Genomic DNA, 55640 nt, shown 5'->3' with positions numbered 1-55640 from the left:
GCATGACGAGTACATAGGGCACTACCAAGCGGCAATGCAGCAACTACCGACGCCGACCTCCACGCACGATATCGCGACGAGCTACGGCACCGTTCGCGTCTACGAGTGGAGCACGCCTGACACCGCGGACGAGGTTCCCGTTCTTCTGCTCCCGGGACGTTCGTCGGGCGTCCCGATGTGGTCGGTGAACCTTCCGGGCTTCGTCGAATCCCGTCGCGTTCTTGCCTTCGACGCGCTCGGCGATGCCGGCCTCTCGGTGCAGAGCGCGCCGATGGCCGGGTTCGAGGATCAAGCGGCTTGGATCGACGACGTGCTGGCCGAGCTCGCTCCCGAGGGCGCGCATCTCGTCGGGCACTCCTTCGGTGGCGCGACGGCGGCCACCTACGCGCCGCTTCACCCCGAGAAGGTGCGTTCGCTCGCCTTGCTCGACCCGGTGCTCACCTTCGCCTATCCGCCAGCAGCGATGATGTGGTGGGCGACGGTGGCCTCACTCCCTGGTATTCCAGAAAGCTGGAGGGAGCACGCGCTCAGCAAGATCGGTGGTGCCGATGAGGACTGGGCCGAGGGCGACGACGCGGATCCCGTCGCCTTGATGATCGCCGCAGGCACCCGTCATTTCTCGGCCGAGCTGCCCACGCCGTCGCCGCTCTCCGTCGAACAAGCAGCCCGCTTGACGATGCCCGTCTACGTCGGCCTCGCCGGACAAGACTCGCTCGCTGGCGGCGACGACGTCGCCCAGAAGGTGGCCGAGCTCCTCCCCCATGCCCAAGTCCAGACCTGGGAGAACGCGACGCACTCCCTCCCCATGCAAGAAGCCGAGCAACTGCAGCTCGTGCTCACAGATTTCTGGGGAGCTGCGGAGGGCTGAGAGCCGAAGTTAGCTCCAGAGGGAGAAGTTCCACCACAGACGGTGGAACTTCTCCCTCTGGAGCGCCGCGATCCCTAGATCGGGTAGCCCTCGACCGGGCCCTCGGTGTTCGGCTTCCAGCCCAGGGCCGGAGCGACGTGCTGCGCGAAGGATTCCAGGACGTGCAGGTTGTAGTCGACGCCCAGCTGGTTGGGGATGGTCAGCATGACGGTGTCTGCCGCCATCACGGCGGAGTCGGCCTTCAGCTGCTCGATCAGCTTGTCGGGGGTGTCCGCGTAGGTCTTGCCGAAGGTGGAGCGGAAGTCGTCGATCACGCCGATCTGATCGCTGCCGGAGCGGCCGTCGCCGAAGTACATGTCGTCCAGCTCGGTGACGATCGGGAAGATGCTGCGGCTCACCGATACCCTCGGGGTGCGGGTATGGCCGGCGGCATTCCAGGCGTCGCGGAACTGCTGGATCTGCTCGGCCTGAAGTTCATGGAACGGCTGCCCCGTGGCCTCAGTGAGCAGCGTCGAACTCATCAGGTTGAGCCCCATGCTCCCCGCCCACTCAGCGGTGGCGCGGGAGCCGCTCCCCCACCAGATGTGGCCGGGCAGGCTCGCCGACTGCGGCTCGATCGCCAGCTTGCTGCCGGTCGGCGCCATCCGGGGGTCCGCGTCGACGAGGCGTGCCCCGTTGATCGCCGCCCAGAACAAGGCGAAGTGATCGCGCGCGATGTCGGCGCCGCGCGGGTCGTCGGAGCCTGTGTAGCCGAAAGCCTCGTAGCCCCGAAGAGCGGTCTCGGGCGATCCTCGGCTCACACCCAGAGCGACTCGGCCGTCGGCGAGCAGATCCAAGGCCGCGGCCTCCTCCGCCAGATAGAGCGGGTTCTCGTAGCGCATGTCGATCACGCCGGTGCCCACCTCGATCCGGGAGGTTCGCGCCGCCATGGCCGTCAGCACCGGAATGGGCGAGGCGGCCTGCCGTGCGAAGTGATGCACCCGCACGTAGGCGCCGTTGACGCCGATCTCGTCGGCACCTTCGGCGATCTCGACGGTCTGCCGGAGCATGTCGCCAGCGGTCCGCGTCGCCGAGCCCGGTACCGGTGAGTAGTGTCCAAAGGAGAGGAATCCGAAAGCCTTCACTTCTCCCCTAACGTCTTACCGCCCGAAGTTGTTCCAGCACCGCTGGTTACCATGGAGCCGACCGCCGCCGCCGTCAGCAGAGGAAGTGCTCATGCCCGTCAACGATCCTTTCTCCGGCATGTTCGTCCTCGCGGGGCTGATGTTCGTCGCCTTCTTCGTGTTCGCGTACTTCTCCAAGCGAGCACGCGACAAGCGTGCGCGGAGACTCGAGGAATGGGCGACGTCGCAAGGGTGGCGCTACCTGGCCAGCGATCCGTCCTTGGTCACCCTCTGGGAGGGACCGCCGTTCGTGGGCCACGGGAGCGCCACCGACGTGATCTCCGGCCAGCTCTCCGGGCACCCGTTCACCGCTTTCACCTACACCTACAAGGAGGGCTCCGGCGACGATGAGCGCACGTACCGCTACTTCGTGACGGGCGTGCGGCTGCCGAGCGCGATGCCGATGCTGTCGATCGCGCCCGAGACGGTCTCCCGGCGGCTCATGAAGCGGTTCGGCTCGCAGGACATCGACTTCGAGTCGGTTGCTTTCAACAATGCCTTCACCGTGCAGGCCGACGACGAGCGCTACGCCTACGCCGTCGTGCATCCGCGGATGATGGAGTATCTGCTGGGGTCGTCGCTGCGCCATCAGGGGGTACGGATTCACGGCGACACGGCGTTGACCTGGACGGTCGGTGAGTTGGAACTGGAGGGCGTCCAGCCGATGGTCTCCGAGGTGGCGCGCTTCGTCGACCTGGTCCCGCGCCATGCGGTGCAGCAGCACGCGGTGGAGCTGGCGCCGTCGGGCTACGCCGGATCGGTGTCCGGAGTGCGCCCGGAGGCGACCTCGAAGCAGTTGTGGCGTTCCGGCTTTCTGATCCTCTTCGGCGTGGTGTGGTGTGCCATCACGCTGCCGGTGATCATCGGGTTCTCGAACGCCTGGAACCGCTTCGGCTCGATGGGCAGCCCTTTCGATATGTTCCCGACGACGATCTTCGCCTTCTTCCCCTTGATCGGAGTGGCGGTGGCGCTGGGCGGCGTCGTCCAGTTGATCCGCGGGGTGCTGGCCGTGCGTCGGAACAAACGCGATCGAGAACGACGGCTCAACGGCCCGCAGGCGGAGTGACGATCAGGCGGCCACGGTGACCGCGGCGGGGCGCTGCGGGGCGAACATCCAGACGCGCATCAGGGTGAAGCGCAGCACGCCTCCGAGCATTCCGCAGAGCACGACGGCGACGGCCTCGAGGTTGGTCGACAGGGCCAGCGGCTCGATCAGCGCGAGCCCGATCTGCTGGAAGCCCCAGGTGATGCCCAGCAGCACGACGCCCTGAAGCTGCGAGACAAGCGTGCCGCGCGACTGCTTCACGTCGAAGGTCACCGCGCGGTTCATCGCCGTGTTGGCCATCGTCGAGAGGATCAGCGAGACCGCCGACGAGATCGAGGCTGAGGCCACCACACGAACCAGCAGGTAGATGCCGGCCTGCAGGATCGACGAGGCCAGGCCCATCGCGGCGAAGCGGGTGGCCTGGCGCACCATGGACTTGTCCAGCCGGCGGGTGGGGCCGAAGCGGTCAAGGAAGGCCTCGATGTGACGGTCGATCGCGTTGCTCATGGAAGTACTCAATCGGCCGAGTCCTGTGATGCGCTGTGCCGAACCTGTGGCCAACCTGTGAGATCCGCGCCGCGGGATCTGCACGGTTCACGCGAATAAACTTCCGCCATGGCCGAGAACAAGATGCAACCCACCGACGCCAGCGTCGACGACTTCATCGCCAAGCAGAGCGCACGGCGCCAGGGCGAGGCGCGCACCCTGATTGAGGTGATGCGCCGGATCACAGGGGAGGAGCCGGTGCTGTGGGGTCCGAGCATCATCGGGTTCGGGTCGATGCATTACCGGTATGAGAGCGGCCGCGAGGGCGACATGCCGAAGCTTGCTTTCAGTCCGCGAAAGGCCAAGCTGACGCTGTACTTCGATCGCTTCGACCAGTACGCGGACCACCTGGCCAGACTGGGCAAGCACACGTCCAGCGTCTCGTGCCTCTATGCCAACTCGCTGGCCGACCTCGACCTCGACGTGCTTACCGAGATGCTCGAGATCTGTTACCGAAACACCTCAGACTCAAGCCACTGACGACTGCGGGGCCTCTTCGAGGGGCTCCTCGGGCTCGACGGCGATGGGCAGCGCCACGATGCGACGCCGCGCCGCGTGGGCACGGTCCATGAAGTAGTGCCACACCGACACGATCGCGGTACCGGCGACGGCGATCAGCAGCACCAGGTCGAGGTACTCGGTGACGAACCACGCGACGGGCGGGATGTAGGCAACCACGTAGCCGAGCATCGTCAGGCCGAAACCCCAGAGGACCGCGCCGATGAGGTTGTAGAGCGTGTAGCGGCGGCGGGGCATGCGTCCGACGCCGGCGGCCACGGGCGCGAAGGTGCGCACGATCGGCACGAAGCGAGCCATGATCACGGTGAGGCCGCCGTAGCGGGTGAAGAAGGCGTTGGTGCGTTCCACGTTGTGCACGCTGAACAGGCCCGACTGCTTTCGTTCAAATACCTTCGGCCCGGCCTTGTGACCGATGAGATAGCCCATCTCCCCGCCGAGGAAGGCGGACAACGCGATGAGGATCGCCACCCACCACACGCTCAGCCCGAACACGCCCTGCGGAGCGTACGGCTGAGAATGCGACAACAACCCGGAGATGATCAAAAGGGTGTCACCGGGAAGCAGAAAGCCGACGAGCAGGCCCGTCTCCGCGAAGACGATCCCACACACGACTAGCAGAGCCCACGGACCGGCTGCGGTGATGATGACTTCCGGATCGAGCCACGGAATCAGGCTCTCCATGAGCGTCATCGGCGCATCCATAGCGTCGTCGCGGGTTTCTTCGGTGAAGTCACTAGGGGCACTGCCTCTTCGTCGGTTCCTGGGCTTACCTTACCGGCAGCACCCCGTCATCCGAGAACCGAGTCTCGGCAACGAAGAGGCAGTGTCCGAGGCCCTGCTCAGCCGCGACCCCGTTCGATCCGGGTGGCCAAGCTGGTCTCCTTCACGAAGAACAGCACGATGAGGGTCGCGACCGCCAGCGGGATCATGAACAGGAAGATGGGCAGCAAGGCCTCGTTGTAGGACTCGATGATCGGGATCCGAACGGCCTCGGGCAGATGGGCGACGGTGTCAGGAGTCAGCGAGTTCGATCCGCCGCCGCCGAGCTGAGCCGCCTCCGGCAGCTTCTCCACGATCAGCTTGGCCAACCGAGAAACGAACATGGACCCCACGATGGCCGAGCCGATCGTCGCTCCGACCTGCCGGAAGAAGTTGCTGGCGGCCGTCGCAGTGCCGACGATCTTGTTGGGCACCGAGTTCTGCACGATCAGCGTCAGGATCTGGTTCGACAGGCCGATGCCCGCGCCGAAGATGCCGAGCACGGTGCACATCCACCAGAGGGGGCTGTCCACCTTCAGCATCGAGATGAGCACCAGGCCGACGCCCATGATCGCCGATCCGATCAGCGGGAACTTCTTGTATCGCCCGGTGCGGGAGACGGCCCGCCCGGACAGGATGGACGTGACCAGCAGCGACGCCATCATGGGCGTCATGAGCAGGCCGGCCTGGGTGGCGGTTACTCCGGTGACCATCTGCAGGTAGGTCGGGAAGTAGCCGATGGCGCCGAACATCATGACGCCGATCAGCAGGGCCGCCACCGTCGAGAGCGTGAAGTTGCGGTCGGCGAACAGCGACATGGGGATCACGGGCTGGGCCGCGCGTCGCTCGACGATCACGAACAAGGCGGACAGGGCGACGGCGGCCGCCGAGATGCCGATGATCTGCGGAGACGCCCAGTCGTAGAGGTGGCCGCCCCAGGTGCACACCAGCACGACGGCGGTTGTGGCGCCGGCGAGCAGCGTCATGCCGAGGTAGTCGATGCTGATCTTCTCCGTGCTCGGGCGCGGCGGCAGCTTGAGCAGGAAGACGGTGGCAAGGATCGCGGCGGCGCCTAGCGGCAGGGTCAGCCAGAAGGCCCAACGCCAGCCCGGGCCCTCCGTGAGCCAGCCGCCGAGCAGCGGGCCGGCGACGGACGAGACCGCGAACACCGCACCCATGTAGCCCATGTAGCGGCCGCGGTCGCGCGCTGGGATGACGTCGGCGATGGCCGCCTGCGACAGGATCATCAGGCCACCGCCGCCGAGGCCCTGAATGACGCGGGCGCCGACGAGCCACCAGATGTCATTGGCGACGCCACCGACGATGGAGCCGGCCAGGAAGATCACGATGGCGGCGAGCAGCACGGGCTTGCGGCCCAGCAGGTCGGAGATGCGCCCGTAGATGGGCATCATGATGGTCGACGCGAGGATGTAGCCGGTGATCACCCAGCTCATCTGGCTCACGCCGCCGAGTTCGCCGACGATGGTCGGCAGCGCCGTGGACAAGACGGTCTGGCTGAGCGCCGCGAGCAGCTGGGTCACCATCAACCCGGCGAACAGCCAGGTGATCGTGGATCGCCCCGACCCCGTCGAGGAGTCGGGACGGGGTTCAGCCAGGGTCTGCGAAGGGGTGGTGCTCATAGGTCTCCTAGGTACTGAGGGGCGGCGTCCGGTTTCTCTGTGGGTCGCGGCACGGGGTGCCAGCGGCCTGGCCGCCCGGTGGAGTTCAAATTCAAACTCAGTTATCTTAACCCGATTGAGTTCGAATTCAAACAAGCCGCGCGGCGTGGTTACGATGGGCACATGCTGGAGACTCCCGACGCAGACCTGACCACCGAGGAGAGCGCCGCCCTCGCCGCGGTGGCCAAGAGCTTCGGCTTGCTCCGACGCGCCGCGGAACGCAACCTCGCCGAGCACGGCGAGCTGACACGGGTCCAGTTCGAGATCCTGAGCAACCTGCTGGGGGCTCCGTCCGGCCTCCGGATGTTCGAGCTGGCCGATCGTCTCGTGGTCTCCCGCAGCGGACTCACCTATCAGGTGAAGCAGCTCGAGAAGGCAGGGCTGCTCATCCGTGAAGAGGGCGCCGACGGGCAGCGCTCCGTCAGCGCCCGCATCACCGACGCGGGGCGCGAGTTGCTGACCGTCCGTCGCGCCGCCTATGCGCAGTTGATCCGCTCCCACTTCATCGACAGCTTCACGCCCGACGAGTTGGCGACGGTGACCACGGCGTTCACCCGAGTGGTGGAGAGCTTCGGCTCGGAGTGCCCTCCCCCGCCCGGAGCCGACACACGCGGCTAGAACTGCGGCGCGCCGCGACGCTGACCCAGTAGGGTCCCGCTCATGGGTGAACAACGTCGTCGTTGGCCGCGCCGCCTGGCGCTGGCGGTCGTGCTGATCCTCGTCGTCGGATTGGGTGGGTTTTTCGCCTTCGCGCCACCGATCGTCGAATCGAGCATGAACAAGGTCGCCGACGTGGAGATCGACGAGCCGTCGCGCGAGGCGCGGGTGCTGCACGAGACGCTGTTCATCGCGGACATGCACTCCGACACCCTGATGTGGCGACGCGATCCGCTGAAGCGCGCCGACCGCGGCCACATGGACCTACCCCGGCTCCAGGAGGGCAACGTCGGGTTGCAGGTGTTCTCGTCGGTATCGAAGACGCCGAAGGGGCAGAACTACGACTCCAACTCGGCCGACACCGACAACATCACGCTGCTGAGCTTCGCCCAGCTGCAGCCGCCGCGCACCTGGTTCTCGGTCTTCGAGCGCTCGATGTATCACGCGGAGAAGCTGCACAACGCCGCCGAACGCTCGCGCGGCGGACTGCGTGTGATCACCACCGAGGGTGAGCTGGAACAGCTGATCGCCGATCGTCAGGATGGAAAGAAGGTGGTAGGTGCCCTTTTCTCGCTGGAGGGTCTGCAGAACCTGGAGGGCGACTTCGCCAACCTGCAGAAGCTCTACGACGCCGGCGCTCGGATGGCCGGTTTCACGCACTTCTTCGACAATGAGGTCGCCGGATCCATGCACGGCGAGGAGAAGGGTGGCCTCACCGACCTCGGGCGCGAGGTGCTTCGGGAGATGGAGCGGCTGGGAATGGTGGTCGACGTCGCTCACGCCAGCCACGCGGCGATCGCCGAGATGCTGGCCATGGCCACCAAACCCGTGGTGGCCAGCCATGGCGGCGTGCAGGCCACCTGCGACGTCAACCGCAACCTCAATGACGACGAGATCCGCGGCATCGCAGCCACCGGAGGCGTGGTGGGCATCGGCTACTGGGACGCGGCGGTGTGTGAGCTGTCCCCAGCCGCGGTGGTTGACGCGATCGAGCACGTGATCGAAGTGGGCGGCATCGAGACCGCCGCCCTCGGCAGCGACTTCGACGGCGCCACCACGGTGGGCTGGGACACCTCGCAGCTCGTCGTGATCACCCAGGAGCTGATGAATCGCGGCTACAGGGACGACGAGATCGCGGCGATCATGGGCGGCAACACGCTCCGCGTACTGCTCGAGGTGCTGCCGGAGTAGCAGGGGTAAGCAAGAATGGGCAGATGCTGCTCACCGTGACGTCGACTGCATCGCCCGCCACCGACCTCGGGTTTCTCCTGCACAAGCACCCCGATCGCGTGCAGAATTTTGATCTGCCCTTCGGTCGCGCCGTCGGCTACTACCCCGAGGCCGATGAGCAGCGCTGCACGTTCGCGCTGCAGGTGGACATCGATCCCATCGCGCTGCTCAAGCGGCGCGGGCGGCAGCTGCATCCGGCCACCATCGCCGGCTACGTCAACGATCGTCCCTATGCCGCGGGCTCAATGCTGGCGGTCGCGATCGGCCGGGTGTTGAGCACGGCGCTGCGAGGCCGGTGCGATGCTCGTCCCGAGCTGGTGAGCCAGCCTCTGCCGCTGACGGTGCGAGTTCCGGCATTGGCAGCGCGTGCCAGCAGCGTCGACGACGGCGGGCCCGAGCTGATCGAACGCCTGTTCGGGCCGCTGGGGTGGCGCGTCGACGTCGAGGTTGAGCCCTATCCGGTGCCGGAGTGGGACGACTCCCCCTACGTCACGCTGACCCTTTCCGGTGAGCAGCGATTGAGTGACGCGCTCAGCCATCTCTACGTCCTGCTGCCGGTGCTCGACGGGAGCAAGCACTACTTCGTCAGCCCCGACGAGGTGGACAAGCTGATCCGCCGCAGCGAGGGCTGGCTGGCGACGCACCCCGAGCGCGACCTGATCACCCGCCGCTATCTGCGGCGCGCCAACTGGGTCGACGATGCGCTGGCCCGGCTGAACGCCGTCGACGACATCGAACTCGACGAGCCGGCCGATACCGACGATGCGCCCACGCCGCTGAAGCAGCAGCGACTCGATGCCGTACTCGGAGTGCTCCGCGAGGTGGGTGCCCGCAGCATCGCCGACGTGGGCTGTGGCGAGGGCGTCTATCTGCGCGCCCTGCTCGACGATCCCACCTTCACCCGGATCCTGGGCGTAGACGTCTCGGCCCGTGAGCTCGACCGCGCCGAGCGGAAGCTGAACCTGGATCGGCGCTCCGATACCCAGCGCGAGCGGATCCGGCTGCGCCAGTCCTCGGTGACCTATCGCGACGACGAGCTGGTGGGCTTCGACGCGCTGCTCCTGGTCGAGGTGGTGGAGCACGTGGAGCCCAACCGGCTGGACTCCTTGGCGGCCAACGTTTTCAGTCATGCGCGGCCACGCCACGTCGTCGCCACCACCCCGAACGCCGAGTACAACGCGATCTACGGGCTGGCTCCGGGTGAGCTGCGTCACCCGGATCACCGTTTCGAGTGGACCCGTGCGGAGTTCCGGGCCTGGACGGCCGCAGTGGCTCAGCGCCACGGGTACGCGGTCGAGTTTCGTGACGTCGGCGTGCCGGACGAGAAACTCGGCCCGCCCACGCAGCTCGCCCTGTTCACTTGCCTGGATGGAGCATCGTCATGACCGAACTGCGCATTCCCGATCTCTGCTTGGTTGCCCTGGTGGGCGTGTCCGGCTCCGGCAAGTCGACCTTCGCGGCTTCTAAGTTCGCTCCGTTCGAGGCGGTCAGCTCCGACTTCTGTCGCGGCCTCGTCTCCGGTGACCAGAACGATCAGGGTGCCTCCGCCGACGCCTTCGACGTGCTGCACTACATCGTCGGCACGCGGCTGCGGCGTGGGCTGCTCACCGTCGTCGACGCGACCAACACCTCCAAGGACGCGCGAGCGGCATTGGTCGCCTTGGCCAAGGAGCACGACGTGCTGCCGGTGGCGATTGTGCTCGACGTCGGTGCGGAGACGGCCATCGAGCGCAACCGGCATCGCTCGGATCGGGACTTCGGCGCCGGCCCGGTGCATCGTCAGCAGACGCAGTTGCGGCGCTCGCTCAAGGGGCTGCAACGCGAGGGATTCCGCACGGTGCACGTGTTGAACTCGCCGCAGGAGGTTGATGCGGCGACCATCGTGCGCGAGCGTCTACTCAACGACAAGCGCGACCTGCACGGTCCGTTCGACATCATCGGCGACGTGCACGGCTGCCTGCCCGAGCTGATCACCCTTCTGGGCGAGCTGGGCTACGCCGTCGAGTACGACGGACAAGGGCATGCTGTGAATGCCTCCCACCCGGAGGGCCGCACGGTGGTCTTCGTCGGCGACCTCGTCGACAGGGGGCCGAGCAGCGTCGGCGTGCTGCGTCTGGCCATGGGCATGACCGCTTCCGGGAACGCCTTGGCCGTGCCCGGCAACCACGAGGCGAAGCTGATTCGTGCCCTCGACGGCGCCAAGGTGCAGGTGTCGCATGGCCTGGAGACCACCCTGGCTGAGCTGGAGAAGGAGTCGCCGGAGTTCCGGCGTGCCATGCGGGACTGGTGCTATGCGCTGGTCTCTCACCTGGTCCTCGACGACGGCAAGCTGGTGGTCGCTCACGCCGGCCTCAAGGAGGCCTATCACGGCCGCGCGTCGGGACGCGTGCGTTCGTTCGCGCTCTACGGCGACACCACCGGTGAGACCGACGAGTTCGGGCTGCCCGTTCGCTACCCCTGGGCTGACGAGTACCGCGGCAAGGCGATGGTGGTCTACGGGCATACGCCGACGCCCGCGCTGGAGTGGATCAACAACACGCTCTGCCTGGATACCGGCTGCGCCTTCGGTGGCAAGCTCTCCGCGCTGCGCTACCCCGAGCGGGAGACCGTGCAGGTGGACGCGGCTCAGGTCTATTACCAGCCCGCCAAGCCGTTCAGCACGGCCACCGATCGCGAGGCGGAGGAGCTGCGACTGAGTGACGTTGCCGGCGCGCGTCACGTCGAGACCGGGCAGATGGGTCGGATTGCGATCTCGGCCGATTCCGCCGCCGGTGCGCTCGAGGTGATGAGCCGCTTCGCGTTGCATCCGCGCCTGCTCCCCTACCTCCCGCCGACGATGTCCCCCGTCGCCACGTCGAAGCAGCCAGGCTACCTGGAGCATCCCGACGAGGCCTTCGCCCAGTTCGCCGAGTGGGGCGTCGACCGGGTGATCTGCGAGGAGAAGCACATGGGCTCGCGCGCCGTCGTGATGCTGCATCCCGAGCGGGGTGCTGTCTACACCCGCACCGGCCGTGCCTTCTTCTCCCCCGACCTTCAGGCCAAGTTCCTAGCGCGACTGACCGCTGCGGCGACGAAGGCCGGACTGTTCGACGAGCTGGGCAGTCAGTGGCTCCTCTTCGACGCCGAGCTGCTGCCGTGGTCGCTCAAGGCTGGGCCGCTGATCCGCGACCAATACGCCGCCACCGGCGTCGCCGGGCGCTCCGCACTGACTGCCGAGGTGGACGCGTTGAGTCGGGCTGCTGAGCGCGGGCTGGACGTCGGCGAGTTGCTGGAGCGCGCCCGGAAGCGCAGTGACGCCATCGCCGCCTACAACGACGCCTGGGTGCGCTACGTCTGGCCCACCGATGGTCTCGCCGGCGTACAGATCGCGCCGTTCCAGCTGCTCGCGGCAGAGGGAGCGACCTTCGCCGACCGGGATCACCTCTGGCACCTCGCCATCGCCGACCGCCTCGTGGCGGCGGATACTGAGTTGGTGCGTCCGACCCGCCGGTTGGTCGTCGAGACACGCGATCTGGACGCGCGGGCTGCGGGCGTCGCCTGGTGGGACGAACTCACGGCCGACGGAGGCGAAGGCATGGTGGTCAAGCCGCTGGCCAACCTGTCCCGCAACCCGAAGGGCGGCCTGGTGCAGCCCGGTTTGAAGGTGCGCGGACGTGAGTACCTGCGCCTGATCTACGGCCCCGACTACCTGCTGGAAGAGAACCTCGCCAAGCTCCGCGACCGCAACCTGGGCAAGAAACGCTCCTTGGCCCTCCGCGAATACGCCCTGGGCCTGGAGTCAGTGGAACGCCTGGTCCGTGGCGAGCCGTTGTGGCGCATCCACGAACCGGTCTTCGCCGTCCTGGCTCTGGAATCCGAACCGGTCGACCCCCGCCTCTGAAGCTCTCGGCAAGTTGCGGCCCTGTGCAGGAGCGCCGCAGATAACGCTGCGAATATGGCGCGGCCTGTGAAATAGGTACAGGCCGCGCCATATAGCCAGCGCTATTTTCCTCATAGGCCTCGAAGAAGGGGATTCTCCCTACGGAACGAGAGCTGGGTGAACCGCAGGAAGGCGCTGAGGTGGGTCTCTCCAACTTGTTGCGGAGCGCCATCGACCATTTGGCTGCGGAGCCCCCTCGTCACGTTCTGCTCGGAACAGCCGTCCTGTGGTGACGGTCAGCTGTTATAGATCAACAACGTCGCCGTTGTACGGAAGCGCTCGTCTGAAGGTCAGGGGAACCGCGTTTGCGCGGGCTGGGTCTTGGTTGTCGACCGCTTGGATGTGAAGGTGCGGCTCGGTGCTGTTGCCGGAGTTGCCGCAACCTGCGAGGTGGTGTCCCATGGATACTCGCTGGCCGGGCCGGACGGCGATGCTGCCTTGCTGAAGGTGGCAGAGCGCGACGATGGTGTTGTCAGTTTCGTCGGCCCGGATGAGCACGTTGTTGCCTGCCAAGGCCACCCATCCCTGCGCGGCGCGCTGACGTTGGGTGAGCGCATATCCGAGCGAGGGCAACCCGCGATAGGCCGGGTGGTCCGGTTCGGCGTCGTGCACCGCCACGACGAGGCCGTCGATCGGAGCGAGGATCCGACGTCCGAAGCCGACAAAGGCCTCCGGTGGTTCTGGGCGGAACAGCGAGCGGAGGCCGAACCGCGCGGAGCGGCCCGAGTCATCCACCGGCACGAAGTCGATGGCGTAGGTCGTGGCGAACAAGTGGGTGCCGTGGCTGGGCACGCGATTTGCTGGACTGTTCTGAACCAGCCAACGACCGGTGAACGGGTAGTCCAGGTCAACAGGTGCGACCATCTCGCCCCCTCCTTACGACGTAAACCCTAGTCGACGCGGCTACCCCGACCACGAGGCCCTTCGAGACGATGCCCGCAACCTCGTCGTTCGTCTCGCGACCCTGTACGAGGCGGGCATCCCTCAGGGACCGCTGGTGGGGGCTGTGTCAACGGTCGAGAGCGGTGGCGGATGGTGTGTCTACTCGTTGTCGAGAAGGGCGAGGGTTTCCAGGAGGTAGGCGTCTTCAGCCTGGTTGCCTGGGAGGGTCAGGGCGTGGCGGTAGGCGTCGGCCGCTTCGGCGTCGCGGCCCAACTCTTTCAGGGTGACGCCTCGGGCGATGTGGAAGGCGCGGAGGCGTGCGATGGCGGGATCGTCGGCGAGGGCGTCCAAGCGGCGGAGTCCCTCCTCCAGGCCCAGGGCTCGACCGATGGCGACGGCGCGGGCGAGGCGGACGAAGGGGCTCGGCTCGATGCGCTCGAGCATGCCGTAGAGCACCGCAATCTGGGGCCAGTCGGTGGCCTCGAAGCTCGCCGCCTCCGCATGCAGCGCGGCGATGGAGGCCTGGATCGCGTAGCTACCGGCTCCGGACCCGCCAGCCGCCGACTCGGCGAGACCGACGCCCTCGGCAATCAGCGACGCGTCCCAGAGTCTTCGGTCCTGATCGGCCAGCGCAACAGGCCGGCCGTCGGAGTCTGTGCGAGCAGGGCGACGGGCGTCGGTCAGCAGCAGGAGCGCCAGCAGTCCCGTCACCTCAGCTGACGGCATCAGTTGCCACAGCCGGCGGGCCAGGCGGATTGCTTCCGTCGTGAGGTCGTCGCGGACGTGCACCTCACCGCTTGAGCGCGCGAAGCCCTCGGCGTAGAGCAGATAGACCACGCGCAGCACACCGCCCAGACGTTCGACCAGATCCTCAGCACGGGGCACGTCGAGCGGGATACCCAGCGTGCGAATGCGCTTCTTGGCCCGGGTGATGCGCTGCTGCATAGTCGGCACCGGAAGCAACAACGCGTGAGCGACCTCCGGCGTGGCCAGGCCCGCGACGAAGCGCAGGGTCATCGCGATGCGATCCTCCGGGCTGAGGGCCGGGTGGGTGCACGCGAAGTAGAGCCCCAACCGGTCGTCGGGAATCGGTGACGCGTCGACGGCGGCATCTGCGGGATCGCGCAGCAGCTCGGGAACCGGATCACGCTCCTCCTGGATGCGCAGCGCAGCGATCTTCTGCGCCAGGACGCCGTCGCGACGGATCACGTCGAGGGCTCGACGTTTGGCCGTCGTGATCAGCCAAGCCTCCGGCACTCGGGGCACCCCGTCACGCGACCAGGCCCGGAGCGACTCGGCCATCGCCTCTTGGAGCGAGTCCTCGGCGAGATCGAGGTCACCGAAGCGCCGGGCGAGCACGGCCAGGAGGCGAGCGACTCCGTCTCGGCCGAGCTCGGCGAGAGCTTCCCCGGCCTCATCCGCAGATGCACTCGATATGGAGCTACCGGACGGATCTCGATGTGGCCGCCCACCGCTGAGCCTGGTCTGGCCAGGCTCAGTGGGGGCATCGTCGGCGGACACCGTCAGTACGGCGCGACCGGGCGGATCTCCACGTGACCGCCGGCAGCCGACCCCGGGCTCTTCTTCGCCCAGGCGATGGCCTCGTCGATATTGGCCACATCGATGATGTAGGCGCCGCCGACGAACTCCTGCGCCTCAGCGAAGGGGCCCGAGGTGATCACCCGCTGGCCGTCGTCGTCGGATCCGACATAGACCGCCTGATCGGGGTCTTCGAGGGCGAAAGAGTCGATCACCACGCCGGCATCGGTGATCTCCTTGTCGAAGGCGAAGAACTCCTCAGGGCTGGCCCCGCCCGCCTCACCGCAGGCCGGATCGTTGGTGTGTCCCATGAGCAGTAGCGCGTATTTCATGATTCCTCCTTGAGGCTCGACGCCGAGCCAACCGGCCCGACATCATCATGACGTACGGCACTGACAAGAATCGACACCTCACGTGTCACGACTTTCCATCCGACCGACGGCGACTCCTTAGCGTCCCGTATCGGGCAAGGTCGGACGGTTGGTACCGGGCGTCTTGCTGGCGCTAGGGGTCGCGGTGGCTGAGGGCGACGCGCTGGCGGACGGCGACTGAGTGGCCGTCGGCGACGCACTTGCGGAAGGCTCCTCGCTCGGCGAAGGCGATTCGCTGGGAGCGGGTTCGCCCACGGTCACGAGGAGTTCGGCTTCGGCCGTCTCGCTGACGAAACCAGACACGTCGATCCCCGTCGTGCCGATCCGGTAGGTGATGGGGGGCACGACGCCGGTGAACGCCGGGTCGGGCACGAAGTCCACGCGCTTGTTGGCGGCGTCGACGTTGAAGGTGCCTGTGCCGTCGATGACCACCTCGGTGCTCTCGCTGCCGTCGGGAGCGACGAGACGCAAAGTGCTCCAGTCTGGATCGACGGTGTCGGTGATCACCTTGTCCGCCAGATCGAAGACGCCGGACTCACCAGGGTCGACTTTGAGTTGGACGTCCTCGGCGCTCGGGCTGCAGTACACGGTGTACTTGGCGGCGAAGTCACTGAGATCCCAGGCCTTGTTCGGTTCGGGAATGTTCTGGAAGCTCTCGAGGTACATGCTGACGGTGACCTCGCCACCCTGGATGGCGGACAGCGGAACGATGGCCTGCCTGTTGATGTTCAGCTCTGTGCCGGGAGCGAATTCGCCGCCCCACCATTGGTAGGTCACCTCAGTGCCCGCATTGTAAAGCTGCAAGGCCGCGCTGGATCCCCAGGTTGTGCCAGGACCGGCGTTGGTGGCCTTGCCCGTGATGTGCACCCTGACCTGGCTCGCGACGCACGTCGGATCCGGGATCGGGTCCACCACGCCGTAGAAGTGCGGATACAGATCGTCACCCGCGTGGTAGCCCCACGGGTTTCCGGCGATCGTGCGGGTGGCACCGCCGTCGAAGAAGGACTGGAAGTCGGGGAATGGCACCGTGAGCGGATTGCCATCGACGTCGACATCCTTGATGATCGGGTTGTTGCTGAAGCCGCCGTTGGGGCGGGTGGCGTCGTACCAGGCGGGCAAACCCGCGTTCTTCTGATAGGTGACGCTCAGGTCGCCTGAGGGACCCACGGGTGGCGCCGCATTGGCAGGAGCGTTCAAGGCCAGGCCGCACGCGGCGACCACGCCGGCGGTGAGCGCCACGACAGCGGTCTTTCTCTGTGAGCGGGTTGTGGGTGACGATGAATCTCTGGAGGTGCGCACGTCGTTCGCCTTCTTTCCTTGTGGGCGACGGGGCAGCACCAAGGGGCCCGCTGCCGCGTAGCCCCATATACGGTGGATCTGGCGTCAGCGTAACTTCTGATGCGGACCAGAATGGGCGGCTTTCGCGGAAGAGATTTTTGCGGGTTCAGGTGATGCCCTTCGGAAGGCGACGACGGCGAGCGCGGTACCGCCGACCCCGACGCCCGCGAGAATCAGCGCGATGCCAGGTAGTCCGAGCGTCGCTCCCCCGGCTCCGGCGAGCGGATAGGCCACCAGGAAGCAGGCGTGCGACAGCGAGAATTGCGCCGCGAAGACGGCCGGTCTGGTCTGCTCCGTGGTGTTGCGCCGCAGCAGTCGCGACGACGGCGTCAGCACGGCCGAGGTGGCGGCCCCCGCCAGGAACCAGGCGAACAGGAGAGCACCCCACTGGATGCCCCCGGTGAGCCAGGCGATGCACCCCGCCCCGACGACGAGCAAGACCGGCAGCGCCACGGCACCGGCGACCATCACACGGCGATCCGGGATTCTGGTCAGCAGGCGGGGCAGGGTGAGCGCCACCACCATCGAACCGGCTCCGTTCGCGGCGAGCAGCACGGCGACGTCGGACTGCGTCATCCTCAGCTGCGCCTTGACCAGCACCACCGTGTTCACGATCACCATGGCCGAGGTCATCGCGACGACGAGGTTCAGTGCCATCAGCGCACGCAGCTCGGGCGCGGCCCAGAACTCGCGAACTCCCCGGGTGAGGCGCTCGAAGAACGGCGCGGGCGCCGGTACCTCAATGCGCGGCATCCGCGCCCACAGCACCAGCAGGCTCGAGCCGAGGAAGCCGATCACGGTGCCGACGAAGAGGTTGTGATAGCTCAGCAAGGTCAACAGGGCGGCGGCGATGGTGGGGCTGAGCAGCGACTCCAGGTCGTAGGCCATCCGCGACAACGACAGCGCCTGGGTGTAGTCATCTTCGTCGGGCAGCACCGACGGGATCACCGCCTGGAACGCAGGGGTGAAGGTGGCGGAGGCCGACTGCAACACGAAGACCAGCGCATAGATCTGCCACGCCTCGGTGACGAATGGCAGCGACATCGCCACCATGGCGCGGGCGACGTCGGCCCCGATCAGCAGCGGCTTGCGCGGCACCCGGGCGGTGAGGGCGCTGATCACCGGCGCCACGGCGACGTAGGCGATCATCTTGAGGGTGAGCGCGAGCCCCAGCACCACGCCTGCGTCGCCGCCGGCGATGTCGAAGGCCAGCAGGCCCAGGGCGACGGTGAGCAGCCCGGTGCCCAGCAGCGCGATGATCTGGGCGGCGAAGAGCTTGGCGTAGGTGGGGTTGCGCAGGACGGCGATCATGAGTGTCCCCTGACTAGGTGGTGTCCCGATGTGCCGATCTAGTTGGTGTGGTGGTGCGGCGGGATCTGCCCGTTGGCGACGGCGTGTTCGGCCTGCTTGATGGCCTCCAGCACGACGGCCAGCGCATGCTCGTCGGCGAGCCGGTACAAGACGCTGGTGCCCTCTTGGCGGGTGGTCACCATACGCGCCATGCGCATCCGAGCCAGATGCTGCGAGACGCCGGACGGCTTCTTGCCGACGATCTCCGCCAGCGCGTTGACCGGCAGCTCGCCGGCCTGTCGCAGCGCGAGCACGATCCGGATACGCGTGGGATCGGAGAGGACGCCGAGCACTTCGGCGGCGAGGGTCACGTACTCCGACGACGGATCCAGACCGCAAATCTTCTTATCCGCGTTCATACGCAGATACTAACAGATGAGGGTAAGGAAGGGATGGAATCGTGAGAAGAGCTGAGCTATCCCTCCAGCGGTGCCGACCGGCTGCCCGGAGTTCTAGGAGATCGGACGTGAGGACAGCGCCTCGGCGAGCAGTCGTCGGGCGGTGGCGAGTTGCTCGTCGGCCCTGGATGGTAGACGGCGCTGGAGATCGATGAGGACAGGGACGGTGGGGCTGTCCGTGGGAAGGGACGCGAGATAGGCGACCACAGCGTCGGTCATCACGGCGGTGTCCTGCAGGGCGCCGAATGCCGAGGCGGCGGCTTGCCACTTCTGGGCTTCGGCGCGGTCGGCGTCGTCGGCCTCAGGGACCGCGGCAACCATCTCCCAGGCGTATCGCGCACTCTTCACGGCCTTGCGCACCTCGTGCCAGAGGTGCAGATCGGCGGGATCCCCCTCGGCGACGGCCACCCGCGGCCGGACGCGGTGCGCGACGTGGGCGTCGATCGGGTCACGGAGGGTCTGCACGTGCAGCGCCTGTGCGCGCTGGGTGCTCGTCGGGTCGGCCAGGACCGACTCAGCGCTCGAGATCATCGCAGCCCAACGCGGGCTGTTCAGGCCGGCCACGCCATGGGCGTGTGCCTGGGCGTATCGCCTATCCAGATCGTCGAGCACCGGCCGAGCGACATCTTCGGGTGGAAGCTCCTCGGAGAAAAGCTCTCGCAGCACCTCGAGATCGCGCGCATCTGTCAGTTGACGGCCGCCCCAGCGCAGCTCGCGACGAAGGCGTCGCAGTCTAGGGCGCTCAAGGATCGGCGCGAAGATGGTCAGGAGACCGCGCATGGTGCGCAGCGCCACCCGGGTGGCATGCACCGCATCCGGCTCATCGGCGCGCACCGGGTCTTGCAGCCCGACGACCTCGTCCAACTGTCGCCGAACCGCGTCTCGAACCACCCTTGCTTCAGGCGCCTTCTCATTTCGCATCGATGCCGAGCCTACCCAGCCCTTGAGGTTCCGCGGGTAGGTGGTGCCGTAGCGAGGACGTACTGGGCGGATGAGCTGGCAAGGCGGAGAACGAAGTTGCCATTGGACATGCCAGCGAGTTCGAGAACGAAGCCAGGTCGCCGCCCAGTGCGCCGCAGTAGGTGCCACCTATCCGCGGAATCTCTTGGCCACAAACGCGGAGACCAGCAGTGCGATGGCCGCCAGCCCGAAGACGACGAGGATGCCCCTCTCCAGGTTGGCGACGACGGCGTCGGGTCCGCTGATCGCGGCGAAGAGCGAACCCGCGACGGTCGCTCCCGCGAGGAGGCCGAGGTTGCGGGATAGGCCCAGCAGACCGGAGGCCGTGCCGCGACGCGATGCCGGCACACTCGACATGATCTGGGTGTTGTTGGCGGCCATGAACAGCTGATAGCCAGGAGCCAGCGAGACGGTGCCGACGAGGTAGCCGGCCAGCCCAAGGAGGGGCGGCAGGGTGGCCAGCGACGCGACACCGACGACCATGCAGGCAAGCGCGAGTGGAACCAATCTCGCCGGATCGCGACGATCCACCAGCCGGCCGGCCACCGTCCCGGCGACGATCGAAGTTACGGGCGCAGCCGCCATCGTCAGCCCGATCTGGGCTGGCGAGAGGCCCAGCGCGCCGCCGAGGAAGTATGGCCCGATCACCAGGGTGCTCATCATCACCGTGCCGACCACCAGATTCAGTGAGGCGCCGAGGGCGAGTACGCGCTTCTCGGCCCGACCAAGGCCCACTTCTTTGGTTCCCGCAGTCCCGGGCTGCCCGCCACCGGCGGTGTCACCGAACAGGCCCAGTACGAGAGCAAGCACAGGAAGCGGAGCCATCGCCGCGAAGACCCCGGGCCAGCCCCAGAACTCGGTCAACAGACCGCCGAGTGCCGGCCCGGCTGCGGTTCCGGCGGCGGTCGCCGTGCCGAGCAGCCCCATCACGGTGCCGGTGCGTTTGGCATCGACGGCGTCCCGCGCGATGGCCAGCGGCAAGGTGATCATGGCGGCGGCTCCGAGCCCTTGCGCAGCGCGGGCTGCGACGAGCACGCCGAGCGAGGGCGACATGGCTGCGATGACGGAGGCTGCTGCAAAGAGCCCCAGTCCGACGCGCAACGTCCGGCCGCGTCCCAGTGCGTCGCCCCATCGGCCGGCAGCGAGGCTGCCGAGTGTCATGGCCAGCACGTACACGCTGACCACCCACTGCGTCGTCCCATATCCGCCGCCGAACCAGGCCGTGAGTTCGGGCAGCGCCACATTCGCTGCGCTGGTGCCGAGGGAGGCCGCCAGCACGCAGAGCGCGAGCATCGCCACCGTCGCGACGCCGCTTCTCCGAGTTGGTCGCTGAACCGTCGTACTCATGCCCGTCAGCGTGCCAAGCTGCCGGCCGCACGGCAACGATCGTTGCCGAAACCGGGACGCTGTGGTGGGCTATGAGCATGATGAACCTGCCGGATGACGTCTCCACGACTCTCCAGAACATGGGGCCAAGGCTTCACGATCTGCGCACCCGGCGAGGCCTGAGTCTGGGAGAGGTTTCGGCCGCCACGGGCATCTCGAAGTCGACCTTGTCGCGACTCGAGACCGGCCAACGCCGCCCCAGCCTGGAGCTGCTGCTGCCACTGGCACGGGTCTATCAAGTGCAGCTCGACGAGATGGTGGGCGCACCCGAGACCGGCGACCCGCGGATCAGGCTCCGCCCGCGAAAAGTGAGCGGGCGCGTCGTCGTTCCCCTCACCAGGGATGAGGGCGACGCCCATGCGTGGAAGATCGTGGTGCCCAGGTCGCACGACGAACCCGAGCTGAAGACCCATCCCGGCCGGTCGTGGATCTATGTGCTGTCGGGAACGCTGCGGCTGATCGTCGACGACAACGAAGTGCTCATGGACGCCGGCGAGGTCGCCGAATTCGATACCGTCAGACCGCACTGGTTCGGCAGCGATGGCGAACACGAGGCGGAGATCCTGGCAATCTTCGGCCCGCGCAACGCCCCTTCGGACGCGCGGTCAGCGAGAACCGCCGACGCCTGTCTGGGGGCTCACGCGCCGGCGTGAGCCTCAGAACCCGAGAGCCTTAAGCCAGTCGGCGAGCTCGGCCTCACGTCGGTCGGAGTGCTCGCGTTCCCACTCCCCCAGCCGGATCTCGTCGACCAGCCGGCCATCGAGCAGGTAGACCAGGCGGTCGGCGCGCGCCGCACAGGCGGGATCGTGGGTGACCATGACCACCGTCGTGCCGCCGCGATGCACCTCTGACAAGGCGTCGAGCACCTCTTGGGTCATGCTGCTGTTGAGGGCTCCAGTCGGCTCGTCGGCGAAGAGGACGGCGGGTTCCGTTGCCAGGGCACGGCAGAGCGACGCGCGCTGGAGCTGGCCGCCGGAGACCTGGGTGATGCCGTTGTCCGCGACGTGCGACAGTCCGAAACGCCCAAGGAGGTCATCGACGCGTCGCTCGGCGGAGTCGTCGCCCTTCGCGGCGGCTTTGAGAGCCGGCAGCAGGACGTTGTCCCGGATGGACAGGTTGGCCAGAAAGTGCGCCTGCTGGAACACGAAACCCATCCGGGTGAGTCGCACCCGGCTCATCTCCGCGTCGCTCAGCGATGTCAGCTCGCGGCCCTCCAATTCGACGGTGCCACCAGTGGGCGTATCCATGCCGCTCATGCTGTAGAGCAGCGTCGACTTGCCGGAGCCGGAGCTGCCCATGATGGCCAGGAACTCGCCCGGCTCGACGTCGAGGTCGATGCCGTGCAGCACCTGCGTAGGAGGCTCGGTGGTGGCGAACGTCTTGGTCAGGCCTCTGACGCGAAGCAGTGGCGACGCCGGGCCGGCGGTGTGAGACATGGTGAATCCTCTCGTCAGCGCAGCCACTGGCTGCGGTCGGCGGCGCGAAGCCGGGCGGTCAGGAGCTGGGATGTGATGATGCCAGCGGCGAGCAGCAGGAGCGGGAACGCCACGTAGACGAGCCACGGATTGGGGATGAACGACAGCCGCGCGATGCCCATGCCCGTCGCGGAAATGAGGCCGCCGACGAGAACCTCGCCGGCACTCGCGGCGAAGAGCACCCCCAGCAGGGTGCCCGCCGCGACGGTGAGCACTGTCTTCGCCCGGAGCTGCCCGGCGAGTTCCTTTGCCGAGAATCCGATGGCGGACAGCACGCCCATCTTGCGTCGGTCCTTGGCCAGGCGCAGCCGCAGGAACAGCGTGGTGATCAGGGCCGCCGCGCCGAGGCCGAAGGCGGCGGTCAGGATCGCGGTGAACCGCAGGGCGTCGGTGGCGTAGGAGAGGGTCTGGCGCACGTACTCGCCCATCGGAATCACCGAGGCGACAGGGCTGAGCGCGTCGTACTCCTCGGCCACGACGGCGGGGTCGGCACCGTCGACGAGGTCGGCATACAACACCCAGCGCTCCGCACCCGAGACGGCGTCGCCATGCATCTTGGCGGTGTAGCCGCCGCTGGTGACGTCCTGATAGATGCCGCTGACGACGACGCCACTCTCGCGCCCGTCGTTTCGGATGGTGAGCGTCTCACCCGGCGCGATGTCGAACTTGTCGGCATTGAGGGCCGACAGCGCGATCTCCCCCGCCGCCGGAGCGTCGCCGTCGAGGTAGGTGAGCGTGCTGCCGGAGTAGTCGCCGATCTCGACGCGCAGCACGTCCCAGCCGTCCTCACCGGGAGCCTCGAGCAGTGCGCCTGCGTAGGCCTTGACGTCCTCGATGCGGGCATCGTCGCGCATCCGGTCGATCAACTCGGCCGCGACCTCGTCCACCGACGCCTCGCCATCGGCGGCGAACTGGATGTCGGCGCGCACGTCGCTCTCCGGCGCGCCCATATAGGTGACGAAACGCGGACTCTCGAAGGTAGTGAGCAGGTTGGTGGGCAGCGTGATCAGCACCGCGACAAGGAAGAACACCGCCGGCACCAGCACCCATTGCGTGCGCTCCGCGCGGAGGTCGAGGAGGGTGAGCCGCAGGCCTAATCCGCGTTCCCGCACTCCCGCCAGCATCGACCGTCGAGCCCGCCGCCGACGCTTGGCCGGGCGCTCCGGGGCGGTTCGGCCGTGCACCAACGCGCCCACCACGTCGATCCTGCCGACAGCGCGCAGCACTCCGGCGCAGATACCCAGTACGAGGAGGAACACCACCAGGAGGGCGGCGAGCGGAGCGACGACGGTCGTCCAGCTGAAGGGAGCGTCGGCGAAGTTGGTGCGGATGCCGGCGGTGAGCGCGTCGACGGCCAATACCGCCAGCAGACCGCCGACGATGTAGGCGAGCAGCGTCATGGCGCCGTAGCGCAGCAGATACAGCCTGGCGATCGAGGTGCTGGGCAGGCCGATGGCTCGCATAGCGCCGATCTCGTGGATCTCGTCCTCCAAGGTGCCGCGAATCACGAACCGCACGTTCAGCAGCGCGATCGCGATCAGCAGCAGGCTGGCGAACGCGAAGGCCACCGCGACGAGCCCGTCGCTGAACATATTGACCAGCCTGATCATCACCTCTGTGACCGCTTGACCGTTCTTGGGCAGGGTGGCGTCGGACTCATAGGCCCGCTGGAAGTCGCCGATCACGGCGGTATCCGCGAGGCGATACTCGACGATAACCTCGGGGCTGCCGCCACCGGCGGCCGTCATCCGCTGGAAGGCCTCGTCTGAGATCAAGAAGCGGGTGGCCGAGGACATCGACGACGCCATCTGCGCGTCGCGAACGAAGCCCGCCACCTGGAAGCTCTCCAGGCCGTCGCCGGTACTGACCGCCAGCCGGTCGCCCGTCTCGATCCCGAACTGCTGCCGCACCGCGACCGGCACGTAGATCTGACCGTCCACCGGCCGCGGGATCTGGTCGGACTCGTCGAGGAGGAAGTCGAACTCGGCATTCTGGGTGACGAACAGATTGTCGATCATGCTGTCGGAGAGGTCGCGGCGCTCCCCCGTCGCGGCGCGCTCGAAGGCGATCGCCTGCCCATCGAAGCCGATCATCTCCTCGATCAGCCAGGAGTCGATCTCGGGATGCGCGGCCGCAAACGCCTCGAGTGCCGCCGGCTCGTAGTCGCCCTTGTGCATCTGCAGGAAGTGAGGTGGTTTGGCGACGTCGAACAGACGTCCGACCGAGCCCGCCAGGCGTTCCATCACCATCGCCCCGCTGGACATGAGGAACGCACTGAGCACCAGGACGACGAGCAGCGCGACGGTGACTCCACGGTTCCGACGCAGGTCGTTGGCGAGGTAGCGCAGATACAGCGAGCGGGTCATGACCATCCTTCGATCATCGAGCGCAGCGCTCGGTCGTATTGGCGATAAGGGTTGTACTGCCATCCGCTGCTGAACACCGCGGCGAGATTCGGGAAGTGGATGGGTGAGATCATCGGGTCGGCGTGGCGGTCGGCATCGCCGCCGACAGGATCACCCGCCTCGGCCAGCACATGGCCGACCGTGTAGTTGACGACGGCGTTCAGCAGATCGGCGGAGGTGTCCCGGAGTTCCATGCCGGCCGCGACGAGCGCGCCCACGATCTGCTCCATGAGCAGGAACACCACAGCCCCTGCGGCCGGTCGGGTGCCGATGATCGAAATCGCCCTGGGATGGGCGAGCAGCGCGGCGCGCAGACTATGCATGATGGCGGCGAGCTGGTTCTGCCAGCTACCTCCGTCAGCAGAGCCGGCGACGTCGACGGAGGCCCAGATGCGCTCCATCACGCCGTCCAGCACAGCTCCTTTGTTGGGAAAGTGCCGATAGACCGTCATGGGATCGACACCCAGTTCGTGGCCGAGCCGTCGCATGGTGAGACCGTCGATGCCGTGAGCGTCGATGATCCGCAACGCCGTGTCGACGATCGAGTCGGCCGATACGGCGCCTCGGTGCTGGACGGCGGTGCTGCTCATGGGACTTCCTCTGTTCTGCGGGGGTCTACGCCGTAGACTACAACGTAGACCCTTGTGATGAGGGTGTGTCCATGGACGGCGTCGTGGCAGGATGGCCGCTGTGACCGATGTCCAAGACTCCCGCCGCTGGCGCGCCTTCTCGATGGTGCTGGCCGGCGGGTTCATGACCCTGCTCGACGTCTCCATCGTCAATGTCGCGCTGCCTTCGATACAGACGGTGCTCGGCGCGACGGCGTCCCAGATTCAGTGGATCGTCGCCGGCTACTCGCTGACCTTCGGGCTGATGCTGGTGCCCGCCGGGCGGTTCGGCGACATCTTCGGGCGTCGTCGGATGTTCCTGATCGGACTGGCCGGCTTCACACTGTTTTCGCTGGCGTGTGGATTCGCGCCGTCGGCGACGGCACTCGCGGTGCTGCGCCTGCTCCAGGGCGCCTTCGCCGGCATCATGAATCCACAGATCTCGGCGCTCATTCAGGAGCTCTTCCAGGGGCCTGAGCGAGCGAGGGCTTTCGGCATGTTCGGCATGACCGTCAGCGTCTCGACAGCGATCGGCCCGCTGCTGGGCGGCATCCTGGTGACCGGCATTGGTGCCGAGCACGGCTGGCGGTCGGTATTTCTGATCAACGTGCCGATCGGGTTGGCCTTGTTGCCTTTGGCGGCGCGGAATCTGCCGTCGCGAAACCCACAGCCACGCACGAGCGGGCTGGGCTTGGACATGCCCGGACTGGTCTTGATCGCCGGCGCCGTGCTGTCCGCGATGTGGCCGTTCGTCACCGCCTCATCGCATCCCGAAGGTCTCGCCGGCGCCCCCTGGTGGCTGCTGCTCGTCGCCGGGGCTCTGCTCGTGGCGCTGGTGCTGTGGGAGCGTTCGCGCGACGCGGCCGGGCGACCGGCGGTGCTGCCGCGAGCGTTGGTGCGCAACTCGGGCTTTGTGATGGGCGCGGCGCTCGCCGCCGCCTACTTCTCGGGGTTCACCAGCATCTTCGTCCTGGTGACGATGTTCTATCAGGACGGCCTGGGTCATTCCGCCCTGATCGCCGGACTGGCGCAGATGCCCTTCGCGCTCACGTCTGCGGTCGCTTCGCAGTGGTCGGGAAGACACGTGATGCGTATGGGACGGCGCATCGTCGTGCGGGGCCTGGTGATCATGTGCTCTGCCGTCACCGCCATGGGACTCGTCGCCGCCGTCGCCCCGACGGACATCAGCCAGTGGGCGATCCCGGTGTTGATGGGAGTCGCGGGTTGGGGCAGCGGCTCGGTGATCTCCCCCAACCAGACGCTCACCTTGGCCGAGGTTCCCGTTCCCCTCGCCGCCACCGCAGCCGGCTTGATGCAGACCTTCCAGCGCCTCGGCGGCTCCGTGGGCCTCGCCCTGCTCACCACCGTCTACTTTGCGAGGGTCGCAGCCGAGGGAGATGGTCCCATGGCCTACTCGCACGCCTTGGCCTTGGCGCTGGTCTTCACCCTTACCATCCTGCTGTTCGCCTTGGCGATCGCCATCGTCGACGCGCGACGGCGTCAACGATCAGCCGCCTAACGACGCACCGCCTGAGTGGCGGAGTTCAATCAGGCCCCTGTCACGAGAGTCAAGAGGTCGTCGACGTTTGTGGCGAGAGTTCCCAGCCACCAACGTCGACGACCTCCCGGCGTGAAAGTTAGGACTGACGGGTCTCCGGGGCGCGGGTCTTGGACGGGTCGCGCTCGACGACGTCGCCGAGGGCTTCGTCGATCCGGGCCATCAGCTCGGTCGGGATCTCGACGCCGCTGGCCTTGACGTTCTCCGCGATCTGCTCGGGGCGCGACGCACCGATGATCGCGGCCGCCACGTTCTGGTTCTGCAGCACCCACGCGACGGCGAGCTGGGCCATGCTGAGGCCGAGCTCATCGGCGATCGGCTTCAGGTTCTGCACTCGGGCGAGCACGTCGTCGTTCATGAAGCCGCTGATCATGTTCTGGCCACCCTTGGTGTCCGTGGCCCGCGAGCCCTCGGGAACGGGCTGGCCCGGCAGGTACTTGCCGGTCAGCACGCCCTGCGCCACCGGCGACCACACGATCTGGGACAGGCCGGCCTCCTCCGAGGCCGGAACCACCTGGTCCTCGATCACGCGCCACAGCATCGAGTACTGCGGCTGATTGGAGACAAACGGAATCCGCAGCTCCTTGGCCATGGCCGCGCCGGCGCGGATCTGCTCGGCGCTCCATTCCGAGACGCCGATGTAAAGCGCCTTGCCCTGATGCACGATGTCGGCGAAGGCGGACATCGTCTCCTCGAGCGGGGTCTCCACGTCGTAGCGGTGCGCCTGGTAGAGGTCGACGTAGTCGGTGCCGAGGCGGCGCAGCGATCCATGGATGCCCTCCATGATGTGCTTGCGCGAGAGCCCTGTGTCGTTGGCACCCCTGGGGCCCACCGGGAAGTACACCTTGGTGAAGATCTCCAGCGACTCCCGGCGCTGCCCCTTCAGTGCATCGGCCAGCACCTCCTCCGCGACGGTGTTGGCGTACACGTCGGCGGTGTCGAAGGACGTGATGCCCGCGTCCAGTGCGGCGTGCACGCACGCCTTGGCGGCGTTGTTCTCCACCTGGGAGCCGTGGGTGAGCCAGTTGCCGTAGGTGATCTCGGTGATCTTGAGTCCGGAGTTGCCGAGGTAGCGATACTTCATGCCCCAGAGGTTACTCGCCCTCGAAATCCCCCACGACTAGGCATCGGGCTAGGCGTCGGTGTCGACCATCACCAACTGCATGTGGCAGGCACTGGTGGCGCGCAGGGCGTGGTTGACCCCGGGCGCCATATACAGCACGTCCCCGGCGACCATGTGGTGGGTCTCCCCCTCCAGGTCGAAGTCCATCGTGCCGGTCAGCAGGGTGACGACGACGGCGCGCGGGCTGCTGTGCTCGGTGAGCAGCTGCCCCTCGTCGAAGGCGAAGTCGACGACGCGCAGCAGTGGGTTGTTCACCAGCACGCGTGAGGTGGTGGCCTCCCTGGTGACGGGCAGGTCCGTCAGCACGTTCAGGACGGGAACGGTCTGGGTGAGTTCGGTTGTTGCCATGTGGCTTTCCTCTTTCAAGTGGTGTGGTCAGGGCTTTCGTGCGACCAAAGCGATGGCCGCAAGATTGTCGGCATGGGCGCGGAACGCCGCGCGCATGGTCTTGATGCGGGCGCGGGCCTGCGGATGCCGGGCCACGTTGAGCGCGAAGCGCGCTGCGCCGAGCAGGCCCTCGTCGGCGATCAGTCGCGAGGGCTCCAGCAGCCGCATGGGATTGGTGGAGCGCCACTCGACGACCAGCCCCGCCTCTTCCAGCAGCGCCGCCCAGGCGGGAGCGGTGAGCGGCCTGGCGCCAACCTTGATGCCTCTCGACAGTGCATGCGAGACCTCAGTGGCGACGTCGTCGGAGCAATCGTCCGGCCGGAGGCTGAGCTCATGGATCGCGTAGCGACCGCCGGAGGCCAGTAGCCGCGCCGCTTCCGCGATGATCTTCTTCTTGGTGTGCTCCGGCTGCATGGTGAGCATCGCCTCTCCGAGCACCAGGGTCGCCTCCCCGTCGGGCAAGCCGGTCTCGGCGGCGGACGCCTCGATCAGTCGTGCCTGCGGATGGTTCTCGAGCACGTGAAGCAGCTGAGGCGTCACATTGCGGTTGGGATCGACCCCCTTGTAGGAGGCGGGGCCCGGCTGCAGCAGCATTTCTGCGGTGCGCCCAGTACCGGGGCCGAACTCGACGATCCGGTCTGACGCCGACGGGGCCGCTGCGGCGACGAGGCGCCGGGTCAGTTCGATGCCACCGGGTCGTAGCACCCGCTTGCCCAGCTTCGCCAGAACCCAGTGCCCCTGCAGCCGTTTCACGTCGTTGTTCTGCTCGCTCATCTGCGTCACACCCAAAATAGAAACTAATTTGTTGTGATTATAGGAAGAGGGTTCGTGCGGGCTGAGAGCGGGGTGGGCTAAGGATCGAGACTCCAAAGTGGATGGCTCTCCCAGTCATTCGGCGTCCCGAGGTGTGTGATCGGGAGCAGCCTGACGTAAGGGTAGGTGCACAACGTCCTTGGCAGCAGGCGCCGATTGCCTACCTGAAGCGTGTGGAGTAGGTGCTGGACCAAGGTGAGCTGTCCGAACGTCCGATTCATGCTGAGTCCTGCGAGCTCCGGATAGGCTCCGCGCGCAGGCAGGCGCGGCTGGAAAGTGTAGGTGCGATTGAACATGCGCCCGTGATGGGCGGCGTAGTTACGCACGATATTGAGGCATCGCAGCCACGACTGGAGCTGGGCAGCTGTGAGTCCTGTACGGGCTGCGATGGTGTCACGCGCCCTGTTCGGCGCAAACCCATACAGGTAGGAGAGGTTTCCCCAATCGAGCACCTCGACAGCCGCCCAGACGGGCAGCCTTCCTCCGTACCGCACACGGTGGTGCTCGACGAAGTCCTCGCGCGATGACCTCAGCTCGGATTCGTATCGCCGTTTCCAGTGCAGATATTCATCAGACGCGTCTATGGAACGTGGCTGCCGTGCGGTTGGTCCGAGGAGCTCGACGTGCAGGTGCGCATAAGGATCGATCTTGCCTAGCTCGTGTCCAATCAGGCCCCTGATACTCAACTCGATTGGCGCCAAGGCCGCAAAGGCCGCCGCACGCAGGCGGCAGTCGAAGTCGTAGATGGCTGCCACATCGCGCAACGACGCTCCTTCGACGAAGCTGTTCGATCGGGCGTTTCCGTCTGCCCGAAATCTGCGGAAGGAATACCAATACCCGCTGAGGCGGTAGTAGCTCACTCGTCTCAGCAGGGTGATGGCCCATTCGACATCGTCGATGAACATGCCATGGCTCTCCAGTAGCTCGACCTGTTCTTGATAGGACTTGAATTGCTTACCGGAGCCAGGGAGGGGGCGAGGCAGCGACGTCACGGCGCCTCCGTGCCAAGAAAGGTATAAAAATGAAGACCGGCCCTGGACCCCGTTGGGGGCGGAACCGGTCGTGTTGTAGCCAATCCTACATCACGCTCGGCCATCGCCCAACGCGGTCGCGCGGTCGGCGGTGGCCAGTCGGCGCGTAGGCGTTTGTGCTGCGATGTCATGTCAACGATCATCTCGCGAGGGTCTGACAGTTTGAGCGGCGCGCATAGTAAGTAGACTGATCTACCTACTAGCGCGACAGGCAAAAAGGGAGGCCATGGTGGCGAGAGTTCCGGCGAGGCAGCGGCTGCTCGACGCAGCGTCGCGGCTGTTCTATGCCCAGGGCATGGCGGCGACGGGGATCGACGCGATCACCGCCGAGGCGGGCGTCGCGAAGATGAGTCTGTACAACAACTTCTCCTCCAAGGACGATCTGGTACCGGCATACATCGAGGCCCGGCACGAGGAGTGGCTGGAGTTGTACCGGACGAGGCTTGCGCAGGCAGAGTCGCCGGAGCAGAAGGTGCTTGCGGTCTTCGACGCCTACGCCGACCACGCGAACGCGGCCTATAAGCACGGCTTTCGGGGCTGCGGACTGCTCAATGCGGCAGCCGAGTTGCCCGTAGGGTCGCCGGGACGCGACGCCGTCCGCCGGCACAAGGAACAGATCGAGGGCTTCCTCGTTGCACACCTGGAAGAGGGCGGGCGGCCCGACGCGGCGGCGCTGGCCGAGCACCTGTCCTTCTTGCTCGAGGGCTCGATGAGCCGGGCGGGGCTGGAGGGGAATTCCGATCGGATCGTTCATGCTCGTCGGCTGGTTGCCTCCTTGCTAGGCGTTGAGTGAGCAACGTGCGCCTCGCCGGGATCGGAGCCATCACGATCACGTCCGTCCTCTGGTGCACCACCGGAACGGCCGCGACGTTCGCGCCGCACGTCGGGGCCACTTGCGATCGGCGCCGCAGCGCTCGGCCCGGGTGGCCTGTTGCAGGCGATCATTGCGGTCGGACCGCTGCGGGCGGCTCGGCGGCAGTTGCGTGTGCATCGCGGACTGATCGCGCTGGGGGCGATCGCCGTGGCCATCTATCCGTTGGCGTTTTACAGCTCGATGCACCTGGCCGGCGTCGCCGTCGGGTCGGTGGTGTCGTTGGCTTCCGCTCCCCTGGCCTCTGGGCTCTTGGAGCGCATCGTCGAACGGCGACGGCTCAGCCGCTGGTGGGTGCTGGCTGCAGGCATCGGCGTCGTCGGTAGCACGCTGCTGTGCCTGTCGAAGCTCGGCGATCCGACGGGCTCAGCCGCTTCGACGACGGCCGGCATCCTGCTGGCCCTGGTGGCGGTGGTTCTGCTGATTCTGGCCTTCGCGCCGGTGACCACCGACGACTCCGCAGCCGCTATCCGAGTTGGGCGACCAGCTTCGCCGGCGCCGTCCGGCGGTACGACTCCTCGATGAGTTCCTCGATCTCGGTCCAATCCGTGTCTTCGGTGAGCAGCACGCAGAGCCATCCGTAGGGGCCGATGTAGCCGGGGACGAAGGTGTCGTCGCGCTCGAGCAGCGACAGCCGCTCGTCCTCGGGTAGCAGCACTCCCACTGACTGGGGGTTTCGCTGCCATTGGCCTTCCACCTTGTTCGACATGCCGTACCAGACGAAGACCTTCTTGGTGAAGAAGGTGGGATGCCCCACCGAAAGCTTCTCCTGGGCACCGGGCAGCGCGAGGGCGATCGCGCGAACGCGCGCCAAGATGGGATCGTCGGGATCGAACATGTGCTCGTGGGCCATGCCCCATCGTCGCATGGAGAGCGGTCATTGGAAGTCGCGCGAGGTGTGATGCACGGTGACGGGCAACGGCTCGGCGTAATCGGCCAGCAGGTTGGTGACACCCTCCGGCGAGCGTTCGAGGATGCCGCGGAAGATCAGTCCCTTCGACTCACGTACTAGCCGACGGTGCCTGGCCCAGAAACCCATCGAGCAGATCACGTTGATCATGCCGTGCTCGTCCTCGATGTTCACGAAGGTGATGCCGGAGGCCGTCGACGGGCGCTGCCGGTGCGTGACAAGGCCCGCGACGTGCACCCGTCGCCCGACCTCGGCGGTGCGCAGCGCGGCCGAACTCAACACGCCGCGTGCATCCAGCTGGGGCCGGAGATGGGCGAGCAAGTGATCGGAGGGGGCGATGCCGGTGGCCCAGATGTCGTCGGTGAGGGTCTCCAAGCTGGTGGGAACCTCGAAGAGCGGTGGTTGCAGCGGCGCCACCATGCCGGGCAGGGTGCTCGCTTGATCGAGGGCGGCGGTGCCGGCCCGCCACAACGCCTGGCGTCGCGTGAGCCCCAGGCACTCCAGCGCGCCGGCGGCCGCGAGCGCGGACAGGTGCTCCTCGTCGAGGGCGGCGCGTCGGGCGAGATCCTCCATCGAGGCGTAAGGACCATTGGCATCGCGTTCCTCGACGATCTTCTTCGCCTTGTCCTCACCGATTCCCCGGATGCTCGCCAGTCCGAGCCGCACGGCGAAGTTGGCGTCGCGACGATGATCCGCGCCTCGATCGGGGGCGGTGCGGTCGAACTCCCCCACCGGCGGCTGGTCGCGCTCGCAGCAGGCGTCCATGCCCGTCGGCTCACGAGCTTCGTCGACGGGTTCCAGATCGGCACCAGCCTGCGAGCGCGCCAGGCAGGGGCGACGGATCTCGACGCCATGCCGACGGGCGTCGGCGGTGAGGGTGGCCCCGGAGTAGAAGCCCATAGGCTGGGCGCGCAGCAGTCCGGCGAGGAACGCTCCCGGGTAGTGCAGCTTGATCCAGGAGCTGGCGTAGACCAGCAGCGCGAAGCTCAGCGAGTGCGACTCGGCGAAGCCGAAGTTGGCGAAGGCCTTGATCTGGGCGTACATGTGTTTGGCTTCGTCGCCGGTGATGCCGTTGCGGGCCATGCCCTCGAACAATTTCTCTTCCAGCGACTCGATCCGCTCGATGCCCCGTTTGGAGCCCATCGCCCGGCGCAGCAGGTCGGCGTCCTCACCGGTGCACTCCCCCACCGCCATCGCCATCTGCATCAGCTGCTCCTGAAAGATGGGCACGCCGAGGGTGCGCTTCAGCACCGGTTCCAGCTTGGGGTGGGCGTAAGTGATGGGATCTTTGCCGGTCTTGCGGCGCACGAAAGGGTGTACAGCACCGCCCTGGATGGGGCCGGGACGGATGAGGGCGATCTCGATGGCCAGGTCGTAGAAGCGTCGCGGTTGCAGGCGCGGCAGCAGCCCCAGTTGGGCCCGCGACTCCACCTGGAAGATCCCGATGGCATCGGCCCGACAGAGCATGTCGTAGACCGCCGGCTCCTCCTTGGGGATGGTCGAAAGCTCCCAGTGCTCGCCGGTGCTGGACTCGATGATGGTGAAACAGTGCTGCAGCGCGGCCAGCATGCCCAGGCCCAGCAGGTCGAACTTCACCAGCCCCATCCAGGCGGAATCGTCCTTGTCCCACTGGATCACCGTGCGCTTCTCCATGCGGGCGTGCTCGATGGGCACCACCTCTCCGACGGGGCGTTCGGTGAGCACCATGCCGCCGGAATGAATGCCGAGATGGCGGGGGGCCTTCAGAAGCTGGGTGGACAGATCGAGCACGAGCGGCGGGATATCGGACTCCTCGTCCGAAGGCGGCAGCGTCCAGTGCTCCACTCGCTTGGCGAAGGCATCCTGCTGGCCAGGGGAATAGCCGAGCGCCCTGGCCACGTCGCGCACCGCGTTCTTGGGCCTGTACTGGATGACGTTGCACACCTGCGCGGCGCGGTCGCGGCCGTAGCGTGTGAAGACCCACTGGATGATCTCTTCGCGACGATCGGAGTCGAAGTCGACGTCGATGTCGGGCTCCTCGTCGCGCATCGCCGAGAGGAAACGCTCGAAGGGCAGGTCGTAGCGGATGGAGTCGACCGCCGTGATGTTCAGCAGGTAGCAGATGGCGGAATTGGCCGCGGAGCCCCGACCCTGGCAGAGGATGCCTCGACGACGGGCCTCCGCGACGATGTCGTGCACGATCAGGAAGTAGCCGGGGAAGTCTTTGGTCTCGATCACCGCCAGCTCGCGCTCGATCCGGTCGCGGCCGGCATCGTCGAGAGTGGGGTATTTCTCCGGCACCGCGCTCCACACCAGGTGTCGCAGCCACGACATCGGAGTGTGGCCAGGCGGCACCTCTTGCTTGGGCAGCGCTGGCTTGGCTCGTCGGAGCGGAAAGGCGAGTTCGTCGGCGAGCTCGACGGTGCGCTCCACTGCGCCGGGATAGCGGGCGAACAGCCTTGTCATCTCCTCGCCGGAGCGCAGGAAGGCCATGCCGGCGGCGGGCAGCCAGCCGTCCAGTTCGTCCAGGCTGCGGGTGGCCCGGATCGCCGCGACGGCCTGAGCCAGCGGATGCTGCGCGGGGGTGGCGTAGTGCACGTTTCCGGTGGCCAGCGTGGGCAAGCCCCGAGAGGCAGCCAGCGCAGCGAGGGCGTCGTTGTGCGTCGAGTCCAGGGGATGGCCGTGGTCGGTCAACTCCACGTAGACGTTGTTCCGGCCGAAGAGATCGACGAGGCCGTCGAGTTCTCGCCCTGCCGCCTCGATCCCCTCTTCAAGGAGGGCTCGTCGGACGGCTCCCTTGCGGCAGCCGGTGAGGATGCGCCAGTGGCCGTCGGCGGTCTCACCGAGGGCGGGCAGCTGGTAGATGGGTTTGCCCTTCTCACCGCCGGCCAGTTGGGCGGCGGTGATCGCCTTGGCCAGCCGGTGATAGCCCTCGGGCCCGGCGGCCAGCACCAGGAGATGGCTGCCGGCGGGGTCGGCCTCGCCCTTCTGCGGAGCGGGCAGCTCCAAGGAGAGCTCAGCTCCGAAGACGGTCTTGACCTTGGTCTCGACGGCGGCCTCCGCGAACCGGGCGACGCCGTAGAAGCCATCGTGATCGGTGAGCGCCAGCGCGTGGAGGCCGAGGCGCTCGGCCTCCACCACCAACTCGGCCGGCGAGGACGCGCCGTCGAGGAAGGAGAACGACGAGTGCGCGTGCAACTCGGCGTAGGGCACCACGTCTTCGGGTCGCTCGACGGGCGGCGGCACGTACGGCCCGCGTTTGCGCGAGAACGGGACGTCCTGCTCCGGCCCGTCGTGCTTCTTCGCCGTCTTCTTGGGGGCGCTCAGGGTGCGCTCGAGCTCGGCCCAGCGCAGCGGCGGATTCTGGAAACCCATCAGTCGTACCGGGCCTCGGCCCGCCACTGACCGTCGCTGTCGCAGAGCAACAGCCAGGCGGTCTGCGTGTCGTCGACCACCTGGAACCGGTGCGCCTTCCGCTGGCGTTCTGGATCCCAGGTGCGCTCGTCCAGCGGCCAGGGCCCAGCCCAAGCGGCGACGGGGTGCCGACGAGCGCCGTCGATCAGCATGGCCGGGGCCGCCGAGACGGCGCCCCGGACGTCGACGCACACCCCCGAACCGTCGGCGGCCACCACGCTCAACGCCCGAGGTTCGGGGAAGACCGTGGAGGGCAGCGGCGTGGGGACATGACCGGGCCACGGCTGATGGGGCGACAGCGGCAGCACCACCCGTTCACCCCAAGCAGTAAGCACCTGGCGTTCGGCCAGCGATCGGCCGCCGCCGATGGCCGCCGTGAGCACCGCGTCGCCGCCCAGCATGGCCTGCACCCGGGACAGAGCATGGCGCACCCGCTCGTCGGGGCCGGAACCGAATAGCCCCGGACTGTGATGGGCAGCAGCGTCGACGGCCACCGGCTCCAGCCGCACCCGCACCACGCCACTGTCGATCTGGTTTCCGGCCGCGGCTTGGAGCTGCCAGCGCACCCTGTCGACCACCGCCGAGGAGTCGAAGGCCGACGGATGCAGCCAGACCCGCTCCGAGCGCTCGCCCTCTTCGGCCGTCAGCTCCACGCGCAGCTCGGTGCACACCAACTGCTTCTCGGCCAGGCCTCCGACGAACTCGTCGGCGGTGGTGCGCACCGCGAAGGCCACCTGCTCCACCAGCTCCAGGGCCGGCGAGAACTCGACCTGCCGGGCCAGCTCCGGCGGCGGGGTGCGCGGCTGCACGCCCCGCGGATCTCGGCCTCCGGCCAGCGCGTGCAGGCGTACCCCGTTGGGTCCGAAGCGGTCGCGCACCTGAGCCTCGTCGAGCGCGGCGAACTCGCCCAGGCGACGCACGCCTAACCGGGGCAGCAGAGTAGCCAGTTCTGCCTCGCCGAGCCGATTGACAGGCAAAGGAGCCAGGAAGGCCGAGCCCTCCCCCTGCGGCACGATCCGGATGGGCGAGGCCTCGTAGGCGGCCTGTTCCGCCGTGAACAGCCCGTCAGCCACCCCACCTCTGACATTGGCCATGCCGCTGTCGATCATGGGCTCACGCAGCCGGCCCATGGCCTCTTCCTCGCCGCCGTAATAGCGGGCCGGGCCGCGCATACGCAGCGCCACCAGCCCCGGGCGGATCACCTGGATGCCGGGGGTCACCTGCTCCAGCAGGTCGATGAGCGGCGCGAACATGCGGTGATCGCGGTCGATATCTGCGGGAACCACCCGCAGCGAGGGACTACAGCCCTGAGCCTCGCGTCGACGCTGCCCCCGGCGAACCCCTTCTGCCCGGGCGCGCGCGGAACAGGAGACCACCCGGTTGTTCTCCACCACCGCCACCGGCCCCTCGACGCTGCCCCCAGCCGCCAGAGCCCACGCCGCCACCGGCCATTCGGGAAACCACAGCACGCCGCTGCGCACCGGGAGCTGGGGCTGCATGTTCTCTGCCATCAGCCCACCGCCTGAAGACGGCGTTGCGTCGGTATCTCGACCGACGCGGGAGTGGTGACGGGGGCAACCCGGCCATCGGGACCGGGCAGCAGCAGCCGCGTGCGACGCGGCATGGGATAGCGCTTGGAGGTGACGCTCAGCGTCGCCTCGCGCCCCTCGAGGTGTCCGTAGCCGGTGCCGACCCCGGACCAGACCGAGCTCTCCACCCGCAGCGTCGCCTCGGCGCGTGGCCACTGCCCGACGACGAGCATCGTCGATTCGCGGTCGCGCAGGCGCGGGGCCAGCCGATTGGCGTCGGCGGGGCTCACCGAGCCGCTGGGCCGCACCGCGATCACTCCCAGTACCTCGGCCAGCGCCGCCACCACCGACAGCCAGCGTCGCCCCGGATCCGGCACCAGAACCAGACGATCCATCGCGACGCCTGCCTCGTGCGCGGCCTCCGCCCCCAGCTCGGGGATGCCCACCACGCCGCACCAGGCTCCATCCTTGGAAGGCTCCGCCAGCAGCGCCAGCAACAACGCCCCCGGAGCGTCCAGGGCGTAGGCGGAACCCCGTCGAAGGCCGGGATCGGGCAGCACCTCGGCCACGCCGTCGGGCACCGGAAACAGCCGTGTCCGAGCATCCGCAGGGCCTTGCAACTGCCGGATCAGATCCGGCAGCGGAGCGGCTGTTTTCGAACGCGTGAACACATACTAATAATCAAACGCTCGACCGAATCTGTCAAGAGAAACGGTCCCTCGGACGCCCCCATGGACACCCCGATTCCGCTTGTCAGACCCTCATGAAAAGGTCTTCACAGGGATGCTCAGAACAGGCCCGGCCAGCGGTAGCTGCCGTGTACGAACACGACGTTTCCGGCCGGTCCCTCCCACAAGGAGATCCACGAGGGCTCGTTGCCCTTCTTGTACTGCGGCGGCTCAGCGAGGGCGCTCAGCTGCTCGCCGACGAACCACTCGAGACCGCACCCTCCGCCTCCCCCGCAACCGCATTCCTCGAAGGCGACGAGCGCGCCGGCACGAACGGCCTTGAGGGCGTCAGTCTCGGCGATGTCGTCGTAACGCTCCGAAAGAATGTTGCCATCGAGGTCACAGAGGTTGCCCTCCCGATTCAGCGTGCCGGGGCAGATCAAACGAGGGTCGACCGTCTTCGGTTTGACCTGCTGCTCCGCGACGATCTCCGCCATCGTCCGCGCCGACGAAGCGCTCCGCGTCTTGCGTGCCACCGGGATCTCCTCTCCTGTCAGCGTCCCGCCATTGTGCCCGTATTCATCGCCGAAGTTCGACCGATAGCAATGGACGACGCCGAGGCGCCCGCTCAGTCGCTGAAGGTTGCGGCGTCGATCACGTAGCGGTAGCGAACCTTGGAGGCCACCACGTCGTCGTAGGCCTCGTTGATCTGAGAGGCCGGGATGACCTCGACGATGGGCGCAAGATTGTGCTCGGCGCAGAAGTCGAGCATCTCCTGGGTCTCGCGGATGCCGCCGATGTTGGAGCCGGCCAGCACTCTGGCCTGGCCGGTCAGTGCGCCGAGGCTGAACGTCGACGGGTGCTCCGGCAGTCCGACGTTGACCATCACGCCATGAGCCTTCAACAGCCTCAGCATGGCGTCGATGTCAACCCCGTCCGAGATGGTGCTGAGCAGGATGTCGAAGGAGCCGCGCAGCTCGCGCATGCGGGCCTTGTCCTCGGTGGAGACGTAGTCGACGGCACCGAGCTTCAGGCCATCGTCGCGCTTGGAGAGGGTGCGCCCGAAGACGATGGTCTCCGCACCGAGGGCCGCGGCGAACTGCACGCCCATGTGACCGAGGCCGCCCATGCCGACGATGCCCACCCGCGTGCCTGGGCCGGCGCCCCAGCGCTTGAGCGGGCTGTAGGTGGTGATGCCCGCGCACATCAGCGGCGCGGCATGCTCGAGGGTCACCGAGTCGGGAACGCGCATCAGGTAGTCCTGCTCGACGGTGATGCCCTGCGAGTAGCCACCGGCTGTTGGCAGGCCGTCGCGGCCGACGCCGTCGTAGGTCCAGACGGCGCCGGGGCGTCCGGTGCAGAACTGCTCTTCTCCCGCCTGGCAGTTGTCGCACTCGCGGCAGGAGTCGACGAAGCAGCCGACGCCCACACGGTCGCCCACCTGGAACGTCGTCACCTCGGAACCCACCTTGCTCACGACACCCGCGATCTCATGACCGGCCACCAGTGGGTAGCGCACCGGCCCCCACTCTCCGCGCGTGGTGTGGATGTCGGAGTGGCAGATACCGGCGTAGTGGATGTCGAAGTAGACCTCCGTCGGGCCAGGCTCACGCCGGGTGATGGTGGTCTTCTCGTAACGGCCGGTGGGCGAATCGACGGCGTAGGCAGCAACCTCGGGCATGAGTGTTCTCCTGAAAGATCGGGTCTCTCAGAACTCTAGAGCAGCGCGCGCTGCGGTCCGACAGCCTGGCTACTCGGCCAACTGAGAGAAATCGTTGTGTTTCGTAACTCCAAGATCTAGGTTAGAGAACGGCAAGTTTCTTAACTTCCTTGATCTCAGGAGATGCCATGATCACCACTTCCGTCTTCCCCTTGCAGACGTTCGGCGCGAGGGACGGTGCGGCAGTGGGAGGCAAGGCCGCCAACCTCGGCGAGATGCTGCGCGTAGGGATGCCCGTCCCCCCGGGCTTCGTGGTCACCACCAATGCCTATGCGGAGGCCGCCGAGAGCGCGCGGATCGCCGACCTGCTCACGAACCCCGACGTCTCACCCTCCGCGCTACGCGACGCGCTCTTGGCGATCAGCCTGCCGGAAGAGCTTCGCGAGCAGATCACCGACGCATACCGCGACTTGGGAGACGATGCTCCCGTCGCCGTGCGCTCCAGCGCCACCGCCGAAGACCTGCCGGGCACCGCCTTTGCCGGACAGCAGGACACCTATCTGAACGTCGTCAGCGCGGATGCGGTGGTCGACGCGGTGCAGCGCTGCTGGGCGTCGTTGTGGAGCGACCGCGCCGTCGCCTACCGGCGACAACTCGCCATTCCTCCCGCAGAGGTGCGGATCGCCGTCGTCGTGCAAAGGATGGTCGAAGCGGAAGTCGCGGGCGTTATGTTCACCGCAGATCCGGTGAGTGGGGCGCGCGATCGCGTCATCGTCGACGCGGCGCGCGGTTTGGGTGAGGCGGTGGTCTCCGGGCTGGTCACCCCGGATCATTACGTGCTGGACGCCACGGGCACGCTCCTGGAGTGGACGCCCGGTCGGGCGGAGGTGGTGATCCGCTCGGTCAGCGGAGGCGGCGTGCGACACGACGCGGCCGACGCAGGTACGGGCCGGCCTCTTCTGGGCGACGCGACACTCAAGGAACTCGCCGACCATGCCACGCGGTTGGCTACCCACTTTGGACGCCCGCAAGACATCGAATGGGCCTGGGCCGACGGGCGGATCTGGATCACTCAGTCGCGGCCGATGACCGCCCTCCCGCCAGACACGGGACCGCTGAGCTTCAGCCAACGGCTCCAGGCGTCCGTGCTCACAGAGTTCCTCCCGTCGAGGCCATACCCGCTGGACGTAACCACCCTGCTCACCCGCGGTCCGGCGACGATGATGAACGAGATCACCCGCCACTACGGCCTCCGCCACGCCTTCGACCTGATCTTCCGCGAGGAAGACGGCGTGCTGGTGGAATTCAAACCCCGAGCCTTCCGTCCCGGCCCAAAGGCGGTGCTCAACCCCATCCGCATTCCCCTCAAGGCGCGGCGCTTCCGCCCATCCGACTGGGCACGGGATCCCCGGCAGCTGGCGTTCGTCGACGAACTCGAACGCCTGGAGTCGCTGGATCTTTCGACGGTGCCCTGGCCTTCCCTCGTGCAGCTGCGGGAGCGCAGCGTCGCCACCCTCGACTACTGCCGCGACATCCGCATCGATTATCTGCCCGGCGCGCTGCTGGCCATCGCTCGCTTGGCGCTGCTGACCGTCGTGCTGCGTCGGCGGCACCTGCTCACGGATTTGGCGGGCGGCGGCGCCACCATCACCGATGCCTACAACAGTGCGCTGGCCGAATTGGCCGACGAGGTCCGCGCGACCCCGTCGCTGGTCGCCCTCTTCACGGAGCAGGAGGCTGCCGACGTTTGGACGGAGCTGACGACCAATCCGGAGCACGCGGCTTTCCGCGGGCGGACCGAGGCCTTCCTCCGCACTTACGGTCGCAAGGAGACCGCGTCGCCATTGCTGGTGAGCGCGCCGACCTTGGCGGAGTCGCCGGAGATCGTCGTCGGGCTGATCGGCTCGCTCGCGCAGCGACCTGCGCGCGACAAGCAAGCGCGGTCGCGCTCAGCAGCCGCGCTGGCGGAGCTGCTCACCCATCCGCTGCTGCGAAGCCGTCGGACAAAGGAGCGGGTGCGCCGCTGGGTAAGCGCGGCGCAGGAGGGCGTTGCGTTCCGGGAGGATACGCACGTCGCGTTCTCGGCGCTGCTGCCGTCGCTGCGCCGGTCGGTGCTGGAGATCGCCCGGCGCCTGCACCGGGCCGGGCTGCTGGCGGAAGAGTCGGACGTGTTCCACCTGCGATGGGACGAGATCAAGGCCATTCACGATCCCGACCGGATCCCGGGCCAGCATGCCGAGCAGCTCCGGGCTGCAATCCGGCAGCGCGCCGCGAAGCGTGCAGAACTAGGACGCACTCCCCTGATCGATCTCACCCGAGTCTTCCCGCGCACCCCTGACGGCGACGCCCTCGCGACGGGCACCCCCGCCTGCGCGGGCACGGTCACGGCCGTGGCGCGGGTGGTGCACGGTCCGGAGGAGTTCCACCGACTGCGCGCCGGCGAGGTACTGGTGTGCCCCTACACCAATCCCGCATGGACTCCCCTGTTCCAGCAAGCCTCCGCCGTGGTGGTCGACACCGGGGCCATCGCCTCGCACGCCGCCATCGTCGCACGCGAATATGGCATCCCAGCGGTGATGGGCACCCGCACGGGTACCACAGCGATCGCCGACGGTCAGCTGATCACCGTGGACGGCACCCGTGGCAGAGTCACGGTTGGCGCTCCTTGAGATGCGAGGAACGAACCTCGAAAGGAGCGCCGGGCGCCCTGCTCAGGGACCAGCTCGAAGGGGCGCCGAGGTACTTGTTAGAGACACGAGGCATTGGAAGGAATGTGCATGACCCTTCATGACGACCACCGTAAGCGACCCCGTCGTCGAGGGGATGCCCTTGTCAGCGCGATCTTGGAGGCCGCTGTCGAGGAGCTCACAGAGAAGGGCTACGCCGGGTTGACCATGGAATCCGTGGCGCAGCGGGCCGGCGCGAGCAAGGCGTCGTTGTACCGCCGCTGGGAAGGTCGGGCGGAGCTGGCGATGGACGCCGCCTACGCCTTGGCACCGTTGCCCGAGCAGATCCCCGACACCGGACACCTTCGCACCGACCTCCTAGAGGTGCTGCGCCAGATCACCGCGGCGCTGAGCGGGCCGGCCGGCGAGGCGTTACGCGGCGTCTTCGCGGAGGCCCTGCCTGAAGCCGGACGCGCCACCGAGTTACGCGCCCGTTCCCAAGGACGCAGCCGCAAACTGCTCACCGACGTGCTCCAGCGCGCCGCCGACCGCGGCGAGATCTCCCGCGAAGCGATCCTCCCGGCCCGCGTGCAGGTGGCACCGGCGATGCTGCGCAACTACCTGCTGCTGGAGAGCCGGCAACTCGACGATGCTCTGCTCGCCGAACTTGTCGACGACGTCCTCCTTCCGCTCTTCCGGTCGACCCCCAGCGAGTAGGGCGAGGCCACCGTCGCCGTCACTCAGCCGCCCCGTCGGTGAGTGCCGGCCGTTCCAGTTCCGCGAACTTGGCGGTCATCGTCGGGTTGCCCCTGGTGAGCTTCTTGACCGACAACGCCTCGGCCTTGTCATTGGCGAGACGCAGGTTGTTGGCCGACCTCCGCAGGTTCTCCTTGGTCTTCTCGAGATCCTCGATGGCCAGGTCGATCCGCTTGATCGCCTCGGCGAATTGCTCCGACGCGAGCCGGTAGTTGCGCGAGAACTTGTCCTGAAAGTCGAGCAGTTTGTCCTCGAAATCGGTGATGTCGATGTTCTGGGCCTGCATCCGCGCTAGGTCGTTGCGCGCCACCATCGTGCTCGATGCGGCGTTGCGCAGCAGCGTGATGATCGGGATGAAGAACTGCGGACGCACCACATACATCTTCTCGAATTTGTGCGACACGTCGACGATGCCGCCGTTGTACAGCTCGTTCTCCGGCTCCAGCATGGAGACCAGCACGGCATACTCGCACTTTTTCTGGGTGCGGTTCTTGTGGAGCTGCGCGAGAAAGTCCTCGTTCTTCTTCTTGGTCGAGGTGGTGTCGCTCTCGTTCTTCATCTCGAACATGATCGAGATGAACTCCACGCCGTCGTCGCTCTTCTCCCGGAAGATGTAGTCGCCCTTGCTGCCCGAGGACGCGTCGTTGTCCTTGCCGAACTCGGCATTCTGGAATCCCGTGGCGCGCAGTCGCTCGAACTCGATCTCGCAGTGCTGCTCCAGCGTCTCCCCCACCATCTTCGTGGAGAGCTTGGCCTTGAAGTCTTTGTACGACGCGATGGTCTCGTTCAGCACCTGCACTTCTTTGCCGTGCTGTTCGCGCAGGTTGGACTCGCGCAGCTGCTGCTCGGTCTCCTTGGCCTGCAGCGCACGGGCCAGATCGTCGCGTTCACGCTCGACGGTGCTCAGCGCCTCTTTGACGGCCAGTTGCTTCGTCACCTCGGACGTCTTTACCTCCGCCCGCAGCCTCTCCAGCTCCCTGGCCGCGTCGGCGGCCTGCTTCTCGAGCGCACGCTGGGCTTCTGCGGCTTCCTGCTCCAGCGCACGCCGGGTCTCCGCAGCCTCCTTCTCCAGAGCCCGCTGCGCGTCGGCGGCCTGTTTCTCCAACGCCAGCCGCGCTTCCAGATGCTGCTTCTCGACGTCGCCCACCGCCTGCTGCAACGCGAGCTGCTTGGCCACCTCTGCCGATTGAAGCTCGGCCTTCAGCGTCGCCAATTCCGCGTCTTTCTGGGCTTGCTCCTTCTCGAGGCGTCGAGTCACCTCGGTCTCGGCCAGCTGGACGGCGGTCTGCTTCTCTTTCTCCGCCAGCTCAAGACGCTCGTGCAGGGCCTTGTCGAATTCCTTGTCGCGCACCTGCATCACGATGTCGGCGTAGCCGGCCTCGTCGATCGTGAACGCCTTGCCGCAGTGCGGGCACTTGATCTCGTGCATCGTCGCCTCCAGTCGCCTCTCGCCACCACTTGTCGTCGTGCCAGTGGACTCTATCCCAGCCCTCCGACAGTCACGTCTCAGGCCCCGGACACAAAAGATGGGGCGGCATCCGAACCCGGATGCCGCCCCATGGACTCTTGCGTATGGGCTGGTCAGCGCGCCAGCACCGCCTCGGGGGTCTTCAGCGGAACCTCGGGGTCGGGCTGGTGGGTGAAGCGGTTGCGCAGGTCGCGGCGCACGATCTCGATGCTCCACATCCAGATGATGTGACCGAACAGCTCAGAGAAATGCTCCTGCCACGGCTGATCCCACGGCGCGGGCACCGTCTGCATGAGGGGCATCAGGAACTCGTGGAAGAACACGTGAAGGAAGATGCCGAAGGCCGCGCCTTGCCACAGCTTGATGCCGGGGAAGCGCTCGGCCACGACGCAGTAGAGCACACCGAAGAAGATGGCGAAGCCGAAGTGGATGATGAACGACGAGATGGGCAGATCCCAGCCGTTGAAGTGGATGGTGGCGCGCGAGATGGTCTCGGGGAAGCCGATCTGCTCAAGGATCGTCTGCGGCGGATTGACGGCGTTGCGCTCGGGGGTGCGGGGCGGGAAGGGTACCTCCCAGCCGAACTTGACGATGGCGGAGAACGCACCAGCGATGAGACCGACGAGCAGGGCCACGCGGTAGTTGCGTCGCGACGGCTCGGTGCTTTCCAGCAGCTTGGACATGAGTGTTCCTTTGCTCGTGAGAAGAGCCGGACCCGGTTCAGGAGACCGCAAGCGATCCGTCCATCAGACGGCCTCCCGGTGGCATCGGCTTGTGAACATGACAAAGCGTAGTAGTCGCGATTTTCTCGTCTTTAGCCGGGGTCGGTTAAGGGTTGCCTTACCTGCCACCATTGAAGGATGAGCACAGGAAACCTGACGGAGGAACAGCGCGATCGGGCCGCCGGAGTGTTGCTCGGCCAAGCCGTAGGAGACGCGCTCGGTGTGCCGTACGAGTTTGCCGCCCGCATACCAGTCGGTACCGCCGAGATGATCGGCGGTGGGCTAGGCCCCTACGAACCCGGCGAGTGGTCGGACGACACACAGATGGCATGCTGCATCGCGATCGTGACGGCGGCCGGCGGCAACCTCGTCACCGACGAGGGCCTCGACGCGGTCGCAGCGCAGTTCTCGCATTGGCGCGAGCGGGGCGCCTCCGACATCGGCAATCTCACGCGTGATGTGATCGACGCCGCTCAGGGAGGGGAAGGGTCGATTTCCACCCGGATGACAGCAGCCTCCTACGCCGAGGCAGCGCGCGATCGCGCCGGCAACGGCGCGCTGATGCGCACGGGCATCGTCGGTCTGGTGGCTCTCCAGGACCGGATCGTCACCGCTGCCGCCGCCGCGGCCGTTTCCAGGCTCACTCATGCCCATGCGCTGTGTGTCGAGTCGAGCGTGCTGTGGTCTGAGGCCGTGCGGGTGGCCGTCCTCGAAGGCGTGCTCGACGTCAAGAGTGGGCTCGACCTGATTCCCGAAGGGGCGAGAGCACGCTGGGAGAACTGGATCGACGAGGCCGAAGGATCGGACCCCGAGACCTTCTCCCCCAACGGCTGGACTGTGAGCGCGCTTCAGGCGGCGTGGTCGTCCATCCATGCGACCCGTCATCTCACTGGCCGGGCTCATCTCGAGGCTTCCTTGCAGACGGCGGTCGCGATCGGGGACGACACCGACACCGTCGCGGCCATTGCCGGCGCCCTCCTTGGTGCACGTTACGGAGCCTCGGCCATACCCGAGGAATGGGTCGGCACGGTGCACGGCTGGCCCGGCATGCGCAGCGGGGATCTGATCAAGCTGGCGCGACAGACCGCGGCGCACGTCGTTGCATGATCGATGGCGGGAGCCTGGCCGAGCCGGCCGAGTTCCCGCCCCGTCTCTCATGCAAACCCCTCATGCAGTCCCGCTCTAGGAATGCCGATGACCAATACACAGGTGACCCTCGGCCTCATCGCCATCTTCATCGGCGTGGCGATCGGGGTCATTTTGTTCGTTCCGTTCGTGATGGTCAGCTATCGCCGGCGCGGGCATCTGTCGTTCGCGCGATGGATGCTGTGCTACGGCGGCTCTCCCCTGCCCACTGTGCTAGCTCGCCTACTCCGCTGGGCGGGTGGCGTCGCGGGTCTCTCCGCGCTCGGCATTCCCGAGGGCGCCTTCAATCTCGTTTCCATCGCCCTGTTTGTGCTGGCCTGCGTGCTGCCGTTCTTCACCGCGAACGGACGAGGCCTGCCTGGCCTGATCTCTGGACAGGGTCTTCACGACGCCCGCGAGTGACCTTCTGGCCGGCTTTGCCACTATCGAGCAAGCGGTCGCTGAAATAAAAGTGGCTGAGAGGGGGGTATCTGTACGTATTGCACAGATACCCCCCTCTCAGCCACTTTTATTTCAGTCACCCGGTGATTCACTTCCGGCGGATGTGCTTCCGCTCCCGGATGACCTGCAGCAAGCTCGCTTGGGTGGCCTCCCAGTCGGTCCAGATCTGGTGATATGTGAGGCGGATTGTGTCGTAGCCTCGCATCCGGGTCTCCAGATCGCGGCGGCGATCGTTCTGATGCTCCTCTTTCGAGCGGTGGTGCGCGTCGCTGTCGCATTCCACGATCAGTCGATCGCCCACGACCAGATCCACATCGCCTATCCCCTCCAACCCCACTTGCGGGCGGACGGGGACTCTCCTCAGCTGAAAGAACAGGCGGACCCGGGTCTCGCTCCCAGATTCAGCCTCACTCAAGAACCTCATCTCGTGACGGCGCCCCGCGGGCAGCTGAGCGACGAGATCCTGCACGTCATAAGGCCCGATCATCGCCTTGTCCACCGCAGATTCCAGGAGAATCAGCGCCGTCTCCCGATCGTGGTGGCGGATAGCCTGAGCCAAGCAGTCCTCCAGCGGCCACACCGCATCCTTCGGGCAGGACTTCCCTGTCGGATGCAGGCACACTCCCGATCGCGACCGGGGTCGGTTGCCGTTGTCATACGCCACGTGGAGTTTGAAGTCGTCTGGCACCCACAGTCCGTGGAACGCACAGCCGCTGAGGCAACCCAGTCTTCCGCCTACCTGCAACGCCCGCACCACCTTCTGATTGGCGAACACCGTCGCGTACCAGCCCCGACAGACTCTCGTCAGCTCGCCGGTCGCGACGCGACGTTCAACCTCGCGGCGACTCATGACTCCCAACAGGTCGTGGATGGACCTCACTCCTTGATCTCTCATACCCACGTTATTGGCTGCCGCCTCTCGGATTTCTCACGCACTTTGTGGCCTGTGGATTTCTTCCAGCTACGTATACGGCGCGATCTGTACCTATTGCGCAGATCGCGCCGCATACGTGGCTGGACGAAAAGCACACCGCCTCCGAGCCGCGTTGGCCGGTAGCGTTGGTCCATGACCAAGACCTCGTGCGACAAGCTGGTGGGGACATTCGGCCTGAAAGCAAGGGGCTCATGACGGGGCGCGCTGGCGGCACACCGGAGCGTCCGGCCGTCTTCTTCGCCGACGCTGCAGAGTTTCGGACCTGGCTGAAGGCGCATCACGCCACCGCCACCGAGCTGTGGATGGGGCTCTACAAGAAGCATGTTCCTAATCGTGGTCTGACCTGGGAGGACGCCGTGATCGAAGCGCTCTGCTTCGGCTGGATCGACTCGGTGGCGCAGCGCATCGACGATGACGCCACCCGTCAGCGCTGGACGCCCCGCAAGAAGGGCAGCACCTGGAGCAAGGTCAATGTCGCTCATGTGGAACGGCTGATCGCGGAGGGCAGGATGACGCCCGCGGGTCTGGCCGCCTACGAAGCCCGCGACCCCGCCAAGACCGGTATCTACAGCTTCGAGCAGGACAACCACGCGTTCACTCCCGAGCACGCAGCCCTGCTGGCGGGCAACGTCGACGCGCAGCGCTGGTGGGACGCGGCGACGGAGAGCTACCGGCGGGTCGCGATGCATTGGGTGGCAGGCGCCAAACAGCAGGCGACGCGGGATCGTCGAATGGCGCAGCTCATTGAGGACTCCGCGGCCGGGCGGCTGATCCCGTCGCAGCGCTACGGCGAGGAGCCCGCCTGGGTGAAGCGGAATCGGAAAGAGCTGGGGATAGGCCCCGTCGACGCGGAGTAGCCACAACCCTGTTTCGGCCCTGTTGCGGCGCACTGGCCCGCGCTGGCACCCCGGTGGTGGGAAAATGCCTTATGGCGACAACCTGGCGCGATCTCATCCTCGACCAACTCGACTTCTACTGGAACGCCCACCTCTGGCCGCGCCTCGATGGGCTGCACGATCACGAGTACCTGTGGGAGCCGGCGGCGGGCGCGTGGTCGCTGCGCGAGGGCGACGACGGCGTCGTGCGGATCGAGTCCGTCTCCCCTGAGCCCCCGGTGGCACCGATCACGACGATCGCCTGGCGGATGGCCCACGTCGGCCGCGACGTCTTCGGCAAACGCGCCCGGGCACTGTTCCTTCACTGGGATGCTCCGGACGAAGCCACGATGTTCGACGACGTGTTCTGGCCGGAGCCCCTCCCCTTGACGGCGGAGGGTGGCTTGGAACTGCTGCAGCAGGGCTATTCGCTGTGGCGCGGCGCTCTCGCGGAGATGAACGACGAGATGATCCTTGAGGAACTCGGTCCCCGCGGCGGCCCGTACGAAAAGGACTCGATTGCCGCGCTGGCCATGCACCTGAACCGGGAGATGATGGCTCATGGCGCGGAAATCTGTCTGCTGCGCGACCTGTATCGCGCGAAATTCGATCACGGCGACCCGATGATCCGTGCCGCCTACGCCGGCTGGGCGCCAGACCTCGAGAACCAGCTCCGGCACCGCGGCACCGAGCAGATTTCGCGGTACTACCCGTCGCTGTTGGTCGAGATCGCGGCTCTTCATCATTGGGACGCCGTGCAGGCATTGATCGAGGCGGGGTTCCCCGTCACCGGCACAGTAGCCAGCGGCGCCACCGCCCTTCACTACGCCGCGGCCTGCGGCCAGTTGGAGCTGGTGAAAGATCTCCTCGCTCGCGGGGCCGACCCAGCCGCGACGGAGTCCACCTTCGGGCTCACTCCCCTCGGGTGGGCCGAACACTTCCAGCAGTCAGAGGTGGCTACCGTGCTTCGAGCAGCAACGCAGGACGCATGAGCACGCAGCTCTTCGACGACGCGTCCCCCGCCCTTGCCGTCGTCCTGACCGTGCGCTTCCTGCTGGAACTCGCGCTTCTGGCGGGCGCCGCGTACCTCGCCTGGACGACGGTGCCAGGCTGGTGGCGGTGGCCGGCGGCCACGCTGGCCGTCGTCGTCATCGGCGTGGTCTGGGGTCTCTTCCTTTCGCCCAAGGCCTCGATCGAAATCCATCCGGTCGTCGCACTGGCGCTGGAAGCAGCGCTCTTCGTCGGCGTCGGCGCCGCCTCGGCCTTCGCCACACCGATGCTCATCCCAGCCGTGATCGGCGTCGTGGTGTGGGCGGTCGACCGGATCGCCCTGGCGGTCCTCACGGGATCGATCGCGACGCATTAGCCAAGCGGATGCGATGATGAACCGATGGACACAGTGACAGGCGACTTCGAGATCACCTTCGACGAGTTGCGCGTCGTCGCCCGCTATGTGGCCGAGTGCGCGCAAGAGCTTCTTCCACACTTCGAAGCGGCACATCCCGACGATCCGCGCCCGCGCGCCGCCATCGATGCCGCATGGAGGTTTGTCGACGGTGAGCCGCGCACCAAGTTGCAGCGCGTCACCTCGATGGCCGCACACCGCGCGGCGTGGGCGGCCCCGACCGAGGTGGCTCGCCTCGCCGCGGAGGCCGCCGGCGATGCCGCGTCCGCCGCCTACCTGCATCCGATCGCGAAGGCTCACCAAGTGGCTCACATCCTTCGTGCCGCAGCCAACGTGGCGAGGATTGCCGAGATCCAGGCTGGAGAGGATCCCACCGCGTCAGAGCAGAAACTTGCAGAGGCGCGTGCCCGCGCCACGCCGACTTTGATCGACGTGCTTCGACGCTATCCGCCAGGCCCAGTCGGCAAGAGCCGTACTGCTCGCCTCATGAGCACCCTGGACTCTGCACTTCGCGAACAGCGCCCGAGAGTCGGTCTCTGACCGCGGTGACGGGCACAGGACTCGTTCAGCGGTCGCACAAGAGACTCACAGCAAGGCCCGCCATGCTGGAAGCAGCCGCGACGCCAGCGGCCAGCACTACCGGAGGAGGACCAGCAATGGCTACCCGTATCCCCATCCCCGACCAGACCCCGAGTGGCCCGGCCTACGAAGGCCGTCTGCTCGATCGGCCCGAGGAAGAGGTCGTCGATCAAGGAGCGAGTTTCGATCTCGCCACCTTGTTCCATCGCCGAGCGCTGGTCGGGGCGGGTCTGTTGGGAGTGAGCGCAGCCGCGCTGGCCGCATGCACGACTGATGGCTCCGTCGATCCAACGACGGCTGCCACCTCGTCCGGATCCACCGGCGAGATCCCCGACGAGACCGCCGGTCCCTATCCGGCCGACGGATCGAACGGACCCAATGTGTTGGATCAGTCGGGGATCGTGCGCTCCGACATCCGGTCGAGCATCGGCGTCGACGACCCGGTGGACGGCGTGCCGCTGGAGTTCTCCTTCACGGTGACCGACATGGCCAACGACGACGCCCCGTTCGCGGGTGTGGCCGTGTACGCATGGCACTGCGACGCGCAAGGGCTGTACTCGATGTACTCGGAAGGCGTCGAGGACCAGACGTGGCTGCGCGGCGTGCAGGTGGCCGACGCCAACGGCACCGTCACCTTCACCTCGATCCTTCCTGGCTGCTACCTGGGCCGGTGGACCCACATCCATTTCGAGGTGTATCCCGGCGTTGAGTCGATCACCGACTCCACCAACGCCATCGCGACCTCCCAGCTCGCCTTCCCGAAGGAGGTGCTGGACGTGGTCTACCAGCTGCCCGTCTATGACGGCTCAGCGAAGAACCTGGCCCAGGTCACGCTGGAAAGCGACAACGTGTTCGGCGAGGACAGCGCGGAACTGCAGATGGCCACCATAAACGGCAACACCGACGGTTACGTCGCGTCCCTCGCCGTACGGATCGACACCAGCACCGAGCCCACTGGCGGCGGTGTCGGTGGCGGACCGGGTGGCGGTGGCCCGGGAGGACCGCCTCCGTCCCGATAGAAGGACTGGGCCGAGCCCGTCGGCCTCGACGGTGAACGCCTGCACGGTTCTAGCTGTGCACAGCTAGAGCTGCGATGGGATGCTTGGCCTTCAACTATTGTCAGCAGCAATAGCCGTGCGCGCCTCAGTGAACAACTCCTGCAGCGAGACGTTCCACGCAGGTAGATCGGCCGAGAGAGTCATCCAAGTGAGGCTTCGATTGATCTCGTCGTACTGGTGGATCAGGAAGTTACGGTTGGCTATCGCCAATGCCCAAGCGACTCCATCGGGAGCAAGCAAGCCGAGCTTCGAGAGTCGATTAGCCGCTTCGCCGATCTTCATCATCAGTGAGTCCCCTGCCTCCTGCAAGAGATCGTCGGCCAGATAGGCATTCTTGCCGCGGGATGTGATCTCGTCGACTCTTTCCAACCAACCTTGGATATGAAGAAGCTCTTTGGCTGCCCTGCGCTCCATCACAGCACGACCGCCTCTCGTCGAATGTCGTCGTCCAGATCTGGGGTGAGACCTCCACGTTCGACGAGATCGATCGTACGGCCAAGGACGTGCTCCAGCAGCAGCTTGAAACCGACGAAGTCGAAGGACGAAGCCCCTGCGGGCGCGTTGATGAGCAGGTCGATGTCGGAGTCTTGTCGTGCTTCGCCCCGGGCTACTGATCCGAAGACCGCGATGTCGGTGTAGCCCCGCTCCTCCGCCAGTGCTTTGATCACCGGCGCAGCAGCGTCGAGCAGCAACTTTGGATGGATGGTCTCGAGATTGGGAGCAAACTTCAGTTGCTGGCTTATCGCGGGCTGACTGATGCCGAGCTCGCGCGCAATCTGTTGCTGGGTCGCACCCGTAGCGATCAGTGCGCGCAAGGCAATAACGCGGCGTAACCGGGCGAGATCCTCCTCGCGACGCGCTGTCTCGTACTCAAGCAGAAGGCTCATAAGGGTATCTTATCAAGCTAGGTGTCGATGAAGACAGGCGCTGCTGTGCGCGCGAATCGCTGATCATCCTTACAGCCCCACTGCCCGCAGGTGTTGATCGCCCCTCGCCTACTGGTAGTGGAGTATCCGCCGAGGCGCGACCAAGCGACGACGCGCCGATGATGCTGCGCGTCCTCAGAGATGTGGCTCACAACGGACTCACAGAAACGGCATAGAGACCCCACAGTGGCGCTCCGTAGCGTCGTGAATGGAACAACCGCACACCATTCACGACGGAGACCGACCATGACATCTCGACCCCGCCGCATCCTCGGCGCCTTCCTCGCCGGCATTGCCATCACCGCGACCCTCGCCGCCTGCACCTCACCCATCGAAGAGACCGCTCAGGCCGCAGAGAACCCGGCCACCAGCTCTACCTCCTCGTCAGCCTCCTCATCGGCTTCGACTGAGGTCGCCACGAGCGAGACCACCGAAACCACCAACGACGCCACCACGGACACCGAGGCCGACTCGTCGTCCACCTACACCGACGGCGAGTACACGGCCTCCGGCTCGTACACCACCCCGGGCGGTCGGGAGTCGGTGACGGTCACCGTCACCCTGGTCGACGACGTGGTGACCGCCCTCACCGTCGACGGCAGCGCCGAGCGGGGCGACTCGCTGCGCTACCAGTCGGAGTTCGTCGAGAACATCGCGTCCGAGGTGGTGGGCGTCGCGATCGACGACCTCGACGTCTCCAAGGTGGCCGGGTCGTCGCTCACCAGCGGCGGCTTCAACGACGCGATCAGCCAGATCGCTGCCGAGGCCCAGGCCTGAGGAGGGCGCCATGTCCGCATCCAGCACAGCGTCAGCGACCCGCACGCCTTCCGTCCTCGACCTTTCCTTCGACGCCATCGGCGTGCCCTGGAGCGTGGAGGCCGTGGGGTCGCTCCCCGCCGGCGCCGGGAACGCCGTGCACGAGCGGATCGCGCTGTTCGACCAGGTCTGGTCGCGCTTCCGGGATGATTCCCTCGTCGCGGTGGCGGCGCGATCGGCGGGCACCACGCGATTCCCCGACGAGGCCGACCGGCTCTTCGCGCTCTACCGCGAGTTGTATGAGGCGACGCACGGTGCGGTCACTCCGTTCGTGGGCGACACGCTGGCCACGCTCGGGTACGGCCCGGCCGGGATGGTGGCGGCCGACGCCCCTCCCGCCTGGGATGAGGTGGCCCGCGTCGACGGCAGCACCGTCCAGACGATGCGCCCCGTCACGATCGACATCGGCGCGGCCGGCAAGGGCCTGCTGGTGGACTTAGTCGGGGACCTGCTCGACGAGCTCGGCGCCGGCTCATCCGTCGTGAACGCCTCGGGCGACCTCCGCATCCGCCGCGCCGCGCGACCGGTACGCGTCGCGCTGGAGCACCCGCACGACCCCCGTCGCGCGGTCGGGCTGGTGGAGATCTCCGACGGGGCCATCTGCGCCTCGGCCGGCAATCGGCGCACCTGGGGCGACGGACTCCACCACATGCTCGACGGGCGCACCGGTCGACCGGTGCACGACGTCGTCGCCACCTGGGCGGTGGCCGACACCGCGATGCTCGCCGACGGCGCCGCGACCGCCTTGTTCTTCCTCTCGCCGTCCGAGCTGTGGGAGCGCTTCGGCGTGCACGGCGTGCGCATGACTGGCGACGGGATGATCGAGCGCACGCGCGCCTTCCCGGGAACGGTGTTCTCGTGATCGCCCGGGCGTGGGCCGCGATCGGCCGAGCCCCGATGTACCGCGTCGTGCTGTGCGCCTTGGCCGTGCTGGCGGGTGCGTCCTTCGTCGCGTCGGCGGTGGGATGGCTGTACTACTCCCCCGCCGAGCTGGCGGCGCTGCTGGGCGTGGTGGTCGTCGTCACCGTCGGCGCCTCCCGACTGGCTGCTCGCGTCTGGCGCGCCGAGTCGCACAACGAGTCGTCGCTGATCACGGCGCTTCTGCTGTTCTTCATCCTCAAGCCCGGCCTCGAGGCGGGCGACCTGATCGCCGCTGTGGTCGGGGCCGCCGTCGCCGGCTTGTCGAAATTCGTCCTGGCCTGGCGCGGACGGCATCTGTTCAACCCGGCCGCCGTCGGTGCGTTCGTCGTGACCGCGACGGGCATCGGCGCGAGCTACTGGTGGGTCGGCAGCTCCGTCCTGGTGTGGGCCGTGATCCCGGTGGCCCCCGTCGTCGTGATCCGGCTGCGGCAGGAGCTGTTGGCGTCTGTCGCGCTGCTCGTGGGCCTCGTGGTTTATATGGTCAGCGCGATCACCTGGGGTTCCGGGGCGCTGGAGGCGCTGCAGACGGCAGTGGCCTCGACGGCGCTGATCTTCTTCGCGGCGTTCATGGTGACCGAACCACTCACGCTGCCGCCGCGACGATGGCAGCGGATGACGGTCGCGGTGGTCACCGGAGCGCTGTTCGCCGCGCCCATCCCGCTGGGCGTCCTCAGCATGAGCCCGCAGTTGGCGCTCCTGGTGGGCAACGTGATCGGCTTCGCCTTCGGACAACGCCGCGCCATCCGCCTCACCCTTCGCGAGACGCGACGCTCCGCCGACGGCACGGTCGAGATGATCTTCGACGCGGCCACCCCCATCCGCTTCCGGGCCGGTCAGGCCATCGAACTGCATACTCCTGGTGTGGGGCTCGGGAGCCGCGGTGGAAGCCGGCGAGTGTTTAGCCTGGTCTCCGCGCCGTCCGATGGGCATGAGGTGCGCGTCGCGTTCGTGCTGCCGGAGCACCCCAGCGCAGCCAAGCGCCAGCTCGTGAGTATGAAGCCTGGAGACGAGATCCGCGCGACCGGTGTCGCCGGCGACTTCGTCCCACCCTCCGACGACCAACCCGTCGTGATGCTCGCGGCCGGAATCGGCGTAACGCCGTTCATCAGCTGGCTGCGCGAAGCGCGGGCACAGGGACACCGCCAGGACGCCGTGTTGGTGTGGGCGGCACGCGACCCTGAGTCCGCCCACTTCCGCGAGGAACTCGCCGAGCTCGGTGCACGGGTGATCCTGGTCAGCCGCACCGCACCCTCGCAGTTGCACCCACGAGAGACCTGGGCTGGGCCGATCCGCCTCGACGGCGAACGAGTTGCCGACATTCTCCCCGACCTGTCGCAGCGAGACGCCTACATCTCCGGCACCCCACACTTCGTCACCAACCTCCGTCGCGGATTGACATCCCGCGCCCATCGCGTCCACACCGACGCCTTCGCCGGCTACTGAATAGGTGCCCAGCTGTCGGGCCGTGACCATCACCGTCACCGGCGCAAGGTAGAACCGATATACATCACCATCGGCGGCTCCCATGCCAGGGCTATGCCGAGTGATTGTCTATCCCGAAGTAATCTCGGGGGCATTGCTGTCGGACAGCCCAGGACATGGCTACCGCCGGACCCTAGCCCCCACTATGTCCGGATGGTACCTAGCGGCTATCAACTGGACGATGCTGTGCGCTGCGGCCGTACTGAGAAGATCACTTCGGCTGCGCTGGACGGCTTCGTAGTTGGATTGCAGCGCCCGGTTGCCGAGTGCACGAAACTGGCTCTTCGTACTTGCGGTGGGTGGGCGACACGCTGGGTGAGGGTGGTGTGCTGAGGTAGGGGTCGAGGCCCTCAGGATCAGGAGTTACCACACTCCCTGTTCCGAGGACCTCGACGATGAACCAGC

53 protein-coding genes are annotated in these 55640 nt (G+C 66.9%); 23 read left to right on the top strand and 30 right to left on the bottom strand.

Going from position 1 to position 55640, the window contains the following annotated elements; genetic code table 11:
- Nucleotides 1-34: 34 nt before the first annotated feature.
- Nucleotides 35-868: an alpha/beta fold hydrolase gene (locus P0D62_RS15435; protein WP_275703451.1), complete on the top strand. Its 834-nt coding sequence runs from the start codon at nt 35-37 to the stop codon at nt 866-868.
- Nucleotides 869-942: 74 nt separating this feature from the next.
- On the opposite strand, the gene P0D62_RS15430 is transcribed toward P0D62_RS15435, so the two are convergent.
- A complete protein-coding gene (locus tag P0D62_RS15430; RefSeq protein ID WP_275703450.1) occupies nt 943-1992 on the bottom strand; it encodes an LLM class flavin-dependent oxidoreductase in 1050 nt (349 codons plus the stop codon).
- Nucleotides 1993-2083: 91 nt separating this feature from the next.
- Here P0D62_RS15430 and P0D62_RS15425 point away from each other — a divergent pair, with 91 nt between their 5' ends.
- On the top strand, nt 2084-3097 hold the full coding sequence (locus tag P0D62_RS15425) for a DUF3137 domain-containing protein (RefSeq protein ID WP_275703449.1): 1014 nt from the start codon (nt 2084-2086) through the stop codon (nt 3095-3097).
- Between the two features lie 3 nt (nt 3098-3100).
- On the opposite strand, the gene P0D62_RS15420 is transcribed toward P0D62_RS15425, so the two are convergent.
- Nucleotides 3101-3583 (bottom strand): GtrA family protein, encoded by a 483-nt coding sequence (locus P0D62_RS15420; RefSeq protein ID WP_275703448.1) that lies wholly within the window; start codon nt 3581-3583, stop codon nt 3101-3103.
- 108 nt (nt 3584-3691) lie between these two features.
- Between P0D62_RS15420 and P0D62_RS15415 the strand changes: the two genes are divergently transcribed.
- A complete protein-coding gene (locus P0D62_RS15415; RefSeq protein ID WP_275703447.1) occupies nt 3692-4102 on the top strand; it encodes a DUF1801 domain-containing protein in 411 nt (136 codons plus the stop codon).
- Here the strand turns inward: P0D62_RS15415 and P0D62_RS15410 are convergent.
- Together P0D62_RS15410 and P0D62_RS15405 are read right to left on the bottom strand one after the other, a co-directional pair.
- The gene (locus P0D62_RS15410; RefSeq protein ID WP_275703446.1) at nt 4091-4831 is read right to left on the bottom strand and encodes a DedA family protein; all 741 of its coding nucleotides are present in this window, start codon (nt 4829-4831) and stop codon (nt 4091-4093) included. The genes P0D62_RS15415 and P0D62_RS15410 overlap by 12 nt on opposite strands.
- A gap of 149 nt (nt 4832-4980) precedes the next feature.
- Nucleotides 4981-6540, bottom strand: coding sequence for an MDR family MFS transporter (locus P0D62_RS15405; protein ID WP_275703445.1), 1560 nt, complete (start codon nt 6538-6540; stop codon nt 4981-4983).
- Nucleotides 6541-6702: 162 nt separating this feature from the next.
- On the opposite strand from P0D62_RS15405, the gene P0D62_RS15400 reads away from it, so the two are divergent.
- Genes P0D62_RS15400 through P0D62_RS15385 form a run of 4 tightly spaced genes read left to right on the top strand, consistent with a single transcriptional unit; the run spans nt 6703 to nt 12346 of the window.
- Nucleotides 6703-7197, top strand: a complete 495-nt coding sequence (locus P0D62_RS15400; protein ID WP_275703444.1) for a MarR family winged helix-turn-helix transcriptional regulator — start codon at nt 6703-6705, stop codon at nt 7195-7197.
- A gap of 42 nt (nt 7198-7239) precedes the next feature.
- Nucleotides 7240-8427: a dipeptidase gene (locus P0D62_RS15395; protein ID WP_275703443.1), complete on the top strand. Its 1188-nt coding sequence runs from the start codon at nt 7240-7242 to the stop codon at nt 8425-8427.
- 23 nt (nt 8428-8450) lie between these two features.
- Nucleotides 8451-9851: a 3' terminal RNA ribose 2'-O-methyltransferase Hen1 gene (locus P0D62_RS15390; RefSeq protein WP_275703442.1), complete on the top strand. Its 1401-nt coding sequence runs from the start codon at nt 8451-8453 to the stop codon at nt 9849-9851.
- Entirely contained in the window at nt 9848-12346 is a 2499-nt protein-coding gene (locus P0D62_RS15385) for a polynucleotide kinase-phosphatase (protein WP_275703441.1), read from the top strand. The genes P0D62_RS15390 and P0D62_RS15385 overlap by 4 nt, the downstream gene beginning before the upstream one ends.
- 282 nt (nt 12347-12628) lie before the next feature.
- Here P0D62_RS15385 and P0D62_RS15380 read toward each other — a convergent pair whose 3' ends face one another.
- The 8 genes from P0D62_RS15380 to P0D62_RS15345 all read right to left on the bottom strand — a co-directional run bounded on the left by P0D62_RS15380 (nt 12629) and on the right by P0D62_RS15345 (nt 20570).
- Nucleotides 12629-13249: a M23 family metallopeptidase gene (locus P0D62_RS15380; RefSeq protein ID WP_275703440.1), complete on the bottom strand. Its 621-nt coding sequence runs from the start codon at nt 13247-13249 to the stop codon at nt 12629-12631.
- Nucleotides 13250-13426: 177 nt separating this feature from the next.
- The gene (locus tag P0D62_RS15375; protein WP_275703439.1) at nt 13427-14626 is read right to left on the bottom strand and encodes an RNA polymerase sigma factor; all 1200 of its coding nucleotides are present in this window, start codon (nt 14624-14626) and stop codon (nt 13427-13429) included.
- 164 nt (nt 14627-14790) lie between these two features.
- Nucleotides 14791-15138 (bottom strand): YciI family protein, encoded by a 348-nt coding sequence (locus tag P0D62_RS15370; RefSeq protein WP_275703438.1) that lies wholly within the window; start codon nt 15136-15138, stop codon nt 14791-14793.
- Nucleotides 15139-15255: 117 nt separating this feature from the next.
- Complete coding sequence (locus tag P0D62_RS15365) at nt 15256-16416, bottom strand: hypothetical protein (protein ID WP_275703437.1); 1161 nt, start codon at nt 16414-16416, stop codon at nt 15256-15258.
- 144 nt (nt 16417-16560) lie between these two features.
- A complete protein-coding gene (locus tag P0D62_RS15360) occupies nt 16561-17826 on the bottom strand; it encodes an MFS transporter (protein WP_275703436.1) in 1266 nt (421 codons plus the stop codon).
- A 38-nt stretch (nt 17827-17864) separates the two neighbouring features.
- Nucleotides 17865-18224: an ArsR/SmtB family transcription factor gene (locus P0D62_RS15355; protein ID WP_275703435.1), complete on the bottom strand. Its 360-nt coding sequence runs from the start codon at nt 18222-18224 to the stop codon at nt 17865-17867.
- Between the two features lie 93 nt (nt 18225-18317).
- Entirely contained in the window at nt 18318-19184 is an 867-nt protein-coding gene (locus P0D62_RS15350) for a CHAD domain-containing protein (protein WP_275703434.1), read from the bottom strand.
- A 168-nt stretch (nt 19185-19352) separates the two neighbouring features.
- The gene (locus tag P0D62_RS15345) at nt 19353-20570 is read right to left on the bottom strand and encodes an MFS transporter (RefSeq protein ID WP_275703433.1); all 1218 of its coding nucleotides are present in this window, start codon (nt 20568-20570) and stop codon (nt 19353-19355) included.
- A 71-nt stretch (nt 20571-20641) separates the two neighbouring features.
- Between P0D62_RS15345 and P0D62_RS15340 the strand changes: the two genes are divergently transcribed.
- Complete coding sequence (locus tag P0D62_RS15340) at nt 20642-21262, top strand: helix-turn-helix domain-containing protein (protein ID WP_275703432.1); 621 nt, start codon at nt 20642-20644, stop codon at nt 21260-21262.
- 3 nt (nt 21263-21265) lie between these two features.
- Here P0D62_RS15340 and P0D62_RS15335 read toward each other — a convergent pair whose 3' ends face one another.
- The 3 genes from P0D62_RS15335 to P0D62_RS15325 are packed head-to-tail and all read right to left on the bottom strand — an operon-like array spanning nt 21266 to nt 25079.
- The gene (locus P0D62_RS15335; RefSeq protein WP_275703431.1) at nt 21266-22045 is read right to left on the bottom strand and encodes an ABC transporter ATP-binding protein; all 780 of its coding nucleotides are present in this window, start codon (nt 22043-22045) and stop codon (nt 21266-21268) included.
- Nucleotides 22046-22059: 14 nt separating this feature from the next.
- Nucleotides 22060-24450, bottom strand: a complete 2391-nt coding sequence (locus tag P0D62_RS15330; RefSeq protein WP_275703430.1) for an FtsX-like permease family protein — start codon at nt 24448-24450, stop codon at nt 22060-22062.
- Nucleotides 24447-25079, bottom strand: a complete 633-nt coding sequence (locus P0D62_RS15325) for a TetR/AcrR family transcriptional regulator C-terminal domain-containing protein (protein WP_275703429.1) — start codon at nt 25077-25079, stop codon at nt 24447-24449. The genes P0D62_RS15330 and P0D62_RS15325 overlap by 4 nt, the downstream gene beginning before the upstream one ends.
- Nucleotides 25080-25179: 100 nt before the next feature.
- Here P0D62_RS15325 and P0D62_RS15320 point away from each other — a divergent pair, with 100 nt between their 5' ends.
- Nucleotides 25180-26616, top strand: a complete 1437-nt coding sequence (locus P0D62_RS15320; RefSeq protein ID WP_275703428.1) for an MFS transporter — start codon at nt 25180-25182, stop codon at nt 26614-26616.
- 118 nt (nt 26617-26734) lie between these two features.
- Here the strand turns inward: P0D62_RS15320 and P0D62_RS15315 are convergent, their stop codons facing one another.
- From P0D62_RS15315 to P0D62_RS15300, 4 genes are all read right to left on the bottom strand, one after another.
- Nucleotides 26735-27739: an aldo/keto reductase family protein gene (locus tag P0D62_RS15315; RefSeq protein WP_275703427.1), complete on the bottom strand. Its 1005-nt coding sequence runs from the start codon at nt 27737-27739 to the stop codon at nt 26735-26737.
- A 48-nt stretch (nt 27740-27787) separates the two neighbouring features.
- A complete protein-coding gene (locus P0D62_RS15310) occupies nt 27788-28126 on the bottom strand; it encodes a cupin domain-containing protein (RefSeq protein WP_275703426.1) in 339 nt (112 codons plus the stop codon).
- A 27-nt stretch (nt 28127-28153) separates the two neighbouring features.
- On the bottom strand, nt 28154-28939 hold the full coding sequence (locus P0D62_RS15305) for a class I SAM-dependent methyltransferase (RefSeq protein ID WP_275703425.1): 786 nt from the start codon (nt 28937-28939) through the stop codon (nt 28154-28156).
- A gap of 77 nt (nt 28940-29016) precedes the next feature.
- Entirely contained in the window at nt 29017-29970 is a 954-nt protein-coding gene (locus P0D62_RS15300; RefSeq protein WP_275703424.1) for an Abi family protein, read from the bottom strand.
- A 265-nt stretch (nt 29971-30235) separates the two neighbouring features.
- On the opposite strand from P0D62_RS15300, the gene P0D62_RS15295 reads away from it, so the two are divergent.
- Both P0D62_RS15295 and P0D62_RS15290 read left to right on the top strand, forming a co-directional pair.
- Entirely contained in the window at nt 30236-30802 is a 567-nt protein-coding gene (locus tag P0D62_RS15295; RefSeq protein ID WP_275703423.1) for a TetR/AcrR family transcriptional regulator, read from the top strand.
- 138 nt (nt 30803-30940) lie between these two features.
- Complete coding sequence (locus P0D62_RS15290) at nt 30941-31405, top strand: hypothetical protein (protein ID WP_275703422.1); 465 nt, start codon at nt 30941-30943, stop codon at nt 31403-31405.
- On the opposite strand, the gene P0D62_RS15285 is transcribed toward P0D62_RS15290, so the two are convergent.
- The 6 genes from P0D62_RS15285 to P0D62_RS15260 form a co-directional block, all read right to left on the bottom strand.
- A complete protein-coding gene (locus P0D62_RS15285; protein WP_275703421.1) occupies nt 31347-31733 on the bottom strand; it encodes an MmcQ/YjbR family DNA-binding protein in 387 nt (128 codons plus the stop codon). The genes P0D62_RS15290 and P0D62_RS15285 overlap by 59 nt on opposite strands.
- Nucleotides 31734-31757: 24 nt before the next feature.
- Nucleotides 31758-35144 (bottom strand): error-prone DNA polymerase, encoded by a 3387-nt coding sequence (locus tag P0D62_RS15280; protein ID WP_275703420.1) that lies wholly within the window; start codon nt 35142-35144, stop codon nt 31758-31760.
- Nucleotides 35144-36694, bottom strand: a complete 1551-nt coding sequence (locus tag P0D62_RS15275; RefSeq protein WP_275703419.1) for a DNA polymerase Y family protein — start codon at nt 36692-36694, stop codon at nt 35144-35146. Before P0D62_RS15275 ends, P0D62_RS15280 begins: the two co-directional genes overlap by 1 nt.
- Nucleotides 36694-37383 (bottom strand): hypothetical protein, encoded by a 690-nt coding sequence (locus P0D62_RS15270; RefSeq protein WP_275703418.1) that lies wholly within the window; start codon nt 37381-37383, stop codon nt 36694-36696. Before P0D62_RS15270 ends, P0D62_RS15275 begins: the two co-directional genes overlap by 1 nt.
- 116 nt (nt 37384-37499) lie before the next feature.
- A complete protein-coding gene (locus P0D62_RS15265) occupies nt 37500-37916 on the bottom strand; it encodes a hypothetical protein (RefSeq protein WP_275703417.1) in 417 nt (138 codons plus the stop codon).
- A gap of 92 nt (nt 37917-38008) precedes the next feature.
- Complete coding sequence (locus P0D62_RS15260) at nt 38009-39061, bottom strand: NAD(P)-dependent alcohol dehydrogenase (RefSeq protein WP_275703416.1); 1053 nt, start codon at nt 39059-39061, stop codon at nt 38009-38011.
- A gap of 167 nt (nt 39062-39228) precedes the next feature.
- Between P0D62_RS15260 and P0D62_RS15255 the strand changes: the two genes are divergently transcribed.
- Both P0D62_RS15255 and P0D62_RS15250 read left to right on the top strand, forming a co-directional pair.
- Nucleotides 39229-41709 carry a PEP/pyruvate-binding domain-containing protein gene (locus P0D62_RS15255; RefSeq protein WP_275703415.1) on the top strand — a complete coding sequence of 827 codons (2481 nt, stop codon included), beginning with the start codon at nt 39229-39231 and terminating at the stop codon, nt 41707-41709.
- A 108-nt stretch (nt 41710-41817) separates the two neighbouring features.
- Nucleotides 41818-42423 (top strand): TetR/AcrR family transcriptional regulator, encoded by a 606-nt coding sequence (locus P0D62_RS15250; protein ID WP_275703414.1) that lies wholly within the window; start codon nt 41818-41820, stop codon nt 42421-42423.
- Between the two features lie 19 nt (nt 42424-42442).
- On the opposite strand, the gene P0D62_RS15245 is transcribed toward P0D62_RS15250, so the two are convergent.
- On the bottom strand, nt 42443-43891 hold the full coding sequence (locus P0D62_RS15245) for a DUF2130 domain-containing protein (RefSeq protein ID WP_275703413.1): 1449 nt from the start codon (nt 43889-43891) through the stop codon (nt 42443-42445).
- Nucleotides 43892-44043: 152 nt separating this feature from the next.
- On the bottom strand, nt 44044-44613 hold the full coding sequence (locus P0D62_RS15240; protein WP_275703412.1) for a YagU family protein: 570 nt from the start codon (nt 44611-44613) through the stop codon (nt 44044-44046).
- A 177-nt stretch (nt 44614-44790) separates the two neighbouring features.
- Here P0D62_RS15240 and P0D62_RS15235 point away from each other — a divergent pair, with 177 nt between their 5' ends.
- A complete protein-coding gene (locus tag P0D62_RS15235) occupies nt 44791-45759 on the top strand; it encodes an ADP-ribosylglycohydrolase family protein (protein WP_275703411.1) in 969 nt (322 codons plus the stop codon).
- 87 nt (nt 45760-45846) lie between these two features.
- Nucleotides 45847-46200 carry a hypothetical protein gene (locus P0D62_RS15230; protein WP_275703410.1) on the top strand — a complete coding sequence of 118 codons (354 nt, stop codon included), beginning with the start codon at nt 45847-45849 and terminating at the stop codon, nt 46198-46200.
- Between the two features lie 127 nt (nt 46201-46327).
- Here the strand turns inward: P0D62_RS15230 and P0D62_RS15225 are convergent, their stop codons facing one another.
- Nucleotides 46328-47089, bottom strand: coding sequence for an endonuclease domain-containing protein (locus tag P0D62_RS15225; RefSeq protein WP_275703409.1), 762 nt, complete (start codon nt 47087-47089; stop codon nt 46328-46330).
- Between the two features lie 275 nt (nt 47090-47364).
- Between P0D62_RS15225 and P0D62_RS15220 the strand changes: the two genes are divergently transcribed.
- The 5 genes from P0D62_RS15220 to P0D62_RS15200 all read left to right on the top strand — a co-directional run bounded on the left by P0D62_RS15220 (nt 47365) and on the right by P0D62_RS15200 (nt 51051).
- Nucleotides 47365-48030: a YdeI/OmpD-associated family protein gene (locus tag P0D62_RS15220; protein ID WP_275703408.1), complete on the top strand. Its 666-nt coding sequence runs from the start codon at nt 47365-47367 to the stop codon at nt 48028-48030.
- 71 nt (nt 48031-48101) lie between these two features.
- On the top strand, nt 48102-49040 hold the full coding sequence (locus P0D62_RS15215; RefSeq protein ID WP_275703407.1) for an ankyrin repeat domain-containing protein: 939 nt from the start codon (nt 48102-48104) through the stop codon (nt 49038-49040).
- On the top strand, nt 49037-49414 hold the full coding sequence (locus P0D62_RS15210) for a DUF2568 domain-containing protein (protein WP_275703406.1): 378 nt from the start codon (nt 49037-49039) through the stop codon (nt 49412-49414). The genes P0D62_RS15215 and P0D62_RS15210 overlap by 4 nt, the downstream gene beginning before the upstream one ends.
- Nucleotides 49415-49438: 24 nt before the next feature.
- On the top strand, nt 49439-49993 hold the full coding sequence (locus tag P0D62_RS15205; RefSeq protein WP_275703405.1) for a putative immunity protein: 555 nt from the start codon (nt 49439-49441) through the stop codon (nt 49991-49993).
- A 116-nt stretch (nt 49994-50109) separates the two neighbouring features.
- Complete coding sequence (locus P0D62_RS15200) at nt 50110-51051, top strand: intradiol ring-cleavage dioxygenase (RefSeq protein WP_275703404.1); 942 nt, start codon at nt 50110-50112, stop codon at nt 51049-51051.
- 90 nt (nt 51052-51141) lie between these two features.
- Here the strand turns inward: P0D62_RS15200 and P0D62_RS15195 are convergent, their stop codons facing one another.
- Together P0D62_RS15195 and P0D62_RS15190 are read right to left on the bottom strand one after the other, a co-directional pair.
- Complete coding sequence (locus tag P0D62_RS15195; protein WP_275703470.1) at nt 51142-51504, bottom strand: HepT-like ribonuclease domain-containing protein; 363 nt, start codon at nt 51502-51504, stop codon at nt 51142-51144.
- Complete coding sequence (locus P0D62_RS15190) at nt 51504-51977, bottom strand: nucleotidyltransferase domain-containing protein (RefSeq protein ID WP_275703403.1); 474 nt, start codon at nt 51975-51977, stop codon at nt 51504-51506. The genes P0D62_RS15195 and P0D62_RS15190 overlap by 1 nt, the downstream gene beginning before the upstream one ends.
- 285 nt (nt 51978-52262) lie before the next feature.
- Here P0D62_RS15190 and P0D62_RS15185 point away from each other — a divergent pair, with 285 nt between their 5' ends.
- Genes P0D62_RS15185 through P0D62_RS15175 form a run of 3 tightly spaced genes read left to right on the top strand, consistent with a single transcriptional unit; the run spans nt 52263 to nt 55196 of the window.
- Entirely contained in the window at nt 52263-52793 is a 531-nt protein-coding gene (locus P0D62_RS15185) for a hypothetical protein (protein ID WP_275703402.1), read from the top strand.
- Between the two features lie 10 nt (nt 52794-52803).
- Nucleotides 52804-53694: an FAD:protein FMN transferase gene (locus P0D62_RS15180; RefSeq protein WP_275703401.1), complete on the top strand. Its 891-nt coding sequence runs from the start codon at nt 52804-52806 to the stop codon at nt 53692-53694.
- Nucleotides 53691-55196: a ferredoxin--NADP reductase gene (locus P0D62_RS15175; protein ID WP_275703400.1), complete on the top strand. Its 1506-nt coding sequence runs from the start codon at nt 53691-53693 to the stop codon at nt 55194-55196. Before P0D62_RS15180 ends, P0D62_RS15175 begins: the two co-directional genes overlap by 4 nt.
- Nucleotides 55197-55640 lie beyond the last annotated feature (444 nt).

Origin of the sequence: Tessaracoccus caeni, assembly GCF_029211185.1 — a bacterium.
GTDB classification, from domain to species: Bacteria; Actinomycetota; Actinomycetes; order Propionibacteriales; family Propionibacteriaceae; genus Arachnia; species Arachnia caeni.
This window is presented reverse-complemented; position numbering and strand designations above follow the sequence as displayed.

What these genes read in the sequence shown, in the direction of transcription:
- P0D62_RS15345 (WP_275703433.1), bottom strand. Translation starts at nt 20,570, where the DNA reads ATGAGTACGACGGTTCAGCGACCAACTCGGAGAAGCGGCGTCGCGACG.
- P0D62_RS15280 (WP_275703420.1), bottom strand. Translation starts at nt 35,144, where the DNA reads ATGGGTTTCCAGAATCCGCCGCTGCGCTGGGCCGAGCTCGAGCGCACC.
- P0D62_RS15185 (WP_275703402.1), top strand. Translation starts at nt 52,263, where the DNA reads ATGACATCTCGACCCCGCCGCATCCTCGGCGCCTTCCTCGCCGGCATT.
- P0D62_RS15245 (WP_275703413.1), bottom strand. Translation starts at nt 43,891, where the DNA reads ATGCACGAGATCAAGTGCCCGCACTGCGGCAAGGCGTTCACGATCGAC.
- P0D62_RS15305 (WP_275703425.1), bottom strand. Translation starts at nt 28,939, where the DNA reads ATGAGCGAGCAGAACAACGACGTGAAACGGCTGCAGGGGCACTGGGTT.
- P0D62_RS15360 (WP_275703436.1), bottom strand. Translation starts at nt 17,826, where the DNA reads ATGATCGCCGTCCTGCGCAACCCCACCTACGCCAAGCTCTTCGCCGCC.
- P0D62_RS15370 (WP_275703438.1), bottom strand. Translation starts at nt 15,138, where the DNA reads ATGAAATACGCGCTACTGCTCATGGGACACACCAACGATCCGGCCTGC.
- P0D62_RS15425 (WP_275703449.1), top strand. Translation starts at nt 2,084, where the DNA reads ATGCCCGTCAACGATCCTTTCTCCGGCATGTTCGTCCTCGCGGGGCTG.
- P0D62_RS15295 (WP_275703423.1), top strand. Translation starts at nt 30,236, where the DNA reads ATGGTGGCGAGAGTTCCGGCGAGGCAGCGGCTGCTCGACGCAGCGTCG.
- P0D62_RS15240 (WP_275703412.1), bottom strand. Translation starts at nt 44,613, where the DNA reads ATGTCCAAGCTGCTGGAAAGCACCGAGCCGTCGCGACGCAACTACCGC.
- P0D62_RS15385 (WP_275703441.1), top strand. Translation starts at nt 9,848, where the DNA reads ATGACCGAACTGCGCATTCCCGATCTCTGCTTGGTTGCCCTGGTGGGC.
- P0D62_RS15215 (WP_275703407.1), top strand. Translation starts at nt 48,102, where the DNA reads ATGGCGACAACCTGGCGCGATCTCATCCTCGACCAACTCGACTTCTAC.
- P0D62_RS15380 (WP_275703440.1), bottom strand. Translation starts at nt 13,249, where the DNA reads ATGGTCGCACCTGTTGACCTGGACTACCCGTTCACCGGTCGTTGGCTG.
- P0D62_RS15405 (WP_275703445.1), bottom strand. Translation starts at nt 6,540, where the DNA reads ATGAGCACCACCCCTTCGCAGACCCTGGCTGAACCCCGTCCCGACTCC.
- P0D62_RS15285 (WP_275703421.1), bottom strand. Translation starts at nt 31,733, where the DNA reads ATGGCCCACGAGCACATGTTCGATCCCGACGATCCCATCTTGGCGCGC.
- P0D62_RS15255 (WP_275703415.1), top strand. Translation starts at nt 39,229, where the DNA reads ATGATCACCACTTCCGTCTTCCCCTTGCAGACGTTCGGCGCGAGGGAC.
- P0D62_RS15350 (WP_275703434.1), bottom strand. Translation starts at nt 19,184, where the DNA reads ATGCGAAATGAGAAGGCGCCTGAAGCAAGGGTGGTTCGAGACGCGGTT.
- P0D62_RS15410 (WP_275703446.1), bottom strand. Translation starts at nt 4,831, where the DNA reads ATGACGCTCATGGAGAGCCTGATTCCGTGGCTCGATCCGGAAGTCATC.
- P0D62_RS15200 (WP_275703404.1), top strand. Translation starts at nt 50,110, where the DNA reads ATGGCTACCCGTATCCCCATCCCCGACCAGACCCCGAGTGGCCCGGCC.
- P0D62_RS15250 (WP_275703414.1), top strand. Translation starts at nt 41,818, where the DNA reads ATGACCCTTCATGACGACCACCGTAAGCGACCCCGTCGTCGAGGGGAT.
- P0D62_RS15310 (WP_275703426.1), bottom strand. Translation starts at nt 28,126, where the DNA reads ATGGCAACAACCGAACTCACCCAGACCGTTCCCGTCCTGAACGTGCTG.
- P0D62_RS15275 (WP_275703419.1), bottom strand. Translation starts at nt 36,694, where the DNA reads ATGGCAGAGAACATGCAGCCCCAGCTCCCGGTGCGCAGCGGCGTGCTG.
- P0D62_RS15330 (WP_275703430.1), bottom strand. Translation starts at nt 24,450, where the DNA reads ATGACCCGCTCGCTGTATCTGCGCTACCTCGCCAACGACCTGCGTCGG.
- P0D62_RS15260 (WP_275703416.1), bottom strand. Translation starts at nt 39,061, where the DNA reads ATGCCCGAGGTTGCTGCCTACGCCGTCGATTCGCCCACCGGCCGTTAC.
- P0D62_RS15435 (WP_275703451.1), top strand. Translation starts at nt 35, where the DNA reads ATGCAGCAACTACCGACGCCGACCTCCACGCACGATATCGCGACGAGC.
- P0D62_RS15395 (WP_275703443.1), top strand. Translation starts at nt 7,240, where the DNA reads ATGGGTGAACAACGTCGTCGTTGGCCGCGCCGCCTGGCGCTGGCGGTC.
- P0D62_RS15335 (WP_275703431.1), bottom strand. Translation starts at nt 22,045, where the DNA reads ATGTCTCACACCGCCGGCCCGGCGTCGCCACTGCTTCGCGTCAGAGGC.
- P0D62_RS15415 (WP_275703447.1), top strand. Translation starts at nt 3,692, where the DNA reads ATGGCCGAGAACAAGATGCAACCCACCGACGCCAGCGTCGACGACTTC.
- P0D62_RS15400 (WP_275703444.1), top strand. Translation starts at nt 6,703, where the DNA reads ATGCTGGAGACTCCCGACGCAGACCTGACCACCGAGGAGAGCGCCGCC.
- P0D62_RS15340 (WP_275703432.1), top strand. Translation starts at nt 20,642, where the DNA reads ATGAGCATGATGAACCTGCCGGATGACGTCTCCACGACTCTCCAGAAC.
- P0D62_RS15230 (WP_275703410.1), top strand. Translation starts at nt 45,847, where the DNA reads ATGACCAATACACAGGTGACCCTCGGCCTCATCGCCATCTTCATCGGC.
- P0D62_RS15315 (WP_275703427.1), bottom strand. Translation starts at nt 27,739, where the DNA reads ATGAAGTATCGCTACCTCGGCAACTCCGGACTCAAGATCACCGAGATC.
- P0D62_RS15210 (WP_275703406.1), top strand. Translation starts at nt 49,037, where the DNA reads ATGAGCACGCAGCTCTTCGACGACGCGTCCCCCGCCCTTGCCGTCGTC.
- P0D62_RS15235 (WP_275703411.1), top strand. Translation starts at nt 44,791, where the DNA reads ATGAGCACAGGAAACCTGACGGAGGAACAGCGCGATCGGGCCGCCGGA.
- P0D62_RS15420 (WP_275703448.1), bottom strand. Translation starts at nt 3,583, where the DNA reads ATGAGCAACGCGATCGACCGTCACATCGAGGCCTTCCTTGACCGCTTC.
- P0D62_RS15225 (WP_275703409.1), bottom strand. Translation starts at nt 47,089, where the DNA reads ATGAGTCGCCGCGAGGTTGAACGTCGCGTCGCGACCGGCGAGCTGACG.
- P0D62_RS15325 (WP_275703429.1), bottom strand. Translation starts at nt 25,079, where the DNA reads ATGAGCAGCACCGCCGTCCAGCACCGAGGCGCCGTATCGGCCGACTCG.
- P0D62_RS15205 (WP_275703405.1), top strand. Translation starts at nt 49,439, where the DNA reads ATGGACACAGTGACAGGCGACTTCGAGATCACCTTCGACGAGTTGCGC.
- P0D62_RS15390 (WP_275703442.1), top strand. Translation starts at nt 8,451, where the DNA reads ATGCTGCTCACCGTGACGTCGACTGCATCGCCCGCCACCGACCTCGGG.
- P0D62_RS15195 (WP_275703470.1), bottom strand. Translation starts at nt 51,504, where the DNA reads ATGGAGCGCAGGGCAGCCAAAGAGCTTCTTCATATCCAAGGTTGGTTG.
- P0D62_RS15190 (WP_275703403.1), bottom strand. Translation starts at nt 51,977, where the DNA reads ATGAGCCTTCTGCTTGAGTACGAGACAGCGCGTCGCGAGGAGGATCTC.
- P0D62_RS15355 (WP_275703435.1), bottom strand. Translation starts at nt 18,224, where the DNA reads ATGAACGCGGATAAGAAGATTTGCGGTCTGGATCCGTCGTCGGAGTAC.
- P0D62_RS15180 (WP_275703401.1), top strand. Translation starts at nt 52,804, where the DNA reads ATGTCCGCATCCAGCACAGCGTCAGCGACCCGCACGCCTTCCGTCCTC.
- P0D62_RS15220 (WP_275703408.1), top strand. Translation starts at nt 47,365, where the DNA reads ATGACGGGGCGCGCTGGCGGCACACCGGAGCGTCCGGCCGTCTTCTTC.